General features: G+C 69.8%; 57 protein-coding genes and 2 tRNA genes (1 of these 59 cut by a window edge). 33 read left to right on the top strand and 26 right to left on the bottom strand.

Translation table 11 applies throughout. From position 1 onward, the window contains the following. On the bottom strand, positions 1-1,093 hold the 5' portion of the coding sequence (gene metG / locus ABZV93_RS25910; protein ID WP_354940900.1) for a methionine--tRNA ligase. The gene continues 512 nt to the left of window position 1, outside the view; the window shows 1,093 of its 1,605 coding nt (coding positions 1-1,093); its start codon is at positions 1,091-1,093; its stop codon lies off the left edge, out of view. Between the two features lie 22 nt (positions 1,094-1,115). Beyond that, on the bottom strand, positions 1,116-1,943 hold the full coding sequence (gene rsmI, locus ABZV93_RS25905; RefSeq protein WP_354940897.1) for a 16S rRNA (cytidine(1402)-2'-O)-methyltransferase: 828 nt from the start codon (positions 1,941-1,943) through the stop codon (positions 1,116-1,118). 194 nt (positions 1,944-2,137) lie between these two features. On the opposite strand from rsmI, the gene ABZV93_RS25900 reads away from it, so the two are divergent. The 3 genes from ABZV93_RS25900 (at position 2,138) to ABZV93_RS25890 (ending at position 5,317) form a co-directional block, all read left to right on the top strand. After that, positions 2,138-3,775, top strand: a complete 1,638-nt coding sequence (locus ABZV93_RS25900) for a phospholipid carrier-dependent glycosyltransferase (protein ID WP_354940894.1) — start codon at positions 2,138-2,140, stop codon at positions 3,773-3,775. A gap of 170 nt (positions 3,776-3,945) precedes the next feature. Then, positions 3,946-4,575 carry a DinB family protein gene (locus tag ABZV93_RS25895; protein WP_354940891.1) on the top strand — a complete coding sequence of 210 codons (630 nt, stop codon included), beginning with the start codon at positions 3,946-3,948 and terminating at the stop codon, positions 4,573-4,575. 97 nt (positions 4,576-4,672) lie between these two features. Beyond that, complete coding sequence (locus tag ABZV93_RS25890; RefSeq protein WP_354940889.1) at positions 4,673-5,317, top strand: CBS domain-containing protein; 645 nt, start codon at positions 4,673-4,675, stop codon at positions 5,315-5,317. Positions 5,318-5,340: 23 nt separating this feature from the next. Here the strand turns inward: ABZV93_RS25890 and ABZV93_RS25885 are convergent, their stop codons facing one another. After that, a complete protein-coding gene (locus ABZV93_RS25885) occupies positions 5,341-5,859 on the bottom strand; it encodes a hypothetical protein (protein WP_354940888.1) in 519 nt (172 codons plus the stop codon). 312 nt (positions 5,860-6,171) lie between these two features. Beyond that, positions 6,172-7,608, bottom strand: coding sequence for a GuaB1 family IMP dehydrogenase-related protein (locus tag ABZV93_RS25880; RefSeq protein WP_354940885.1), 1,437 nt, complete (start codon positions 7,606-7,608; stop codon positions 6,172-6,174). Between the two features lie 758 nt (positions 7,609-8,366). Between ABZV93_RS25880 and ABZV93_RS25875 the strand changes: the two genes are divergently transcribed. Continuing rightward, on the top strand, positions 8,367-9,515 hold the full coding sequence (locus tag ABZV93_RS25875) for an alpha/beta hydrolase-fold protein (RefSeq protein ID WP_354940883.1): 1,149 nt from the start codon (positions 8,367-8,369) through the stop codon (positions 9,513-9,515). Positions 9,516-9,533: 18 nt separating this feature from the next. Here ABZV93_RS25875 and ABZV93_RS25870 read toward each other — a convergent pair whose 3' ends face one another. The 3 genes from ABZV93_RS25870 to ABZV93_RS25860 form a co-directional block, all read right to left on the bottom strand. Beyond that, positions 9,534-10,244, bottom strand: a complete 711-nt coding sequence (locus tag ABZV93_RS25870; protein WP_354940880.1) for a pentapeptide repeat-containing protein — start codon at positions 10,242-10,244, stop codon at positions 9,534-9,536. 316 nt (positions 10,245-10,560) lie between these two features. Then, positions 10,561-10,830: a hypothetical protein gene (locus tag ABZV93_RS25865; RefSeq protein ID WP_354940877.1), complete on the bottom strand. Its 270-nt coding sequence runs from the start codon at positions 10,828-10,830 to the stop codon at positions 10,561-10,563. A 47-nt stretch (positions 10,831-10,877) separates the two neighbouring features. After that, positions 10,878-11,180, bottom strand: coding sequence for a hypothetical protein (locus ABZV93_RS25860; RefSeq protein WP_354940875.1), 303 nt, complete (start codon positions 11,178-11,180; stop codon positions 10,878-10,880). Positions 11,181-11,270: 90 nt separating this feature from the next. Between ABZV93_RS25860 and ABZV93_RS25855 the strand changes: the two genes are divergently transcribed. From ABZV93_RS25855 to ABZV93_RS25830, 6 genes are all read left to right on the top strand, one after another. Further along, a complete protein-coding gene (locus tag ABZV93_RS25855; protein WP_354940872.1) occupies positions 11,271-12,260 on the top strand; it encodes an aminoglycoside phosphotransferase family protein in 990 nt (329 codons plus the stop codon). 44 nt (positions 12,261-12,304) lie between these two features. After that, a complete protein-coding gene (locus ABZV93_RS25850; protein ID WP_354940869.1) occupies positions 12,305-13,681 on the top strand; it encodes an MATE family efflux transporter in 1,377 nt (458 codons plus the stop codon). Between the two features lie 110 nt (positions 13,682-13,791). After that, positions 13,792-14,490 (top strand): DUF998 domain-containing protein, encoded by a 699-nt coding sequence (locus ABZV93_RS25845; RefSeq protein ID WP_354940866.1) that lies wholly within the window; start codon positions 13,792-13,794, stop codon positions 14,488-14,490. 43 nt (positions 14,491-14,533) lie between these two features. Next, positions 14,534-14,980, top strand: a complete 447-nt coding sequence (locus ABZV93_RS25840) for a phosphotransferase (RefSeq protein ID WP_354940863.1) — start codon at positions 14,534-14,536, stop codon at positions 14,978-14,980. 330 nt (positions 14,981-15,310) lie between these two features. Next, entirely contained in the window at positions 15,311-16,534 is a 1,224-nt protein-coding gene (locus ABZV93_RS25835) for an MFS transporter (protein WP_354940860.1), read from the top strand. A gap of 48 nt (positions 16,535-16,582) precedes the next feature. After that, a complete protein-coding gene (locus ABZV93_RS25830; protein WP_354940857.1) occupies positions 16,583-17,017 on the top strand; it encodes a VOC family protein in 435 nt (144 codons plus the stop codon). A gap of 3 nt (positions 17,018-17,020) precedes the next feature. Here ABZV93_RS25830 and ABZV93_RS25825 read toward each other — a convergent pair whose 3' ends face one another. After that, entirely contained in the window at positions 17,021-17,407 is a 387-nt protein-coding gene (locus tag ABZV93_RS25825; RefSeq protein ID WP_354940855.1) for a VOC family protein, read from the bottom strand. A 34-nt stretch (positions 17,408-17,441) separates the two neighbouring features. On the opposite strand from ABZV93_RS25825, the gene ABZV93_RS25820 reads away from it, so the two are divergent. Beyond that, entirely contained in the window at positions 17,442-17,969 is a 528-nt protein-coding gene (locus ABZV93_RS25820; RefSeq protein ID WP_354940852.1) for a DinB family protein, read from the top strand. On the opposite strand, the gene ABZV93_RS25815 is transcribed toward ABZV93_RS25820, so the two are convergent. Both ABZV93_RS25815 and ABZV93_RS25810 read right to left on the bottom strand, forming a co-directional pair. Then, positions 17,966-18,502 carry a hypothetical protein gene (locus tag ABZV93_RS25815; RefSeq protein ID WP_354940850.1) on the bottom strand — a complete coding sequence of 179 codons (537 nt, stop codon included), beginning with the start codon at positions 18,500-18,502 and terminating at the stop codon, positions 17,966-17,968. The two genes, ABZV93_RS25820 and ABZV93_RS25815, sit on opposite strands and share 4 nt — an antisense overlap. A gap of 530 nt (positions 18,503-19,032) precedes the next feature. Beyond that, positions 19,033-19,266, bottom strand: coding sequence for a hypothetical protein (locus ABZV93_RS25810; RefSeq protein ID WP_354940847.1), 234 nt, complete (start codon positions 19,264-19,266; stop codon positions 19,033-19,035). Between the two features lie 119 nt (positions 19,267-19,385). On the opposite strand from ABZV93_RS25810, the gene ABZV93_RS25805 reads away from it, so the two are divergent. The 4 genes from ABZV93_RS25805 to ABZV93_RS25790 all read left to right on the top strand — a co-directional run bounded on the left by ABZV93_RS25805 (position 19,386) and on the right by ABZV93_RS25790 (position 22,000). Continuing rightward, on the top strand, positions 19,386-19,862 hold the full coding sequence (locus tag ABZV93_RS25805; protein ID WP_354940844.1) for a MarR family transcriptional regulator: 477 nt from the start codon (positions 19,386-19,388) through the stop codon (positions 19,860-19,862). 393 nt (positions 19,863-20,255) lie between these two features. Further along, entirely contained in the window at positions 20,256-20,543 is a 288-nt protein-coding gene (locus tag ABZV93_RS25800) for a hypothetical protein (protein WP_354940841.1), read from the top strand. Positions 20,544-20,759: 216 nt separating this feature from the next. After that, the gene (locus ABZV93_RS25795) at positions 20,760-21,629 is read left to right on the top strand and encodes a GNAT family N-acetyltransferase (RefSeq protein WP_354940838.1); all 870 of its coding nucleotides are present in this window, start codon (positions 20,760-20,762) and stop codon (positions 21,627-21,629) included. Positions 21,630-21,646: 17 nt separating this feature from the next. Beyond that, positions 21,647-22,000 (top strand): site-specific integrase, encoded by a 354-nt coding sequence (locus ABZV93_RS25790; protein WP_354940835.1) that lies wholly within the window; start codon positions 21,647-21,649, stop codon positions 21,998-22,000. Positions 22,001-22,048: 48 nt separating this feature from the next. On the opposite strand, the gene ABZV93_RS25785 is transcribed toward ABZV93_RS25790, so the two are convergent. From ABZV93_RS25785 to galU, 7 genes are all read right to left on the bottom strand, one after another. After that, positions 22,049-22,125, bottom strand: a tRNA-Ala gene (locus ABZV93_RS25785). 126 nt (positions 22,126-22,251) lie between these two features. Beyond that, positions 22,252-22,734, bottom strand: a complete 483-nt coding sequence (locus tag ABZV93_RS25780; protein WP_354940832.1) for a hypothetical protein — start codon at positions 22,732-22,734, stop codon at positions 22,252-22,254. Positions 22,735-23,536: 802 nt separating this feature from the next. Beyond that, positions 23,537-24,184, bottom strand: a complete 648-nt coding sequence (locus ABZV93_RS25775; protein ID WP_354941104.1) for a GNAT family protein — start codon at positions 24,182-24,184, stop codon at positions 23,537-23,539. A gap of 50 nt (positions 24,185-24,234) precedes the next feature. Next, positions 24,235-24,765: a MogA/MoaB family molybdenum cofactor biosynthesis protein gene (locus ABZV93_RS25770; protein WP_354940829.1), complete on the bottom strand. Its 531-nt coding sequence runs from the start codon at positions 24,763-24,765 to the stop codon at positions 24,235-24,237. Next, positions 24,762-25,253 (bottom strand): cyclic pyranopterin monophosphate synthase MoaC, encoded by a 492-nt coding sequence (moaC, locus tag ABZV93_RS25765; protein ID WP_354940826.1) that lies wholly within the window; start codon positions 25,251-25,253, stop codon positions 24,762-24,764. The genes ABZV93_RS25770 and moaC overlap by 4 nt, the downstream gene beginning before the upstream one ends. Positions 25,254-25,307: 54 nt before the next feature. Then, positions 25,308-26,552, bottom strand: a complete 1,245-nt coding sequence (glp, locus tag ABZV93_RS25760; RefSeq protein WP_354940823.1) for a gephyrin-like molybdotransferase Glp — start codon at positions 26,550-26,552, stop codon at positions 25,308-25,310. Positions 26,553-26,630: 78 nt separating this feature from the next. Further along, complete coding sequence (gene galU / locus ABZV93_RS25755; RefSeq protein ID WP_354940820.1) at positions 26,631-27,569, bottom strand: UTP--glucose-1-phosphate uridylyltransferase GalU; 939 nt, start codon at positions 27,567-27,569, stop codon at positions 26,631-26,633. Between the two features lie 204 nt (positions 27,570-27,773). Between galU and ABZV93_RS25750 the strand changes: the two genes are divergently transcribed. Continuing rightward, complete coding sequence (locus ABZV93_RS25750; protein WP_354940818.1) at positions 27,774-28,409, top strand: 5-formyltetrahydrofolate cyclo-ligase; 636 nt, start codon at positions 27,774-27,776, stop codon at positions 28,407-28,409. Between the two features lie 2 nt (positions 28,410-28,411). On the opposite strand, the gene ABZV93_RS25745 is transcribed toward ABZV93_RS25750, so the two are convergent. Further along, positions 28,412-31,066 carry a penicillin acylase family protein gene (locus ABZV93_RS25745; RefSeq protein ID WP_354940815.1) on the bottom strand — a complete coding sequence of 885 codons (2,655 nt, stop codon included), beginning with the start codon at positions 31,064-31,066 and terminating at the stop codon, positions 28,412-28,414. A gap of 1,053 nt (positions 31,067-32,119) precedes the next feature. Between ABZV93_RS25745 and ABZV93_RS25740 the strand changes: the two genes are divergently transcribed. The 9 genes from ABZV93_RS25740 (at position 32,120) to mscL (ending at position 41,807) form a co-directional block, all read left to right on the top strand. After that, complete coding sequence (locus tag ABZV93_RS25740) at positions 32,120-34,285, top strand: ABC transporter substrate-binding protein (RefSeq protein ID WP_354940812.1); 2,166 nt, start codon at positions 32,120-32,122, stop codon at positions 34,283-34,285. 89 nt (positions 34,286-34,374) lie between these two features. Beyond that, positions 34,375-35,361: an ABC transporter permease gene (locus ABZV93_RS25735; protein ID WP_354940809.1), complete on the top strand. Its 987-nt coding sequence runs from the start codon at positions 34,375-34,377 to the stop codon at positions 35,359-35,361. Positions 35,362-35,374: 13 nt separating this feature from the next. Next, a complete protein-coding gene (locus ABZV93_RS25730; protein ID WP_354940806.1) occupies positions 35,375-36,493 on the top strand; it encodes an ABC transporter permease in 1,119 nt (372 codons plus the stop codon). A 101-nt stretch (positions 36,494-36,594) separates the two neighbouring features. Further along, the gene (locus ABZV93_RS25725) at positions 36,595-37,815 is read left to right on the top strand and encodes an ABC transporter ATP-binding protein (RefSeq protein WP_354940803.1); all 1,221 of its coding nucleotides are present in this window, start codon (positions 36,595-36,597) and stop codon (positions 37,813-37,815) included. Between the two features lie 8 nt (positions 37,816-37,823). Then, complete coding sequence (locus ABZV93_RS25720) at positions 37,824-38,918, top strand: dipeptide ABC transporter ATP-binding protein (RefSeq protein ID WP_354940801.1); 1,095 nt, start codon at positions 37,824-37,826, stop codon at positions 38,916-38,918. After that, positions 38,915-39,451, top strand: a complete 537-nt coding sequence (locus tag ABZV93_RS25715; RefSeq protein WP_354940799.1) for a hypothetical protein — start codon at positions 38,915-38,917, stop codon at positions 39,449-39,451. The genes ABZV93_RS25720 and ABZV93_RS25715 overlap by 4 nt, the downstream gene beginning before the upstream one ends. 182 nt (positions 39,452-39,633) lie before the next feature. After that, entirely contained in the window at positions 39,634-40,023 is a 390-nt protein-coding gene (locus ABZV93_RS25710) for an FmdB family zinc ribbon protein (RefSeq protein ID WP_354940796.1), read from the top strand. Between the two features lie 218 nt (positions 40,024-40,241). Beyond that, entirely contained in the window at positions 40,242-41,144 is a 903-nt protein-coding gene (gene cpaB, locus ABZV93_RS25705; protein ID WP_354940793.1) for a Flp pilus assembly protein CpaB, read from the top strand. Positions 41,145-41,303: 159 nt separating this feature from the next. After that, positions 41,304-41,807, top strand: a complete 504-nt coding sequence (gene mscL / locus ABZV93_RS25700; RefSeq protein WP_354940790.1) for a large conductance mechanosensitive channel protein MscL — start codon at positions 41,304-41,306, stop codon at positions 41,805-41,807. A 33-nt stretch (positions 41,808-41,840) separates the two neighbouring features. On the opposite strand, the gene ABZV93_RS25695 is transcribed toward mscL, so the two are convergent. Further along, a complete protein-coding gene (locus ABZV93_RS25695; protein ID WP_354940787.1) occupies positions 41,841-42,014 on the bottom strand; it encodes a hypothetical protein in 174 nt (57 codons plus the stop codon). 123 nt (positions 42,015-42,137) lie between these two features. Here ABZV93_RS25695 and ABZV93_RS25690 point away from each other — a divergent pair, with 123 nt between their 5' ends. Both ABZV93_RS25690 and ABZV93_RS25685 read left to right on the top strand, forming a co-directional pair. Further along, positions 42,138-42,956 (top strand): ABC transporter permease, encoded by an 819-nt coding sequence (locus ABZV93_RS25690; protein WP_354940784.1) that lies wholly within the window; start codon positions 42,138-42,140, stop codon positions 42,954-42,956. Continuing rightward, complete coding sequence (locus ABZV93_RS25685; protein WP_354940781.1) at positions 42,953-44,008, top strand: ABC transporter ATP-binding protein; 1,056 nt, start codon at positions 42,953-42,955, stop codon at positions 44,006-44,008. Before ABZV93_RS25690 ends, ABZV93_RS25685 begins: the two co-directional genes overlap by 4 nt. Here ABZV93_RS25685 and ABZV93_RS25680 read toward each other — a convergent pair. Together ABZV93_RS25680 and ABZV93_RS25675 are read right to left on the bottom strand one after the other, a co-directional pair. Beyond that, on the bottom strand, positions 43,996-44,568 hold the full coding sequence (locus ABZV93_RS25680) for a GNAT family N-acetyltransferase (protein ID WP_354940778.1): 573 nt from the start codon (positions 44,566-44,568) through the stop codon (positions 43,996-43,998). The genes ABZV93_RS25685 and ABZV93_RS25680 overlap by 13 nt on opposite strands. Before the next feature lie 84 nt (positions 44,569-44,652). Beyond that, complete coding sequence (locus tag ABZV93_RS25675; RefSeq protein ID WP_354940775.1) at positions 44,653-45,771, bottom strand: LLM class flavin-dependent oxidoreductase; 1,119 nt, start codon at positions 45,769-45,771, stop codon at positions 44,653-44,655. A 106-nt stretch (positions 45,772-45,877) separates the two neighbouring features. Here ABZV93_RS25675 and ABZV93_RS25670 point away from each other — a divergent pair, with 106 nt between their 5' ends. From ABZV93_RS25670 to ABZV93_RS25660, 3 genes are all read left to right on the top strand, one after another. Further along, a complete protein-coding gene (locus ABZV93_RS25670) occupies positions 45,878-46,672 on the top strand; it encodes an aldo/keto reductase (RefSeq protein ID WP_354940773.1) in 795 nt (264 codons plus the stop codon). 227 nt (positions 46,673-46,899) lie between these two features. Then, a complete protein-coding gene (locus ABZV93_RS25665; RefSeq protein WP_354940770.1) occupies positions 46,900-47,688 on the top strand; it encodes a phytanoyl-CoA dioxygenase family protein in 789 nt (262 codons plus the stop codon). Positions 47,689-47,749: 61 nt separating this feature from the next. Next, positions 47,750-48,673: a D-isomer specific 2-hydroxyacid dehydrogenase family protein gene (locus ABZV93_RS25660; RefSeq protein ID WP_354940767.1), complete on the top strand. Its 924-nt coding sequence runs from the start codon at positions 47,750-47,752 to the stop codon at positions 48,671-48,673. 116 nt (positions 48,674-48,789) lie between these two features. Here ABZV93_RS25660 and ABZV93_RS25655 read toward each other — a convergent pair whose 3' ends face one another. Next, positions 48,790-50,667, bottom strand: a complete 1,878-nt coding sequence (locus ABZV93_RS25655; RefSeq protein ID WP_354940764.1) for an MFS transporter — start codon at positions 50,665-50,667, stop codon at positions 48,790-48,792. Positions 50,668-50,792: 125 nt separating this feature from the next. Between ABZV93_RS25655 and ABZV93_RS25650 the strand changes: the two genes are divergently transcribed. Next, positions 50,793-51,050 (top strand): hypothetical protein, encoded by a 258-nt coding sequence (locus tag ABZV93_RS25650; RefSeq protein ID WP_354940761.1) that lies wholly within the window; start codon positions 50,793-50,795, stop codon positions 51,048-51,050. 193 nt (positions 51,051-51,243) lie between these two features. Next, positions 51,244-51,316, top strand: a tRNA-Arg gene (locus ABZV93_RS25645). Positions 51,317-51,352: 36 nt separating this feature from the next. On the opposite strand, the gene ABZV93_RS25640 is transcribed toward ABZV93_RS25645, so the two are convergent. From ABZV93_RS25640 to ABZV93_RS25630, 3 genes are all read right to left on the bottom strand, one after another. Continuing rightward, entirely contained in the window at positions 51,353-51,820 is a 468-nt protein-coding gene (locus ABZV93_RS25640; protein ID WP_354940758.1) for a hypothetical protein, read from the bottom strand. An 86-nt stretch (positions 51,821-51,906) separates the two neighbouring features. Beyond that, the gene (locus tag ABZV93_RS25635) at positions 51,907-53,205 is read right to left on the bottom strand and encodes a GAF domain-containing protein (RefSeq protein ID WP_354940755.1); all 1,299 of its coding nucleotides are present in this window, start codon (positions 53,203-53,205) and stop codon (positions 51,907-51,909) included. Positions 53,206-53,438: 233 nt separating this feature from the next. Then, positions 53,439-54,113, bottom strand: a complete 675-nt coding sequence (locus ABZV93_RS25630) for a hypothetical protein (protein WP_354940752.1) — start codon at positions 54,111-54,113, stop codon at positions 53,439-53,441. Between the two features lie 144 nt (positions 54,114-54,257). Here ABZV93_RS25630 and ABZV93_RS25625 point away from each other — a divergent pair, with 144 nt between their 5' ends. Further along, positions 54,258-54,716: a hypothetical protein gene (locus ABZV93_RS25625; RefSeq protein WP_354940749.1), complete on the top strand. Its 459-nt coding sequence runs from the start codon at positions 54,258-54,260 to the stop codon at positions 54,714-54,716. 115 nt (positions 54,717-54,831) lie between these two features. Here ABZV93_RS25625 and ABZV93_RS25620 read toward each other — a convergent pair. After that, the coding region (locus ABZV93_RS25620; RefSeq protein WP_354940746.1) for a trypsin-like peptidase domain-containing protein at positions 54,832-55,681 on the bottom strand (850 nt) is incomplete at its 5' end.

The raw sequence follows: 55,681 nt of genomic DNA, 5'->3' as shown, positions 1-55,681 counted from the left end.
CGTTGGCCAGCTCGGAGGTGTAGACGGCCGTCAGGTGCTCCCAGGAGAAGGAGCCGTCGGAGCCGAACTGGATGGCCCGCAGGAAGTAGTAGCGGAAGGCGTCGGAGCCGAAGGTGTCGATGATCTGACTGGGCGCGATCCCCGTCAACTTCGTCTTGCTCATCTTCTCACCGCCCACCAGCAGCCAGCCGTGTGCGAACACGGTGGTCGGCAGCGGAAGACCCGCGGCCATCAGCATGGCCGGCCAGATCACCGCGTGGAAGCGCAGGATGTCCTTGCCCACCAGGTGGACGTCAGCGGGCCAGACCTGCTTGAAAAGAAGGGGATCCGTGCGATAGCCGGCCGCCGTGACGTAGTTGAGCAGCGCGTCGATCCAGACGTAGAGGACGTGCTCGTCGTCCCACGGGACCGGGATGCCCCAGTCGAAGGTGGACCGGGTGATCGACAGGTCCTGCAAGCCCTGCTTGACGAACGCCACGACCTCGTTGCGGGCGCTCTCGGGCTGCACGAACTCCGGGTGCTCCTCGTACAGCTCGAGCAGCTTGTCGGTGTAGGCGGACAGCTTGAAGAAGTAGTTGGTCTCCGACAGCATCTCCACCGGCCGCCCGTGCACCGGGCACAGCTTCTGGCCGTTCTCACCGTCGAGCAGTTCGGCCGGGAGCTTGAACTCCTCACAGCTCACGCAGTAGGGGCCCTCGTAGGTGCCGGGGAACACCTGACCCGCGTCGTACAGATGCTGCCAGAACTCCCGAACCCGCTCGGTGTGCCGCGATTCGGTCGTACGGATGAAATCGTCGTTGCTCGCGTCGATGGTCTCCAGCACCGGCTTCCACGCCGTCTCCACCAGCTGGTCGGCCCACTCGCGGGGCGTCACGCCATTGACCTCGGCACTGCGCATGACCTTCTGGCCGTGCTCGTCGGTGCCGGTGAGGAACCACACCTTCTCGCCGCGCTGGCGGTGCCAGCGGGCCAGGACGTCGGCCGCGACCGTGGTGTAGGCGTGCCCGATGTGCGGCTTGTCGTTGACGTAGTAGATCGGCGTCGTGACGTAGAACGCCTTGCCGTCCTGACGGCTTGCGGAGGCATCGACCATGTCCGCGATCCTAGGGTCCCGGTCAGTCAGCGGCGACGGCGGCGGCGTAGACGACCCGCTTCGCCACCCCCGACTCCCGCGCCACGGCCGCGATCGCGTCCCTCCTGGAGGAGCCGCCCTCGACCCGCGCGGCCACCATCCGGGCCAGCTCGGCCGGCGCCAGGTCCTGCGCGGCGGCCGCCGGAGCCCCGCCCACCACGACCGTGATCTCCCCGCGTACGCCCTCCTCGGCCCAGGCGGCCAGCTCGCCCAGGCCTCCCCGGCGTACCTCCTCGTAGGTCTTCGTCAGCTCCCGGCACACCGCCGCGGCGCGCTCGGCACCGAACACCTCCGCCATCGCCGACAGGCTCGCGGCCAGCCGGTGCGGCGCCTCGAAGAACACCATCGTCCGGCGCTCGTGGGCGAGCTCGCGCAGGCGGGCCGAACGCTCGCCTGCCTTGCGCGGCAGGAACCCCTCGAAGCAGAACCGGTCGACCGGCAGCCCGGACACCGCCAGCGCGGTGAGCACGGCCGACGGCCCGGGCACGGCGGTGACCCGGATCCCCGCCTCCACCGCGGCTGCGACGAGGCGGTAGCCGGGGTCGGAGACCGACGGCATGCCCGCGTCGGTGACCAGGACGACTCTTCGTCCGTCCAGCAGCGCCTCGACGAGTTCGGGCGTACGGCGGGCCTCGTTCCCCTCGAAGTACGACACCACCCGGCCGGTCGGGTGCACGCCCACGGCCGAGGTGAGCCGGTGCAGGCGCCGGGTGTCCTCCGCGGCGATCACGTCGGCGGCGGTCAGCTCCGCGGCCAGCCGCGGCGGGGCGTCGTCGAGGGAGCCGATGGGGGTGGCGGCGAGGACGAGCACCCCGGCCTCCGCGCCCTCCTCGCGACCCGTCGTGCGGCCTGTCTCCGGGGCCGCCTCACGGCCTCGCTCACCGTCTGGCTCACGGCCTGACTCACGGCCTGGCTCACGGGAGGAACGCGCACGGGCCGACACAGGCCCATCCTCGCACCGCGCCGGTCAGGCCGTTCCCACCCGGTGTCCGTACGATGACCCCGATGACGACGACGACCTCCGAGCGCGCCGGCGGCGGGTCGCCCGGACGGGTCGGCGACGCGGCTGCCGTGATGGGGCGCGACCCAGACGGCAGACCGATCCCGCCGCTGCGCCGGCGGCTGTGCCCGCCCCTGCCCGACGACGGGTGGCGGGGCTGGATCGGGCCGCTGCTGATCACGGTGTTCGCCGCGGCTCTGCGGTTGTGGCACCTCGGCCGGCCGGCGAAGTTCGTCTTCGACGAGACCTACTACCCCAAGGACGCGTTCAGCCTCCTGCACTTCGGGGTCGAACACCAGTTCGCGGACAAGGCCAACGAGCGCATCCTGGCCGGCGACCTCGACGTGTTCGGCGACCCCGCGTTCGTCGTCCACCCGCCGGCGGGCAAGTGGCTGATGGCGGTCGGCGAGTGGATGTTCGGCATGACGCCGTTCGGCTGGCGCTTCTGCGTCGCCGTGGCCGGCGCGCTGTCGATCCTGGTGATGGCGCGGATGGTCCGGCGGCTCACCCGGTCCACGCTGCTCGGCTGCCTCGCGGCGTTCCTGTTCGCCGTCGACGGGCTGCACCTGGTGGAGAGCCGGATCGCGCTGCTCGACCTGCCGGCGATGTTCTGGCTGCTGCTCGCGGTGGCCGCGTTGCTGATCGACCGCGACTGGGTTCGGACCCGGCTCGCGGACGCCGCCGAACCGCTCGGCCGGGTCACGCCCGGCACCTGGGGCCCACCGCTGCTGTGGCGGCCGTGGCGCCTGGTGGCCGGGCTGTGCTTCGGGCTGGCCGCCGCAACCAAGTGGAACGCCGCCCTCGCGCTCGCGGCGTTCGGGCTGCTGACCTGGGCGTGGGACGTCGGTGCCCGGCGGGCGGTCGGCGCGGCGTTCGCGCACTGGGCCGGGGTGGCCCGGCTGGCGCTGGACGCGGCGGTCGCGTTCGTCACGATCGTTGGCACCGCGGTGGTCGTCTACGTCGCGTCCTGGGCCGGGTGGTTCGCCTCTCCGAACGGCTGGGACCGCACCTGGGCCGCGTCCAACCCGGCGAGCGGACTTGCCCGACTGGTCCCCGACGCGGTGCGCTCGCTGTGGCATTACCACGCCGAGATCATGTACTTCCACACCCACCTGACGGAGAAGCACCAGTACGCCTCCTCGCCGCTGGGGTGGCTGGTCATCGCCCGGCCGGTGTCGTTCGACTGGGTCGACAACCTGGGGCCCAGGCAGGGCTGCCCGACCGACCGGTGCGTCCAGGAGATCCTCGGCATCGGTACGCCGGTGCTGTGGTGGCTCGCGGTGATCGCCCTGGCCGGATGCCTGGCCTGGTGGATCCTCGGCCGGGACTGGCGCTTCGGCATCCCCGTGGTGGGCGTGGCGGCGACGTGGCTGCCGTGGTTTCAGTACGCCAACCGGCCGATCTTCTACTTCTACGCGATCATCATCCTGCCCTGGATGATCATCGGGCTCACCCTCGTACTCGGCAAGGCGCTGGGGCCGCGGGACGCCTCACCGCGGCGCCGGATGTGGGGCGCGGCGGTCCTGGGCGGGGTGACGCTGCTGGTGGTGCTGAACTTCGCGTACGTCTACCCGATCCTCACCGACCAGGTGATCCCGTACGAGTCCTGGCTGCGACGGATGTGGTTCCGCTCCTGGGTCTGATCGCGGTCCGCGGCCCGCTTCCCCGCGCCGACCTGGCCCTTCTGCACGATCTCGCCGCGACACAGCGGCGGACGCCGACCCTCCAGCGCGTTCTGGCCAACGGAAAACCGACTGCGGACGTGGGCGTCCGGGTGACATGATCCCCGCGAGTCACCGATCGGGGAGGTGCAGTGGCAGACATTTCGAACACCCATGGCAAACCGCGGATCGCGCTGCTGCACTGGCAGCTCGACGTCGCGTGGTCCCTGCTGGAGGTCCACCTGAGCGACCTCGACGATTCGGCCTACCTGTGGGAGCCGGCCCCCGGGGCGTGGACCGTGCGACCGCGACCGGACGGACGGTGGGTCGCCGACCGCCCGATGACCGACCTGTCCGTCCATCCCGAGCCGGCCCGCACGATCGGCTGGCTGACGTGGCGGCTGGGTTCGTGGTGGGCCGAGACGTCGGAGAGGTGCTTCGGCACGGAGGCAGCAGCCGTGCCCGGCGACCACCGGCCCTGGGGCGACTGGCCCGGAGACGGCGAGGCCACGCTGGACTGGCTGCGCTCGGTGCGGGCCACCTGGTGCCGGGGCCTGAGCAGTCTCGACGACACCGACCTGGACTCCACCGCGCGGGCGGAGTGGCTACAGCGGGGCACCCGACCGTTCGGCTACGTCGCCGCATGGGTCAACACCGAGCTCACCCGCTACGCCGCCGAGATCGGCCTGCTGACGAGCCTGCACCAGGCGGCCACCGATCCGTGGCACCGGCCGCGGAACGGTCGCCGGCCCGGGCCGGGGTGGCACCGGTACACCGCCTGACGCGTACGGGACCTTCGGCTCTACGACCCGTCCGGCAGCCGTCGCGACAGTGAGACCAGCCCGCGCCACCCACGTCCCAGGTACCGGCTGGAGTGAGATGACCGTCCATGTCGGCGACCGCATCGTCCTGGCCCACGAGCCCGACCGCGCGCACCGCCGGCACGGGACGGTACGCGAGGTGCTGGGCACACCCGAGTCACCGGAGTTCCGCGTGGCCTGGGACGACGGGCACGAGTCGTTCATCTGTCCCGGTCCGGAGGCCGTCGTCCTGCCGGCCGAGGCCGCCGAAACAGCGCGTGTTCCCCGGGCCAGAGGCGAGATGGGCGAGGACGTCGAACGGGTGGGCCGGCACGACCCGGTGGAGCGGATCATGCGTTCTCCCGTACGCACCGTCGACGCCGCGAGCACCCTGCGGACGGCCGCCGAACTCCTCGCCGAGGCCGACGTCGGCGCACTCGTCGTGAGCCGGAACGGCGTACCGGTGGGCATCCTGTCCGAACGCGACATCGTCCGTGTCATCGCCGGTGGCGGCGACCCGGACGAGGTGTGGTCCGCGGACGTGATCGCCGTGGACGCCGACGACACGGTGTGGGCAAGCCCGAGCGACCCGATTCTGCAGGTCGCCGGGCTGATGCGCCGGCACTACATACGCCACGTTCCGCTGCGGACGGGGGCGCGGCCGGCGATCGTCGGCATCGTGTCGGCGCGCGACGTGCTCGCCGTGCTCTACGACAGCCGCTGAACTCGCTACGACAGCTACGACAGCTACGGCAGCCGCTGGGCCCCGTCGAGCCGGCGGAGCTCGGCCATCACCAGGTCGAACACCTCGTCGACCGCGCGGTCGGCAAGCACTGTTGTGGCCGCCTCGCCGGTGTCCTCCGCGGCGGCCTCCACGGAGAAGACCACGACCCGCGGCGGCAGGTGAAGGGACGTGAGCGCCCCCATGACCCCGCCGGGCGCGGTCGTCCCGGGCTCGGGCTGGCCGGGACCATGGGTCTCCATCACCGACTGCCGGATCGAACCCGGCGTACCACCTGCGCGGATCGACTCGACCATGATCAGCTCGTCCAGGCCACTGTCGGCGCTCAGCAGGCGTACGGGCAGATCGGTGCTGGCCAGGACCTGCACTCCCTCGACGTCCGTCCGACTGTCGGAGGACCGCTGACCCGGGACCGGCTGCCCCCCGGTCAGCCGGTCTCCGGTCAGCCGCGCCACGATCCGCGGGCCGACGTCCCAGGCACCGGGACCGGTGCCCCCACTCCCCACGACAGCCACGGTCAACATCGGACCCTCCCCCGGCTTCGGGCCGCTGCTGGCACGGATTTCACAACGCGGCAAGGGAAACCCCTCTCGCCCGCGGCGCGGCACTGCATCGTTCACCCCCGCTGCCATGCCGCTGCGCCGAAGGGTTTCCCTTGCCACCTCACTTCAGCATCGGGCGGGACTGCTCAGGAGAGTCGTTGGTCACCGTGCCGAGGGACGTTCGGCTGGCGCGTCCAGGTTTGCCGGAACGGGCCCACTTGCCCGCCCCGGTCACCCCGGCGAGATCCCCGGCCCTGGAGATCGCCGAAGGGTGGAGATCGCCGAAGGGGCGGATCACCAGCTGGTCGAGAGCGGCATTCCCTCGGCGAAGCCGGCCGCGGTCTGCACACCGACCACCGCGCGAGCGTGGAACTCCTCGATGTCGGCCGCCCCGACGTAGGTGCACGAGCTGCGTACGCCCGCGACGATCCCGTCGAGGACGTCCTCCACGCTCGGCCGCTCCGGGTCGAGGTACATCCTGGACGTCGAGATGCCCTCGCCGAACAGCCCCTTGCGGGCCTGCTGGAACGGTGTGTCCTCGGCGGTGCGCAACGCGACCGCTCGGGCGGAGGCCATGCCGAAGTTCTCCTTGTAGAGCCGGCCGTCGTTGTCGCGATGGGCGTCACCAGGCGATTCGTACGTTCCGGCGAACCACGAACCCACCATGACGTTGGACGCTCCGGCCGCCAGGGCGAGGGCCACGTCGCGGGGGTGCCGGACGCCACCGTCGGCCCAGACGTGCTTGCCCAGCTCGCGCGCCCGGGCGGCGCACTCCAGCACCGCGGAGAACTGCGGCCGGCCCACGGCGGTCATCATCCGGGTGGTGCACATCGCCCCGGGGCCGACGCCGACCTTCACGATGTCGGCGCCGGCCTCCACCAGGTCGGTCACCCCTTCGGCGGTGGCGACGTTGCCCGCCACCACCGGGACCTGCGGGTCGAGCCGGCGGACGATGCGGAGCACCTCGAGGGTGCGTTCCTGGTGGCCGTGCGCGGTGTCGATCACGAGGACGTCCACCCCAGCGGTGAGGAGCGCCTTCGCCTTGGTCTCGACGTCGCCGTTGATGCCGATCGCCGCGGCGATCCGCAGCCGGCCGGCGGCGTCGACCGCCGGGGTGTAGAGCGCGGCCCGCAGGGCGCGTTCGCGGGTGAGGAGTCCCACGATCCGGCCGTCGTCGCCGACCACCGGTGCCAGCCGGTGCCTGCCGTCGTGGAGCTGGTTGAACGCGTCCTCGGCGTGGATGCCGTCGGGCAGGGAGAGCAGGTCGCGCGACATCACCGAGGCCAGCTGGGCGAACCGGTCGACGCGTTCGAAGTCGGCCTCGGTCACCACCCCGACGGCCCGGCCGTCCTCGACCACGACGACCGCGCCGTGACCGCGCTTGGGCAGCAGGTTGAGCGCCTCGCCGACGGTACCGGACGGCGCCATCGTGATCGGGGTGTCGTACACGGTGTGCCGGTCCTTGACCCAGCCGATCACCTCGGTGACCACCTCGACGGGGATGTCCTGAGGGATCACCGCCAGGCCGCCGCACCGGGCGATCGTCTCCGCCATCCGGCGCCCGGACACCGCGGTCATGTTGGCCGCGACGATCGGGATGGTCGTCCCGCTGCCGTCGGACGTGGCGAGGTCGACGTCCAGTCGGGAGGAGACGATCGAGCGGTTCGGGACGAGAAAGACGTCGCTGTAGGTGAGGTCCTGCTCGGGGACCCGATCGTGGAGGAAGCGCACATCCACCTCCTTGGGCGGCGGCTGGGGAGTCGCCGTCGACGACTCAGGACAGTTGAAGATTACGGTGCTCCAACGCCGGTGCGAACGCCGCGGCAGGACTGCCCGGACCCGTCCGGATGCCCTGATGCGTGGTGAGATGACACGGTCACACAGGGCTTTCGTCGCACGTCCGAAGTGTCACAGCCTGTTCACAGCAAGCCTTGAGGCTACGCACAGGATCCACCCTGACGATGCCGCGCCGCGCCGGCGGAGGCCCGGTCCGGGTGAGGGCTGGTAGTCGCGGGAACACGCGCGTGCACCCAGCCACACAAGGGCCCCGCCCCATTGTCGGCACGTCATAGCTCGTGCACGGCCTCACCACAAACCAGCCACAGCGCCCGCGTCAACCGTGGCTTGCATGACGACCACGCCTCCCCCGCCGTACGCCACGACCGACCGGACCTGCGCGGCATCGCCCGCCTGGGCCGCGCGTTCGCCACCGGACGGTTGCCGTTGGCCCGGATACGGGCGGAGTTCGGGCGCGGCCGTCCCGCACCACTCGCCGCGGGCGTACCCGCCGGCCTGTCCCGGCAACTGCTGCGCTTCGGCGCCGTCGGAGCGGTGAGCACACTGCCGCCGCGACCCTGCTGCGCTTCCTGTTGCTCCGCCGCTGGGTGTTCCGGGCCGCGTGACCCCGTGGGCTCTGAGTGCAAAGGTAGGAACGCGACGCCCAGGACAGATGCCGAGTCCGCATCGATGCGACAGCGAAGGTGGAGCCCATGACCCCCGAGTCCACGCCTGACACGCCGAGAGCCGTCGACGGGCAGCGGTCCCCGTCGGCGGTCCGCACCGCCGAGTATCCCTGGATCCATGCCGACGGCCGGGTGACGTTCGCGGTGTCGGCGCCGTCCGCGCGCACCGTCGAACTCAAGCCGCCCGGCCAGGAGAGCGGCTTGGCCGCCGGGCAGGTGCTGCCGATGATCCGGGGCGAGGACGGGACCTGGACGGTGACCACTCCGCCGGTCGTTCCGGGCTTCTACTACTACTGGGTGGTCATCGACGGCGTACCCACCAACGACCCGAACACCGAGACGTTCTTCGGGTGCGGCGCGGCCACCAGCGGCCTGGAGGTGCCCGACCCCGGCACCGACTTCCACGACCTGCTGGACGTGCCGCACGGAGAGGTGCGGACGCGGTGGTTCCACGCGGCGACCACCGGCACCTGGCGACGCTGCCTGGTCTACACGCCTCCGGGGTACGACGACGACCCGGGCAGGCGCTACCCCGTCCTCTACCTCCAGCACGGCGCCGGTGAGGACGAGCGCGGCTGGACGACCCAGGGCCGGGCCAACTTCATCCTGGACAACCTCATCGACCGCGGTGAGGCCGAACCGATGATCGTGGTGATGAACAACGGGTACGCGCTGGAGCCGGGCGAGGTGCCGGCCACTCCGCCGTACACCCCGGAACAGAACGCACGCCTGCTCGACTCGTTCCGCGACCTGCTCGTACGCGACGTCGTGCCCATGGTCGACGCCGCCTACCGCACCGTCCCCGACCGGCGTTCGCGTGCCCTGGCCGGGCTGTCCATGGGCGGCCGGCAGGCGCTGTCGGTCGGGCTGACCAACCCGGACACCTTCGCGAGCGTGGTGGCGTTCAGCGCGGCGGTGTTCGACCCGCTCGACCCGGAGACGGCGTTCGGTGGTGCGCTGGCGGACGCGGAGGCGTTCAACGCGCGGACCCGGCTGCTGTGGCTGTCGGCCGGTACCGGCGAGCAGAGGTTCGACGAGGCGCTCACCTCGATGGAGTCGGTGCTCTCCAAGCAGGGCATCCGCCACCAGACCTACCGCTCGCAGGGTACTGCGCACGAGTGGCAGACCTGGCGGCGAAGCCTGTACAACGTCGCCCCGCTGCTGTTCCGCGACTGACGTAGGTACGCCGCCTGCTCAGTCGTCGTCGGGATCGGCATCGTCGTCGCCGGTCCCGATGACGATTCCGAGCGCTCCGGCGAGGGCGTAGCTCAACGCCACCAGGTCGTCGGGATCGATCACGGCTCCGCGCAGGTTCTCCACGCCGCGTACGCCGGCGAGGACGCAGTTGCGCAGCCGGGCGCCGGTCAGGTCGGCCTGGGCGAACTGCGCACCGGACAGGTCGCAGTCGTCGAAGCGCGCGTTGCGCAGGTCGGCGTTGGTGAAGTCGGCCTGGGTGAGCCGGCAGCCGGCGAAACGCACCGCGGTCAGCGTGCTGAACCGGAACGCCGACAGGTCCAGCCGGCACTGGTCGAAGACGACGTCGCGGATGGTCCCGTCGGTCCAGCGCAGGCCGGTGGTCCGCAGGCCACGCAGTTCGCAGCGGATCAGCGAGGAGTTCGTCGTCGCGAGGTTGGCGAGGTCGCAGCGGTCGAAGCGGCAGTCGGCGAAGCTCGACTTCGCCAACATCCCACCGCGGAGTTCGACGCTTTCGAAGACGCACTCCTCCACGTCGCAGGAGGTGACGTCGCGCTCGGCGAGGTCGAGGTCGGTGTAGGAGAGCCGGCGCAGGTGCCCCTCGTCGGCCAGGTCGTGTTCCGGAAGCAGCGCCCGGGTCAGGGTCTTCGGCAATCTCGGCCTGGCGGGAAGGCGGCGGGTGGGACGACCGGAACGATTGGGTGGCGGCATGCGGCGACCCTACGAGCCACCACCCCCTGGTCGCGCCCACTGTCGTCGCGGACAGCCGTCCCCGCCGCTGCCGAAGCTACTGAGGCAGTTGCCCCATGCCGGGCGAGGCGTACGCATGTCGGAGTCGACCCGGGGCTGGACGGCCACCGCGATCGTTGTCCCAGACGACCTCACTGCGCTTCCTGCGCTGGCGGCTGTTGAGAATGCCCAACACCACCAGGGCCACTGCTACCCCCCTACACCCCAGCAGAAGGTCGGGTCGACGAGCATGAACTCCGACGGCCGGCGGGCTACAGGCGAAACTACTCAAATCCGTTCAGCACCCGCCGCCGTCGCCACCACCGCCGTCACCGCCGCCGCAGTCTCCTCCACCCCAGCCCCCACCGTCGCCGCCGTAGCTGCCGCCACCTCCGACGGCGCTTCCCCGACCGCCGTCCCACGGTATGGAGTGAGTGAAGGGCAGGGTCGGGCCGTGCTCGTTGGTCCCCTTCATCTGACGCTTCCGGTCCTGACGGCCGTCGGAAAAATGCGCGAGGAGGACCAGGAGGATCATTCCCACGATCCACGCGCCCAGGAGGTACCCCATGCACCGAGGATGAGCCGGGGCGATGCCTGTGTCCATGGGAAAACGGGTCAGCATCCACCCCCGCCGCCGTCGCCTCCCCCGCCGCCATCACCCCCACCGCCTCCGCCGCAGTCGCCACCGCCACCGTCGTACCCGCCGCCTACGTGCCCTCCTGCGCCGAAGTCCCCACCCCCGTACGAGGAGGACGACCCGTGCTGAACCGAGTGGGTGAGGGGCCGGCTCGTGCCGCGCTCGTACTTCTGCCTCGGCCCGACGTGCTTCCGGTACGGCCGCGGCTTGCCGAGGCGTCTCCCGACCAGGACCACCACGATCACCACCACGATCACGGTGCCGAGTAGATAGAGGTTCATGGCACCGAGGATGATCCTGGGTGACGGCCGTGTCCATGGCGGCGAGCAGGGTTCGTGACGGCTGCACCTTCGCCGACCAGGAGAAGACCGATGGAGAGCATCACCAAGAACCGCCAGTCGCCCCAGACGCTGAAGGCGATGGTCGCACGGGCCTACGGGCCGGACCAGGTGCCGGCGGACGGCGCCGACTGGGTGAGCGAGCTGGGGCACGGGTGGTTCAACGTCGCCTACCGGATCCGCCTGCGCGACGACACGAACGTCGTCCTCAAGATCGCCCCTCCGGCCTGGACCGAGGTGATGACGTACGAACGTGGTGCGATGGCCATCGAGTTGGCGGCACTGCGCATGATCCGGGAGCGCACCACCGTGCCGGTGCCGCAGGTCGACTTCGCCGACAGCAGTCACGAGCTCTGTGACGCCGACTACTTCTTCATGCCGTACGTCGACGCGGACAACCTCGGCATTGTCAAGGACACATTGACAGCGACTTCACTGGAGGCGTACCAGGAGGCGGTCGGTGCCGCCAACCGCGAGCTGAACTCGATCCGGGGCCCGGGCTTCGGCCCGCTCGCCGGACCTCACGACCAGAGCTGGCGAACGGTGTTCGCCGGCATCTTCGAGGACGTGCTGCGAGACGGCGAACACCGCCAGGTCGACGTCGGCTGGGACTACGACGTCGTACGCGAGGTCTTCACCGCCAATGCCGCGACCCTGGACGGGGTGGTGGAACCAAAGTACGTCGAGTGGGACCTGTGGGACAGCAACGTCCTGGTCCGCGACGGGAAGATCGCAAGCATCATCGACCACGAGCGCGCGTTCTACGGCGATCCGCTGATCGAGGCGGGCTTCGTGCCCATCGAGCTTCCGGCGTTCGGTGACCCCACGGCGTTCATGCGCGGGTACGGGCGAGACGAGCTCACCGAGACCGAGCGGGTGCGGCGGCGCCTGTACTGCCTGCACCTGGCACTGGTCATGGTGATCGAGACCGTCTACCGCGGGCACACCGACAGCAAGCAGTACGACTGGGCACGTGGGCAGGTGAGCGAACTCATGACGCGGTTCGGTTGCCGTCCCCGATGAGCGCTCGATGAGGCCGCGGTGACCGCGCCTCGGGTGACCGCCCGGTGACCGCACCTCCGGGCAGGCGTTCGCCGGTCGACCACGCGTCGGCGCTGGGCACCGCGCCCGTCGGCCGGCTGCTGTGGCACGCGTGCTCGCAGACCACCCTGTCCGTCGGGGTCTACGGGATCTACGCACTGACCAACACGTGGTTCGTCGCGCGCGGCGTGGGGACGCTCGCCATGGCCGCGGTCAACCTGGTCACTCCCGTGCTGCTGGTGCTCGGTGCCGTGTCGACGACGGTCGGCGTCGGCGGCGCCTCACTGGTCTCGCGTAGCCTCGGCGCGAACGATCCGCGCTCGGCCGCACGGGCCGCCGGCAACGCGTTCGTGGTGTTCTGGACGACAGCCGTCGCGGTGACCGTCGTGGGGCTGCTCGCGCTGGGCCCGCTGCTGACGTTGCTCGGCGCGTCCGGGAGCACGCGCACACTCGCGGGCGAGTACGCGGTCGTCATTCTGGCCGGGGCGATCTTCTCCACCGGATTCTCCAGCCTGGTAAGGGCCGAGGGGCGGATGCGGTTCTCGACCATGCTGTGGCTGGTGCCGATCCTGGTGCAGATCACCCTCGATCCACTGCTGATCTTCGGCCTGCACCTCGGCGTGCGCGGCGCGGCACTCGGCACCGTCGGCGGCCAGGCTGTGTCCGCGGTGATGAGCCTGTGGTTCTTCTTCCTCCAACGGCACCGGCCGTACCGGATCGGCCTGGCCGACCTTCGTCCGCATCCCCCGACCATCCGAGCCCTGCTCGGTGTCGGCGCTCCGTCGTTCCTCGCGGGCTTCGGTGCCACGATGCTGGCAGTGCTGGTCAACACGACGCTCTCGCGTACCGGCGGTGCGACCGCGCTGGCGGCGTTCGCCATGTGCGCACGAATCCAGACGTTCGCGATGATGCCCCACCTCGGCATCAGCCAGGGCCTGCAACCCCTGGTCGGCTACAACGCCGGGCGAGGGTTGTACGACCGGGTGTCACGCGCACGGACCCTCTCCCTGCGTGCCACGGTCGGCTACGGCGTGCTCGTCCTCGTTGCCGTCGCGGTCTCCGCCGGCCCGCTCGTGGCCGCGTTCGTCGACGATCCGGTCGTCGCGGCGGCGACTCGGAACGCCCTGCGCATCCTCGCGCTCGGGTTCGCCGTCGCCGGCGTCGCACCGCTGGTGTCGGCGTACTTCCAGTCCCTGGGGCGGCCGCGCCCGTCGTACCTGATCTCCATCGGGACGATCCTGGCGATCAAGGTCCCGCTCGTGGTCGGGTTCAGCCACACCGGTCCGTCGGGAGTGTGGGTCAGCCTTGCCGTGGGCGAGTTGGGCTCGGCGCTCGCCGCGCTGGCCGTCCTGCGACGGGGGCGACCCGGCAACCGACGAACGGGAGCCCCGGATGCCGTGTGAGCGGGCCCGGCTACGTCCTGGGTAGTAGGTCAGCCGCCGCCCGGAGGGTGACGAATCCGTCCGCAGAAGTGGAGAACCTTGCACGCAGGAGACGTGGAAGGGGTGACGAGGTGGCGACAGGCACGCAGGGTCTCGTACGGGGGCCGGTCGCCGGCAACCCACGTGTGCGATGGCTCGCCCTGAGCGGCGTCCTCGGACCGGTCGTCACGGGTGTGACGTTCACGCTCGCCGGATTCCTGCGGCCCGGCTATTCACCGGTCCACCAGCCGATCAGTGCACTTGGCACCGGGCCGCTGGGCTGGATCGTCGACTCCGCGGGGATTCTGCTGGGTCTGTGCCTGACAGCGTTCGCCGTCGCGTTCGGCGTTCTCATGCGTGGTGCACTACGGCCCGGCGCACGCGGGGTCGCCGTCGGATGCATGCTTTTCGACGGCCTCGGGACGCTCACCGCCGGTGTCTTCACCTCGGGCCCGGCGACCGTCGTCCTGCACACGGCCGGCGCGACCGTCAGCTCGGTCGTGTCGCTGGTCGCCTACGTCGTCGTGGGGATCGGTTTGCGCCGTCAGCCGTCCTGGCGCCGATGGGGGACGTACTCGCTTGTGGCCGCGGCGGGAGCAGCCGTCCTGGTGCTCGCGGGGTACGCATTGTTGATGCCGCGCTCTCCGCTTCATACGCTACGGCTCGGCGGTCTGCTCGAACGCGGAGACGTCCTCTGGCACTACGCCTGGTACGCGGCGTTCGGGCTGCGGATCTTCCTGGGCGCTCCTGGTCGGCAACGTACGTCGCGGTACGCGCACGGCCCTGGGTAAGTTCGGCGGATGGGTCCACCGGCTCGAAGCCCTGGGTGGCGTCGTGCATGGCGCGGATCGCGCGAGCGACGTTCACCAGCGCCTCGTCCGAGTGGCGCCGTGGAACATCGTCTTCGACGGAAGCTCGGTCGTCGGCATCCTCGACTGGGACAGCATCGGTCCTTCCAACCGGGTATGGGATCTGGCCTACGCGGCGCACCAGTTCGTACCCTTCCATCCGCCCGAGGGGCTGAAGGCGTTCGGATGGGACACCGAGCCGGATCGCGCCGGCCGGCTGCGGCTGTTCGCGGAGGCCTACGGCGGTGGTGTGACGCCGGAGGAGATCGTCGATCTCGCGGCGCTGCGGCTGCTCTCGATCGGGGCCTACATCGCAGGGCAGGTTCGGGCCGGGGACCCGAGCTTCGCGGTGCACCGCGACGAGGACCACGCGCGCGGCTACCGGATCGCGGCCGAGTTCGTACTCGCCAACCGCGAGGCGCTGCTCGCCTGAGGCGCGACCGCGCTATCGCGACGACGCCCGGCGCAGCACGACCCCTTCCCACACCCGTAGGGTGATCTCCTCGCCGCTAAGGCGTGGATGTGCGGATCGTCGGGCAGCAGCAGGTGGAAGTTGCCGCGCTGGACCACCGGGTCCTCGTGTCGAAGCGCCTGGTAGACGACCGCGCTCTTCCACCAGGCCTCACCGGCCGCGTCGGGCGCGTCAACCTGCTGTTGCGAAGCGGGACTGCGCGCCGAGTGCCCGGCCGATTTCGGTCGTACGGGGACGTTCGGGACCGCCACTGCTGTAACGTCGCCCGGCCGCGTCCACGGGGAGCTTCGGATGACAGTGCAGCACGTCAGTGTGCGGGGACACCGCGACTTCCAGCGGCTGTGGGCCGGCCTGGCGGTGAGCCAGCTCGGCTCGGCGGTCGGCGGGGTGGCCCTTCCCATCGTCGCCGTCACGGTCGTGCACGCGTCGACGTTCCAGATCTCCCTGCTCGCGGCGTTCACCGCGATCACCACGGCCCTGCTCGCTCTCCCGATGGGGAACTTCGTGGAGTTCCGGCGCAAGCGCCCGGTGATGATCGCGGCCGACGTCACCCGTTTCGTGAGCCTGGCCAGCGTCCCGTTGGCCGGCCTGGTACACGCCCTGACGTTCGCTCAGTTGTGTGTCGTGGCGGTCGTCAACGCGACCGGCAGCATCGCCTTCGGCGGTGCCGCCCAGGCACACCTGAAGGCCCTGGTGTCACCGGAGCGGCTGATCGACGCCAACGGACGCCTGGAGTCCACCAACTGGCTGCGGATGTCGGTCGGCCCTTCCCTCGGAGGCGCGCTCGTCGGCCTGCTCACCGCGCTCGGCACGCTCCTGATCGACGCCGTGTCCTTCCTCGCCAGCGCGCTGGCCGTCCGCCTGATCCGTCAACCCGAGCCTGCGCCACCCGTCCGCCACAGCGAGCGGTCCCGGAGCAGCGAGCTGGCGGGAGGGCTGCACTTCGTGTGGGGCCACCCCGCCCTGCGCAACATGTTGATCAGCTGGGTCTGTTTCACGGGCTCGATCGCCATGTCGGGTCCGGTCACCACGATCTTCTACCTGCGCGAACTGCACTTCACCGCGTTCCAGTACGGACTGCTGATGGGTCTGCCGTCCCTCGGCGGCGTGGTCGGCGCGCGGCTCACCCGCAGAATGGCGGCCCGCTTCGGCTCGGTGCGGGTCCTGTGGTGGGCGAGCCTGCTGCGAGGACCGTGGAACTTCCTCATCCCGCTTGCCACGCCCGGCCTGGCCGGTCTGGTCCAGTGTGGGATCGGCTTCGCCGGCCTGCTCTTCTTCGCCGCCATGGCGAACTCGACCATGGCCGGCTACCGCCAGCTCGCCACACCGGACCACCTGATGTCACGGGTGTCGACGCTGTGGGCTTTCGCCACCACGGTCGCCCAGCCGGTGTTCATCCTCGTCGGCGGGCTGATGGCCGCCCAGTTCGGTTCGCGAGTGACCCTGGTCGTCTCCGCGGTCCTGGTGTTCGGTACGGCATTCCTGTTGCCGCGGCGCGAGATCGCCAACCCGTGAAGGGACATGGACTGGCTGGGTCACCCACGGCGCCCCTATGGTGAGCCGATGACGACCGTCAGGCAGGTCCAGGTCACCTTCGACTGCGCAGATCCGGAGCGGGTTGGTCGCTTCTGGTGCGAGGCGCTCGGGTACGTCCTACCGAAGCCGCCAGAGGGGTTCGACACGTGGGAGGACTTCGACCGCACGCTGCCACCTGGGCATCAGGGTTCGGCGTTCGCCTGCGTGGATCCCACAGGCGTCGGCCCGCGACTCTACTTCCAGCGCGTTCCCGAGGGGAAGGTCGTCAAGAACCGAGTGCACCTTGACGTACGGGTCGGCACGGGGCTCGTCGGTGAGGAGCGCCTGGCCGCACTGGAGGCCGAATGCACGCGACTGGTCGCACTCGGCGCCGTACGCCAGCGGCTCCTGCCCGCTGACGACCACGAAGAGTCGTGCATCGTGATGCAGGACGTCGAGGGCAACGAGTTCTGCCTGGACTGAACGTCAAGAAACCTTCGAGACGATCTCCACGAGGTTGCCGTCCGGGTCGCGCAGAAGCGCGTTGCGGTTGCCGTTCCCGGCGTCGTGGGGCGGTTGGACCGCGGGCACTCCCGCCGCGACCAGCTTCGCGAAGGCCTCGTCGGCGTCTCGGGCCCAGATCACCACGACCATCGCCGGTCGCCCTGGTTCGGCGTCCACGCCGTGGACCCTCTTCGCCGCCTCGACCGTGCCGAGCCCGATCGTGAACCCGCCGAGCCGGAGCTCGACGTGCTCCGGGGTCCCCTCGGTGGGTGTCCGGAAGGTCTCCTCGAACTCGAGCAGATCACGGTAGAAACCGATCGCCGCCTCGATGTCGGAGGTGTAGACGTTCACCAGCGCAGTCTCGAACATGCGTGCACACTAGCGGGCGGTAGCGTTGGCCGCCGTGACCGCCGAATGGATCGCTCCCCCGGCCGAGCGTGCTGAGCCGGATCACGTTGCCGCCGAGCGCAGGGCACTCCAGCAGTGGCTCGACTACCACCGCGGCACCTTGCTGATGAAGTGCGCCGGACTGACGCCGGAGCAACTCAGGTTGCGTGCGGTCTCGTCGTCGAACCTCTCGCTTCTGGGCCTGGTCAGGCACTTGGCCGACGCCGAACGCGGGTGGTTCCGCCAGTGCGCGGCGGGTCAGGACGTGCCGGACCTGTACTGGACCGAGGCCGACGGCAGCGCCGACTTCAACGACATCGAGGTGGCCGACGCCGCCGCCGACCTGGACACCTACCGGCGCGAGATCGGCGCGGCCCGCGAGGCCGTGGCCGGCAGGGGGCTCGACGACGTCGTACCTTTCCCGTGGGGCGGTCCCGACCGCGACATCCGGTGGATCTACCTGCACATGATCGAGGAGTACGCACGCCACAACGGCCACGCGGATCTGATCCGCGAAGCCATCGACGGCACGACCGGGGACTAGCGGATCCGGCTACGTACGTCGGCAGCCTTCACCTCGGGCACCTGGACCTTCATGCTCAGCTCCTGTTCCAACTCTCGTCGGGTGAAGTGCGACAGGTGTCTGGCAGAAGATGTACGTGACGTCGTTGCGGATCGAGTCACCCACCATGACGTTCCGTTGGAAAGCAGCCCCACGCTGTGGTCACGGACGAGGGTCTCCAGCGTCGGCAGAACGTCGTCGTACAGGTCGACGTCGGCGAACCGCCGCTGCAGGTAGTAGTCGTTGAGGTGCTCAGCGAGCCCTGCGTCGACGATGCCCAGCCGGCGCAAGCTGTGCGTGAAGGCGGCCAGCCGGATGGATTCCAGGTTGGTGACGGTGCCTGCGAGGTGCTCGGCCACGAACTCCCGGTCCGCCACGAAGGTGTCTATGGACAAGTCACCCTCGGCAGCAGGGACCAACCTGCGCAGCTCCTCGATCGTCGCGGCCAGCGTCCGACGCATCAACGCGCGGAAGTCCCACAAGGTCTGATCGCCATCGAAGTAGATCACCGCCACGGCCGCGCATGCCCTTCCACGATGTGGCCAGGCCTAATTCTGCCGGAGAGAGACTCGTGCGGCGGGGTAGTCGAGGAGAACGCGGAAGGCACGCATCGCGTTTCCTCCGAGCGCCCCGATCACGGGTTTGTCCATCCACTGCGACATGTACTCGAGGAAGTTCGGGTCGCGGCGTTGGATGAACCAAACGGGTCCGGTGCGGAGACCGCCGAGATGTACGGACGGTACCTGGATCATGTCGGCGCGGCCGACGGGTCGGAATCTACATCGAAGAAGGCGCACCACTGCTGTTCTTCGACCCCGAGACGCGGGAGTTGCTGCGGACCCGCCCCAACCCGCTGCAGCCCGGGGAAGCCGTCCGATCGCAGCGAACCCGCCCAGTCGGGACGCTGCCACGCCCCTCGACCGAACCGATCCGGGTCCAGCGGGGAGCCAACAACAGCGGCGTCATCATGGTCATCGGCCAGAAGATCGCAGGCCACACGTCGCACATCGGCACGTGTAGTTCGCGTTACCGACGGCGAAGTTCCTCAGGCGACCGTGCTGCCCGCCGTGGTCTCCGCTTCGGTCCGGGTCGCCTCCTGTGCCTTCTCTTGGGCCTTCGCCAGTGCCCTTGCCTGTCGGGCAGCCCGCTCACGCACCATCCGGCTCCGGGGGTCGATGTGGTCGGGAAGGTCGGCCGGCCCCATGACGTGCAGCAACAGCCACACCGTGCGCCACCGGAAGCGGTACCACAGGCTCAGACCGGCGTTCTTCTTACTCATCGGGACTCCCCTCAGGGTCCGGCGGCGTCGCATGGACGCCATGTAGTTTGCACGCCAACGCTTGGTGTACCAATTGATAGAGTACCTGATAGCTGAAGATGGATCGAACAAGGAGGGACATGCCGGACTCCAACGTGGCACCGGGCGCTGCGACCGGACCCGCCCAGGCGGCGAATCTGCTGGCGTTGGACCGCCAGGTCTGCTTCGCTCTCGCCGTTGCCTCCCGCAGTGTGATCGCGCTCTACCGTCCGCTGCTGGACCCCATGGGCCTCACCCACCCGCAGTACCTGGTGATGCTCGCCCTGTGGGAGGAATCACCCCTGTCGGTGAAGCAACTGAGCGGGTTGCTCCAACTCGACCCGGGCACCCTCTCGCCACTGCTCAAACGACTGGAGTCCAGCGGATACGTCCGTCGCCAGCGTGACCCGCGCGACGAACGATCCCTGGCGGTCACCCTGACCGAGGCCGGCCACAACCTGCGGGACCGGGCCGAGAAGATCCCGCCGGCCATCATCGAACGCCTGGGCATGTCCATCCCCGAACTCGAGGACCTCCACGCATCCCTGACCACAGTGATCGCCGCCGCCAACACCTGACCAAGAGACACGGTTCGTCGCAGCCGTCCAGTTGCAGCCCACCAGCGGTCGGGAGGTTGCCACGCCGAGCCAGGCCAACAGTCACGCCCGCACGCGAGCACAGCACCACACCGCCACCGTGCACGTGTCCGAGACGACCCGGCCATCGAACGCCCCGACGCCGACGCCCCGGCTCGTGCGCCCGACCACCACCCAGCCAGTCCGTAGCATCAAGGCACAGCGGCCACGGACCGCTGACGCCTAGGCCGGCCAGGTGTCGCACATCAGCTGGCGGACATGTATCGCGGATCAACTGTCGGATCACATACGGACGAGCTTGAACGCGAGCTCGGCACCACCTGCACGGTGCGACGCCGGTGGGAGAGCAACGACGTTGACGGAGCCGGCGCCTTGATGACCGAGCTGATCCCTTCCCGGACAGACGCGCTAGCGGTGACCTGGATCGACTTCGGTTCGGCGCTCCAGCTCGAAACTGGCCAAGGTCCCGGTGGCAGGTGGGAGCTCGTCGAACGCGACGACCAGGCCAGCGAGGTGTTCGGGACGAGTCGATCTCGGGTCGAGGTGACATATGCGGATGGGTCAATCGACCACGAGACGGGCTACGAGAGACTCCGCGGCATCCTTCCGAAGGCCGGATGGCAGGTCCGCGGCCGCAAGGTCACCTACGCGCCCTACAGGTAAGACGAGCTACGCATTACGAGTGGGTTCTCGTGTCTGGGGGCTGACGTGCCTGGCCGGCGACGAGCGTGGTTCGAAGAGGCGAGAGTTGATCATCAACGGCTGCTCAAGGCCGTTCGGTGGCCCCACAGGGGCATGGCCCCTCCCGGAGGACGGTCAGCTGGGGAAACGTAGGTCCACGGCCGGCGTCGCGGAAATCGTTTGAGGATCCTGGCGCGGATGGGCAGACTGCTGCGCGCCGACGCTGTGGTGCATACCGGTGCCGCCAGCATGAGGAGGAAGATGCTCACAAGGCTGTCCCGGCATGCGTACGCCACGGTCGCGAAGCTGCTCACCGGGTTTGATCACCAGCTGAGCGTGGCGGCGGTGCTCGCGGGTGCGATGCCAGGCGACGTGTTCGTCGACGACCCCGTCCGTCCGAGTGCAGTCTTCGTCCATTCCCCGGAGGGCAACTTCGTCGGCGGTGACCCGGCAGATGTCCGCCTCATCGCAGGCTTACGGGAGCATCTGGCGGCTACCATCATGCCCGAACGCGATGAAGACCTGGTGCTCTCCTTCGACCACGACGGCTGGCCGCCAGCGGCACAGGTGATCATGCCCGATCTCGACGTCTTCGCGGTGCCACGGCGACACTACGTGCATCGCAAGCCTCGACCGCAACCGAATCCACCGCCCGGGTACCGAATCGCACCGATCGACGCCACGCTGCTGCAACACCGGCAGGTGCCCAGCCATCTGCGGAACTGGATGGGCAGTAACTGGGGCAGCGAGGACGCGTTCCTCGCACATGGATTCGGGGCGGCAGCCCTGCGTGGCGAGGACCTTGCCAGCTGGAGCCTGGCCGACTGCATCGTCGCCGACCGCGCCGAGATCGGCATACATACGGCTCCCGAACACCGCCGCCGCGGCCTGGCCACTCAGGTCGCCGCGGCTGCCGTCGCGATCGCCTTCGACCGCGGGCTGACCGAGGTCGGCTGGCACTGCAACGACGACAACGTGGGCTCGTACCGCACCGCCGAGTCCGTGGGCTTCACGTTGCAGCGGCGCTACCGCATCTTCGGGTATCGGGTACCAGCGCATCGCCACTGATCAGGTAGCCCGTACGCGTGCGAGGAGGACGGGGCGGTCACATCTCCAAACCGCTCAGCCCCGTGCCGACACTCTGGAAGGTCAGCCGTCTGAGCCGCCCGGCAAGCCCGAGGACAGCGCCCTGGCGCCGCGTCAGCGGCGCCTTGATCCGCGTCCACGACACTCGCCATACGTGCGGCTCGCTGCTCGCCGCGTCGGACGTCCACCCTCGGGTCGCGATGCAGATCCTGAGGCACTCCGAGATCGCCATGACGATGGAGGTCTACACGCACGTGTCGTCGACCCTGACCCCCAACGCCCTCAAGAAGCTCGGCCAGAGCCTCGACGATCTCGGGGCCCAGAGTGCCAGCTGCCACACTTTGCTGCTGTAAGAGCACGCAAAGGCCCTGCCGGGTGATCCCGACAGGGCCTTCGACCTGTGGTGGAGCTGAGGGGATTTGAACCCCTGACCCCCTCGATGCGAACGAGGTGCGCTACCGGACTGCGCTACAGCCCCATCCCATGTGCCCGTCCCCCGGAGTGCGACGTGGGCGGCGAACGACGAAGACGATAGCACGCGCACTCACCCAGAACGCCACCGCGTCCGTCACCCGAGGCGGGGACAGACCGGCCGGAAACCGGCTCAGTCGCCCACTGCCCGCCAGCCGGCGTCGCCGTTCTTCTGCTCGCCGGTGACGGACCCTCGGTCAGCGTCGGAACGATCACCGACGCCGGACTCGTCGAGCAGCATCTTGGGCGCGTCCTCCGACCGGGACAGCAGGCCGTCGGCCGACGTCCCGGCGGAAGCCCAGACGCCCGACTGGGCGAGATCGACGGTACGGACGGTCCGCGGCGCCTTGGCCTTGGTGACGTACGTCGGCAGCGGCACCCGTACCGGATCCCAGAGTTCGCCGGACGGCACCGACGGACCCAGCGACACCCGGCCCGACGCGGCCGGCGCCGGAGTCTCGGCGGCGGGGGCAGGCGGGACGGAGGGCGTGGAGGGTACGGGCGGCTCGTAGGCGGCCGCGGTGACCGGGGGCGCCTCGGCGGTGAGGTCCCGGCCTCGGTCCTCGCCGCCATGGAACGCGACCTGCCGCTCGGCCTCCCGATCGGCCCTGGCCACGAGCGTGCTCCTCGCCGCGTCCCGCGAAGTGTCTCGTCCTGTGTCCCGGCTCGGGCCGGACGACCCGCCGGCACCGGTCCGCACAGCGCGGGCGGGCATTGCGTGCCGCGAGACGGTCCGCGGCGACGGCACCTCGCGACGGTCGTCGGCCCGCTGCCGGTCCTCGGACACCCGACGCGCCGGCGGCGTGTCCACCGACCGGCGCACACCAACCTGTCGACGCTCCTGCCTCGCGGCGGCGGCAGACACCATCAGGAATCCGACCGTCAGCCCCACCGGAACCAGGACGGTCCACCATCCGACGACACCGGCCATCGACAAAACGGCGGCCAGCGTGGTCAGCACGGTGAGCAGAAGAAGCGTGCGTCTGCGGCGAGCCGCCGCGGAAACACCAGGAGCACTCCCCTGCCGACGCGTGTGCGTGTATGCGGAGGAGAACTCCGGAGAGGTCGAGGAGGTGCGCTGCGGTGGCACCGCAACCTGCCCACCAGACTCGGCCGGACGGGCACTTTGCCGGCGAGCCAGGACGCGCGAAGTCGATGGGACGTCCTCGGAGGGGACGTCGTCGACTGGCCGCGCGGCGGTCGCCTCGTCATGCCGACGTAACCAGAGGGGGACGAGGTAGACGGCCCACGCAACCACGATCGCCGCGTAGATCAGGCCAGTACCCACGCGTACGAACGTACGCAAAAAATCTTGGATTCCGGCGCAAGTGACACGGTGTGTCGCCGGACAGTCCCCGGACTTGTCCGGGCTCGTCCCTCACACAACCCGAACCCCAGGCCCGGACTCGGCTCAGGACTCAGCTCGGTGGCGCGTTGCTGCCGTGTTGTTCGGAACTCCCCCGCTGCTCCGGAGGTGCGCCCCGCTGCGAACGGCGCCAGCGGTTCAGTAGGCCTTCGGGCACCTCCTCGGCGTTCAGCGCGAACGCCAGATGGTCGCGCCAGTCGCCGTCGATGTGGAGGTAACGCGGACGCAAGCCCTCCTTGCGGAAGCCGAGTTTCTCCACCACCCGCAGGCTTGCGGCGTTCTCCGGACGGATGTTGATCTCGATCCGGTGCAGGCCGAGGTTGAAGAAGCAGTGGTCGGCCGCCAGCGCCACCGCGGTCGGCATGATGCCGCGCCCGGCGTAGGACTGGTCGATCCAGTAGCCGATCTGCGCCCAGCGGGCCGACCCCAGGGTGATGCCGCTGACGGTCAACTGGCCGACGAGGCGTTCGACCTGGGCACCCCGGCCGGCCGCGCCCTCCGGCACCGGCGGCTCGGTGTAGGTCACCACGAACGGCAGGCAGATGCCGGCGCGCGCCTGTGCCCGCAGCATCCGCACCATCGACCGGAAGGTGCGCGGACGAGGCTCGACGCCCGCCGGTGGCGTCGCCTCCCACGGCTGCAGCCAGGTGAGGTTGCGCGCGCGGACGTCCCGCCACGCGCGTGCGTCGCGGGTGCGCAGTGGACGCAGCCCGACAGGCCCCTCGGTAAGCCGTACCGGCCAGGTCCTGGTCAGCGTGCACCTCCAGCATGGTCGCCGTGCACGTGGTCGGCGGGCGCTGTGTCCCCGGGTACGTGGTCGCCGCCGGCCACCTGGTCGACGGCATGGACGAGCACCGGCGCCAGGACGGCCAGGCCGTCCCGCGCGCCTCCGGTCGAGCCCGGAAGGTTGACCACGAGAGTGCCTCCCGCGAGCCCGGCAAGGCCGCGGGACAGGCTCGCCGCGGGTACGCCGTGCCCGAGACCGTACGCCCGGATCGCCTCCGCCAGACCCGGGACCTCCCGGTCGAGCAGCGGCCGGGTGACCTCCGGTGTCCGGTCCGTCGGGCTCAGGCCGGTGCCACCGGTGGTGAGCACCACGTCGTACGCCGCGGCGACGGCGTCCCGCAGTGCCTCGCCGACCGGCTCGCCGTCGGGCACCACCCGCGGCCCGTCCACCTCGAAGCCCAGGGCGGCCAGCCCCTCGACGAGCACCGGACCGGCCCGGTCGGCGTAGACGCCCGAGGACGCGCGGTTGGACACCGTGACCACCAGCGCTCTCACGACGTTCGCCGCCAGTCGCCGGAGACTCCGCCGGCCTTCTCCTCGACCCGGACGTCGGTGATCACCGCGCCGGGGTCGACGGCCTTCACCATGTCGACCACGGACAGGGCCGCCACCGAGACAGCGGTGAGGGCCTCCATCTCCACGCCGGTCCGGTCGGCAGTGCGTACGGTCGCGGCGATCTCCACCGCGTCGTCGGCCACTGTCAGGTCGACCTTGACACCGGTCAGGGCGATGGGATGGCACAGCGGAACGAGATCGGGAGTGCGCTTCGCGCCCATGATGCCGGCGACCCGGGAGACACCGAGGGCGTCGCCCTTCGGCACCCCGTCACCGCGCAGCAAGGCGACGACCTCCGCGCTGACCAGCACCCGTCCGGTCGCACGCGCGGTCCGGGCCGACACCTGCTTGCCGGACACGTCGACCATCCGGGCTTCCCCGGACTCGTCCACGTGGGTGAGACCACGGGGCCGTGCTGGTTCAGTCATCCGCCGCCTTCCTCTTCCTGGACCGCTCCTGAGCCCCTTCCTGGGCTGCCGGGTTCACCCGGACGACTGCCCGCCCGCGCCCTCGGCGTCGAGCAGCATGACGTCCAGGGTCGTGCCCTCCTCGACCTGGGTGACCTCCTCGGGCACGACCGCCAGCGCGTTGGCGCCGGCCAGCCCGCCCACCAGGTGCGAGCCGGGCCCGCCGACCGGGGCGACGTGGGCCTGGCCGTCGTCGTCGACGGAGTAGCGCACCCGGGTGTACTGCCGCCTCCCTTCCGGCGAGGTCCACCCGCCGGTCGCGGTGGCGGTGACGGTCGGCGCTACGTGGGGGGTGAGCCCCAGCATCTTGCGCAGCACCGGGCGTACGAACACCTGGAACGAGACGTAGGCGCTGACCGGGTTGCCGGGCAGGGTGAAGATCGGCGTGGAGTCCTCGCCGACCACCCCGAACCCCTGCGGCTTCCCCGGCTGCATCGCGACGCTGTTGAACTCCACCGTGCCGAGCCGGCTCAGCACCGCCTTGACCACGTCGTAGGCACCGACGCTGACGCCGCCACTGGTGACCACGAGGTCGGCCCGGACCAACTGGTCCTCCAGCACCCGCATGAACTCCCGCTCGTCATCGGGCACGCCAACCACGCGGTAGGCGATCGCGCCGGCCTCGCGTGCGGCGGCGGCGAGGGTGAAGCTGTTGGAGTCGTAGATGGCGCCCACGCCCAGCGGCTGGCCGGGTTCGCGAAGCTCGGAGCCGGTGGACAGGACGACGACGCGCGGCCGCGGGCGTACCCACACGACGTCGCGGCCGACCGAGGCGAGCAGCCCGATCTGGCGGGCATCCAGCCGGGTGCCGGCGCGGACCAGAAGCTGACCGGTACGGACGTCCTCGCCGCGCCGCCGGATGTAGTCGCGGTCGCCGGGCGCCTGGGTGATCGACACCTTGGCCACGCCGCCGTCGGTCCACTCCACGGGGACGACCGCGTTGGCGCCGTGCGGGATCGGGGCACCGGTCATGATCCGCAGGGCCATGCCGGGCGCGAGGGCGAGTGCCTCCACCCCTCCCGCCGGCAGGTCGCCGATGACGGGAAGCACCACGGGCGAGTCCTCGCTCGCGGCCTCGACGTCCTCCCGGCGGACGGCGTACCCGTCCATCGAGGAGTTGTCGAACGACGGGAGGTCGAGGCCGGCCTCGACGTCCTCACACAGGGCGCACCCCTGCGCGTCCAGCAGGTGCTGCTGGAACGGCGGCAGCTGCGCGACGGCGGCCAGCGCCTGGGCGAGGTGCTCGTCGACGGTTCTCACCGCGGGTCCTCCGATCTCACCGCGCGTACCGCGCGTCCGTGTCCGGCCCGGGCCTTCCCACCGACCCTGCCCGTCCTGCTACCTGCTCCCGCTCCGGCCGTCCTGCCCGTCCTTCTCCGCCACGAACTCCCGCAGCCAGGACAGGAACTCCGGCCCGAGGTCGTCCCGCTCGGCCGCCAGCCGCACCGTCGCGCGGAGATAGTCGGCGCGGTCACCGGTGTCGTAGCGGCGGCCGCGGAAGAGGACACCGTGCACCGGGCCACCCTCCTCGACCTTGCGCCCGGCGAGAGTGCGAAGGGCGTCGGTGAGCTGGATCTCCCCGCCGCGCCCGGGCTTGGTCTCGCGGAGTACGTCGAACACCTCCGGCGCCAGCACGTAGCGGCCGATGATCGCGAGGTTGCTCGGCGCCTCCGACGGGTCCGGCTTCTCCACCAGGTCGGTGATGCGTACGACGTCCTCACGGTCGGTCGCCTCGACGGCGGCGCAGCCGTAGAGGTGGGCCTGGGAGGGCTCGACCTCGATCAGCGCCACGACGCTGCCGCCCTTCTCGCGCTGGACGTCGATCATCGTGGGCAGCAGTGGGTCGCGCTCGTCGATCAGGTCGTCACCCAGCAGGACGGCGAACGGCGAGTGGCCCACGTGCGGCGCAGCGCACAGGACGGCGTGCCCCAGCCCCTTCGGCGCGCCCTGGCGGACGTAGTGCACGTCGGCCAGTTGACTGGACAGCTGCACCTCGGCCAGGCGGTCGTCGTCACCCTTCTCCCGCAGCGTCTCCTCCAGCTCCCACGCCCGGTCGAAGTGGTCCTCCAGGGCACGCTTGCCGCGCCCGGTGATCATCAGGACGTCCTCGAGTCCGGCGGCGACCGCCTCCTCCACGACGTACTGGATCGCGGGCTTGTCGACCACCGGGAGCATCTCCTTCGGCGTCGCCTTCGTCGCCGGCAGGAAGCGGGTGCCCAGCCCGGCGGCGGGGATGACGGCCTTACGGACCGTGGAGGAGGAAGCGGAGTGACCCATGCGCCGAACCCTAGTGGGTGTGGGGGTATTCGCTCCGGAGCACCGCCGAGCCTGGCCGTTGATCACTGCGCGTACAGCATCGCCTACGCGGTTCGGTCACGAAGCGTAGACGCTGCCGGAAAATTTGCGCACGGTCGGTTGATCTGGTTGGTCATTTCCCGGAAGTGATGCGTCCACCGGAATGTTGAGAGATGATAACGAACCATGCAGGCCGAGAGCTTCCCGCCGCCTGACAGGCAGCTTGCCAAGGAGAAGATGCGCCGCCGCGTGCTCGCCCGGCGCGCTCGGCTGCGTCCACCCGACCTGCAGGCAGCGGCCGTTGCGCTTCGTGACGTGCTGCTCAGCGTGTCCGAGGTGAGCCGGGCCGCGGTGGTCGCGGCGTACGTCGGAGTGGGCACCGAACCCGGCACGGGTCCGTTGTTGGACGCACTCCGCCAACGAGGCATCCGGGTTCTGCTGCCGGTCCTCGAGCCCGACCTCGACCTCGACTGGGCGGTCTACACCGGTCCCGAGGGGCTGGTCCGGGCGCCCCGCGGCCTGCTCGAACCGGCCGGTCCGCGGCTCGGCCCCAGCGCGGTGGGCACCGCCGACGCGGTTCTCGTGCCCGGGCTCGCCGTCGACCGATCCGGCATGCGACTCGGCCGCGGCGGCGGCAGCTACGACCGGGTGCTCGTTCGGGCTGCCCGCGAGGCGTTCCGCTGCGCGGTCCTGCACGAGGGGGAGCTCGTCGACGACAACCTGCCGGCCCAGCGGCACGACCAGCGGGTGCAGGCGGTCGCCCTGCCGTCCGGGCTGGTGCGCTTCCCGTCCGTCAGGACCGAGAACACGCTCAGGGCCTAGGCCTAGGGCACCAGCGCCTGCATGTGCTCCGCGGCCTGCTCCACCGCGGGTTTGGCGTACGGCCAGGCGAACGTGCCGCCGGCCGCCCAGGTGTGGAACTGGTCGTTGTAGTGCTCCGAGCCAGGATGCCCGGAGCTGCCGGTGAGGTTGACCCACCGCGAACGATCGAAGTCGGCGAGGTCGACGACCATCCGCATCGACGGGACGGCCCGCACGTCGAAGCCGTTCGCGGCGTTCCACGCCGTCGCCAGCACGGCGTCGGTCCCGCCGGGCATGTCGTACGGGCCGCGGTTGAACAGCCGCTCCAGCGGCGCCACCCCGCTCCGCCCGAACGACTGGTCGACGAGCTTCAGCCGGTGCAGCCGCCCCCACCGCCACTCGGCCGGGTCCTTTGCCTGGCGTCGGGTGAGGTCCCGGCGCGCGGCCTCCAGCGCCCGGCGCAGGATGGCGTCGCGGTCCTCGCGCACCCCCTTGGTGCGTACGTCGTCCCACCACGGACTGTTCGGCCGGCTCAGCAGGCCGCGCACGACCTCCCACCACCGGTCGCCGCCGGACGGCCAGGCGTTCCTCGGCAGCTCGTCGTGGAAGGTGTAGCCGAGCAACCTCGCCCAGACCGCGTTGAAGTACGCCGCGGGCGCGGAGTCGACGCCCTGGCTGTAGTTCCAGCCGCGGAACAGCCGCTGCGCCTGCGCGGTGAAGTCGTCCACCCGGACCCGCAGGAGGTACGGCACCAGCATGGCGGCGGCCTCGTTGCGGGTGTCGGTCTGGATGGCCTGCATGTCGGCCACGCCGAGCCGGCCCTTGCGGCGGATCAGCTCGGTGATCAGGTCGCCGATCCGGTCGCTGCGGTAGCCGTAGGACCAGTGGTCGGCGAGCCGGACGGAGTACGACGCCGGCGCCACCGCCTGGTTGGCGGTGACGATGTATCCGCGCGGCGGGTCGAACTCCGCCGGCAGCCGGTCGAAGGGCACCCAGCCGGTCCAGTCGTAGTCGCTGCTCCACCCCGGCACCGGCCAGCGGCCGTCGCCGCCCTTGCGGATCGGGATCCGGCCCGGCGCCTGGTAGCCGATGTGCCCGTCGACGTCGGCGTAGACGAGGTTCTGCGCGGGCGAGTCGAACATCGCCGCCGCCGCGCGGAACGACTGCCAGTCGCGGGCCGCGTCGATCCCGAACAGCGCCTCCGCCGCCTTGCCCGGCTCCAGCGCGGTCCACCGCAGCGCGATCCCGCTCTGCCAGCCGCCGGCACGCGACCAGCGGCCGACCTCCGACCCGCCGACGGAGCGGGCGACCGAGGAGTCCGCGTCGGACAGCAGTGGGCCGTGCCGGGTGGATCGGACGACGAGCTCCACCGGGTGCCGGCCCCTGACCTTGATCGTCTCCCGGCGGCTGGTCAGCGGCTCCCGGGCTCCGTCGTACAGATAACTGTCGCCGTCGATCCGCTCGACGTAGAGGTCGGTGACGTCCGCACCCAGGTTGGTGAGCCCCCACGCGATCCGGTTGTTGTGCCCGATCACCACGCCCGGCATCCCGGAGAAGCCGAAGCCCGCGACGTCGAACGGGCAGTCCTCGCCGACCACCCGGCAGTGCAGGCCGATCTGGTACCACAGCGAGGGCATCTGGGGCGCCAGGTGCGGGTCGTTGGCGAGCATCGGCTTGCCAGTGGTGGTGTGGGAGCCCGCCACCACCCAGGAGTTGGAGCCGACGCCTTCGGTCGCACCGCCGCCGCTCGCTCCGCCACCGGGGCCCAGCGGGGAGGGCGCGGCGGCGAGGAACTCCCGGGCCGCCCGCAGCGCCTGCGCGGTGCCGGCCGGCAGGTCGCGAGGCGGCGGGTCGGAGGGCACGCCGGCCCCCGAGGTGCCGGACCCGGTAGGGGCGACGAGCACGGCGGCCGAGCGACCGGGCACCCGGGCGGACCCACCGCCGGGGTTGGCGGGTTTGCCGCCCTCCGCGCTGTCCGAGGTCGGCACCTGGGTGACGATCGGCGGGTGCCGGTCGAAGGGGTACGCGGGGTAGAGCTGGTCCACCCGGTCCGCCGCGATCCTGGTCGAGTCCAGCGCCCGGGCGATCTCGTCGTCGAGGTTGCTGCGCAGATCCCACGCCATCGCCTTCAGCCAGGCCAGCGAGTCGACCGGCGACCAGGGCTCGGGCCGCTGCTCGGGTCCGAGCAGGCCGAGGGTGTACTCCACCGACAGGCGTGATCCGCTGTGGGTGTCGAGGTAGGCGTTGACGCCGTCGGTGAACGCCCGCAGGTAGCCGCGTACGGGCGCGGACAGCTGGGGGTACTCCTGCGCCGCCACCCGGCGCCAGCCCATGGTGCGTACAAACCTGTCGGTGGACACCAGCCGCGGGCCGAACCACTCCGCCAGCCGCCCGGCGGTGAGGTGCCGCCGGAAGTCCATCTCGTAGAAGCGGTCCTGCGCCTGGACGTAGCCCTGGGCGCGGAACAGGTCCTCGGGGGTGTCGGCGTAGATCTGCGGAACGCCCCGCGCGTCGCGCCGGACCTCCACGGCGGCGGACAGCCCGGGCAGCCGCGTCTCACCGTCGTACCCGGGAAGCGAGCGTCGAACGGCGACGATCACGGCCGCGGTACCCGCGACCAGAACGAGCGCGAGCAGGGTCACCAGGGCGACCCCGAGGCGCACCAGTCGTCGTTGCACGCTCCGCAGCCTAGTGGTTACACCAGGGCATCCAGGGCACCTCCCGGACACGCGCGGCCGCGATCGCGGCGGCCTCGGCCGGCGACCGGCGCCGGCCCCGCCGCGCACTCGGGGCCGACCCGCCCGCCGGACATTCGACGGAAAAGGAATTCACGGAATGCACAATGGGCTGCCGTCGAATAAATCAAAAACGGCAGCACAATTGAGCGACGACGAAATCAGGCGTATCGAAGAATAGCCGCCCGGACCGTCGGTCGCGGAAGTATGGCACAACATCCGCAGACCGCCGTCAAGAGGTGAACGTAGGGCTGGATCCGCGACCACCCGGATCCGAAGGGTGGCCGCCCGCACCCGACCGGTAATGGCCAACCTGTTCATACAGAACCCTTGCACCACACGGCTTTCAGGCGGTACAAGCGGACCAGCTCGCCGGCTCAGGGTGGCTCGATCGGGCGCCGAACGGGCTCGTTGCGGGATCGACTCCAGCACGTAGCGCATTCTCTTCACGACCCGGCGTAGTTCCTTCCACATTCTGACGTTTAGTTTCTTCCAGACCCTTGGAACGCCGCCCCGGGCGGCATTAACATGCCCGAAATTACGCACAGGTCTCCGACTTGGGAGGCCTGACGTGCAGTGTCCGGAAGAGGTAACGAGACGGTCGCAAAACGATGACAATTCACCAGCACGCAACGCGGGTTCTGCGGGGAGATGCTCCTCGCCGGTGCCGTGCTGCCGTCCGCGCACCGTCGGGCCCGCGTCAAGGCGCCGGGCCGACCATCTCGGCGAGCCGGGCATGACCGACTTCACGACGTCGAAGACCGGGTCCGCGGAGGCCGCCGGCCCCTGCGGCGTCGTGACACCGGGGGGCGCCTACGTCGGCACCCCCTCATCCACTGCACAAAGCGCACACGTACTCACGCGACCGAGGCGTACGGATCGCCTTGCGGTGGGATCGCGCGGTACTGAATCACTTCGGGTTCGGCCAGTCGGCAACGTCCGGCGGTCCTTCGGGATGCCGGCCCGCAGCGCCTTGAAGGAAAGGGCACAGATCTGATGACCGGAAAGGCCATGCTCAACCGGCGGACGTTCCTTTACGGGTCCGCCGCCGCCGCGGGTGGCGTCATGCTCGGTGCGTGTTCGAGCGGCGGAGGCTCGACCTCCGGAGGCGGCCCCAAGAAGGGATCGGGCGACGGTGGCGGTGGCGGTGGCAACACTGCCGCCGCCAAGGGCTCGGAGACCAAGGCGCTCCCCAAGCCGTCGAAGTTCCAGGAAGCTCCGATGCTCGCCGAGCAGGTGAAGGCGGGCAAGCTGGACGCGCTGGAGAAGCGGCTGCCGGAGAACCCGTTCGTGATCCCCCACAAGTGGGTCAAGCCGGGCAAGTACGGCGGCAACCTGCTGATGATCAGCCCCTCCGCCACCGGTGGCGCGATCGACGCCTCCAACAAGGAGTACATGTACGGCCACACGCTGCTGCGTTGGCTGAACGACGGTCTGGCCATCACCGGTGGACTGGTCGAGTCCTGGGAGCACAACGCCGACGCCAGCGAGTGGACCCTGCACTTCCGCAAGGGCCTGCGCTGGTCGGACGGGCACCCCTGGTCCACCGAGGACATCATGTTCTGGTGGAACGACCTGGTGCTCAACACCGATCACAGTGAGACTCCGCCGGACGAGTGCAAATCGGGCACCGGCAAGGTCGCCCAGCTGAGCGCACCGGACGAGACCACCCTCAAGATGAAGTTCGACGCCCCCGCGCCGCTGACCGCCGACCGGCTGGCCATGTGGGTGAAGGGCACGAACGGCAACGGGCCCAAGTGGATGGTGCCGGCGCACTTCGCCAAGCAGTACCACCCGAAGTACAACAAGAAGGTCGGCAAGAACTGGGCATCGGCCGGCGGGCTCTTCGAGACCAAGGTCGACTTCTCGCGCAACCCCGACTGCCCGACCATGACCGGGTGGAAGCTGAAGTCCCTCAAGGAGGGGCGCACCATCGTCTGGGAGCGCAACCCCTACTACCACTGCGTCATGCCGAACGGCGACCAGCTCCCGTACGTCGACACCCTCAACATGTCGATCGTCCAGGACAAGCAGGTCGGCAAGCTGCAGATGCAGCAGGGCAAGCTCGACTACGTGCACGGCGCGTTCTTCGGTGTGGACCTGCCCGACATCTCCGCGATGAAGCAGTCGGCCAACACGTCCAAGCTGGACGTGATCTTGTGGGACGGCGGCTCGGGCACGAGCTCGGTCTTCTTCTTCAACTACGACCACAAGGACCCGAAGTTCCGCAAGCTCATCCGGGAGCCGAAGTTCCGCAAGGCGCTGTCGATGGCGACCAACCGGGCCGACATCCAGAAGGCGATCTACTTCAACACCGGCGAGAAGACCACCGGCACGCTGAGCCCGAAGGCCAAGGAGTACGTCGCCTACGACGAGGGCAAGCAGGTCTACCAGCAGTGGCGGGACTCCGCGCTGAAGTACGACCCGGAGGCGGCCAAGAAGCTGCTGGACGAGCTCGGCGTCGTCGACAAGGACGGCGACGGATTCCGCGAGTTCCCCGACGGCAGCAAGCTGAAGATCTCGCTGGACTACCCCGCCGACACGGTGGACGAGCACAAGAAGAAGAACTCCTACCTCGAGCGGGACTGGAAGGCCATCGGCATCAAGGCCCAGCAGAACCCCGTCACCCCGGAGGGCTGGGGCGACCTGTGGAACACCGGCAAGCTCACGTCCACCACGGCGTGGGAGGTCGGTGACGGCCCCAACCACCTCGTCTACCCGCAGTGGCTGGTGCCGATCGAGAACAGCCGGTACTGCCCGCTCGAAGGTCAGTGGTACAACGTCCGCGGCACGCCCGACGAGGGCAAGCAGTTGAACGTCGACCCGTTCAAGCGGACGCCGCCGCGGATGGAGCCCGAGAAGGGCGGTCCGATCGAGCAGCTGTGGAAGATCTACGACAAGACCAAGGTCGAGCCGGACGAGATGAAGCGGACCAAGATGGTGTGGGACATGATCAAGATTCATGTCGAGCACGGTCCGTTCTTCCAGGGCTCGGTCGCCAACACTCCTCGGGTCGTCCTCGCCCGCCAGGGCCTGATGAACATCCCGAAGAAGGAAAACCTCGCCCAGGGTGGCTTCGCCAACCCGTGGATCCACCCCACACCGGCGGTCTATGACCCCGAGACCTTCTTCTGGGACAACCCCGACCAGCACAAGGTCTAAGGCGCACACGTTGGGTGGGGGTGCCGACCGGCATCCCCACCCTCCTGCGGCCTCGCCCCACCGGGATCGACTGATCGGGAGACGCACAGATGGTCGTATTCATTGTTCGGCGTTTGCTCTACATGATCCTCACGCTCTTCATCATCTCGATCGTCAGCTTCGTGATGATCCAGGCGCCGCCCGGAGACGCACTGACGGCCGAGATCCAGCGGCTGCGCAGCATCGGCAACAACGTGTCGCAGGACCAGATCGACGCACTCAAGGCGCGCTACGGCCTGGACGACCCGGTGATGGTGAAGTACGGCAAGTGGATCGGCGGCTTCGTCAAGGGCGACTTCGGCCAGTCGTTCACGTACCGCCAGCCGGTCGGCGACCTCATCTGGGGCCGGCTCGGGCTCTCGGTCATGCTCGCGGGCGGGGCGCTCATCATCGCCTGGTTGATAGCGATACCCATCGGGGTCTATTCAGCGACCCATCGATATTCCTTACCCGACTACCTCATCACCCTGTTCCAGTTCATCGGCGTGGCCGTACCCGAGTTCCTGCTGGCACTGGTCGTCCTGGTGTTCGCGGCGAGATTCCTGGGCTCCGACGTCGGCGGACTGTTCTCCGCGCAGTACCAGGACGCCCCGTGGAGCGGCGCGAAGTTCGTCGACTTCCTCAAGCACGTGTGGATTCCACTGGTCGTCATCTCTGCGAGCAGCACCGCCTGGCTCACCCGCGTGATGCGGGCCAACCTGCTCGACGTCCTGAACCAGCAGTACGTCCAGACCGCCCGCGCGAAGGGCGTCCTCGAGCGCCGGGTCATCTGGAAGCACGCCACCCGCAACGCCGTACACCCGTTGATCATGGCGCTGGGTACGACGTTGCCGGTCCTCATCTCCGGTGAGGCGATCGTGAGCATCGTGCTCAACCTGCCCACGACCGGACCGCTGTACCTGCAGGCGCTGCTGAACCAGGACATGTACCTCGCGGCCACACTGCTGATGTTCTTGTCGATGCTGCTGATCGTCGGCAACCTGCTCGCCGACATCGCACTGGCCTGGGTCGACCCCCGGGCCCGGTCCGCCGAGTGAGAGGGCGCCACTGATGGCGATCATCCAAGAACCAATCTCCCAAGAGCACCAGGCGCCCACCGAGAAGGGCTCCGACGTCGGCGAGATCCCCCAGTGGCGGTTGATGGCGCGGCGCTTCAAGCAGAGCAAGCTCGCGGTGGCCGGCGGGATCGTTCTGCTGGTGATGTACGGCATCGCGTTGTTCGCGCCGTTCCTTGCGCCGTACGACGCGAACGCCGTCAACTCCGACCGGGCCAACGCCGCGCCGGCCAAGCTCACCTGGAAGGGCGGCCCGGCGGTCTGCGGGGTGGCCCAGACGCTGAACAAGGACACCTTCACCTGGGAGTACAAGACCGACTGCAACAAGGCGACGCCGATCAACTTCTTCGTGAAGGGCGCCGACTACAAGGTCTTCGGCCTCATCCCGACCACCACGCACCTGTTCGGGGTGGACAAGCCGAACACCATCTACCTGTGGGGCGCCGACGACCAGGGCCGGGACATCTTCAGCCGGACCGTCATCGGATCCCGGGTCTCCTTGACCATCGGTCTGGTGGGTGTCGGGATCGGCACCATCCTGGGTGCCATCATCGGCACCATCTCCGGCTACTTCGGCGGCATCGTGGACAACGTGCTGCAGCGCATCATCGAGATCATCCTCTCGGTGCCGACGCTGCCGCTGTGGGCGATGATGGCGGCCATCCTTCCCCGCGACATGACGGTGACCAAGCGATATCTGTTCATCACCGTCATCTTGTCGCTGGTGGGCTGGGCAGGCCTCGCCCGGCAGATCCGCGGAAAGGTCATGTCCTACGCCGGCGCCGACTACGTGGCGGCGGCCCGGGCAGCGGGCAGCGGGCACGCCCGCGTCATCCTCAGCCACATGGTGCCGAACTCCATCAGCCACCTGGTGGTGGTGACCATGCTGGCGATCCCCACGACGATCATCGCCGAGACGTCGCTGTCGTTCCTCGGCATCGGGATGTTGCCGCCGGCGGTCAGCTGGGGTGTGCTCCTGCAGGACGCGCAGAAGGTGCAGGCGGTCCAGCAGTACCCCTGGATGCTCATCCCCGCCGTGGCGGTGGTGATCGCGGTGACGTGTTACCAGCTGCTCGGTGACGGCGTACGCGACGCGGTGGACCCCTATGGCTGAGCCGTACCCGCACACCATCGGCATCCGCGGCACGAGCGAGGCGGGACGCAACCTGAGCGTCCCGGCCTCGTTCGGCAACGAGGAGAGACAGGGGTCTCGACATGAGTGAGGCAACCATCAGCAACCCCTCCACCAAGATGGCCGCCGACGCCGTCGTCAGCGTCCGCGACCTGCAGGTGGAGTTCCCGACCCAGATCGGCGTCGTCCGCGCGCTGAACGGCGTCACGTTCGACGTTCCCCGTGGCCGCGTGCTCGGGATCGTCGGCGAGAGCGGGTCGGGCAAGAGCGTCACCGCCCGCGCGATCCTGCGGATCATCGAGCGGCCGGGCCGGATCGTGAACGGCGACATCCTGTTCCGGCCGGGTGTGGAGCGGCAGGGCGGCGGCCGGGCCACCAGGCGGAACCGCGGCCGTACGGGTACGGGCGGGCCCAGGGAAGCCGCGGCCCAGGCCGGCCCGACGGAGGGCACCGACACCGCGACGCAGGCTCCCGCCGAGAACTCCCAGGGCGTGGTCGACCTGACCTCGCTGGACCCGACCGGCGACCGGATCCGGGCCATCCGCGGCCAGGAGATCTCGATGATCTTCCAGGAGCCGATGACCTCGCTGAACCCCGTCTACACCGTGGGCGACCAGATCGCCGAGGCGATCCTGCTCCACCAGACGCCGGACCGGAACGAGGCCAACAGGCGTGCCGTGGAGATGCTGCGCCGGGTGGGGATGCCCAACCCCGACCGCATCGCCAAGAGCTACCCCCACCAGCTCAGTGGTGGTATGCGCCAGCGCGCGATGATCGCGATGGCGCTGTCGTGCACGCCGACCCTGCTGATCGCCGACGAGCCGACCACGGCTCTCGACGTCACCACCGAGGCGCAGATCCTGGAGCTGATGCGCGAGCTGCAGGACGAGTACGGCATGTCGATCATGTTCATCACCCACAGCATGGGCGTCGTGGCCCAGCTGTGTGACGAGGTGGTCGTCATGTACCTCGGCCGGGTGGTCGAACGCGCGCCGGTCGACGACATCTTCCACGACCCCAAGCACCCCTACACCGTCTCGCTGCTGCGGTCGATCCCCCGGATCGGCGTCAACCGCGGGACACCGCTGGAGGTCATCAAGGGCTCGGTGCCCGACCCGTACTCCACCGTTCCGGGCTGCCCCTTCCACCCGCGCTGTCCAAGTGCGATGAAGGGGTTGTGCGACACGGTTCTGCCGGTGGAGGCTCCGGTGGAAGGAAAAGCCGACCACAACGTCCGGTGCCACCTCTACCCGGGCAGCACACCTGCCGAGGCCGCGTCCGCGTCCGCCGCCGCGGGCAAGTAGGAGGAATCGTGAACGACGTTTTGCTCGAGGTCTCCGACCTCAAGAAGCACTTCCCCATCAAGCAGGGCTTCCTGAGGCGGACCGTCGGCCACGTGAAGGCTGTGGACGGGGTCAACCTCTCGGTCAACCGCGGCGAGACGTTCTCGATCGTCGGCGAGAGCGGGTGCGGCAAGAGCACCACCGGCCGGACCATCCTCCGGCTGGAGGAGCCCACCGACGGATCGGTGGTCTTCGACCACTCCGAGCTGGGCAAGGTCAACATCGGGGACGCCGACCACAAGACGCTGAAGCGGATCCGGCCGGAGATGCAGATCATCTTCCAGGACCCGTTCTCGTCGCTGGACTCGCGGATGACGGTCGGCCGGATCATCGCCGAGCCGATGATCATCAACAACACGCTGTCCGGGCGGGCGCTGCGGGACCGCATCGCCGAGCTGTTGACCGTGGTCGGGCTGCGGCCCGAGCACGCCAGCCGCTACCCGCACGCGTTCAGCGGTGGCCAGCGCCAGCGCATCGGGATCGCCCGGGCACTGGCGCTGAACCCCAAGCTGATCATCTGCGACGAGCCGGTGTCAGCGCTGGACGTGTCGGTGCAGGCCCAGGTGCTCAACCTGCTGGAGGACCTCCAGGAGCGCTTCGACCTGACGTACCTCTTCATCTCCCACGACCTCAGCGTGGTCGAGCACATCTCGGACCGGGTCGCGGTGATGTACGTCGGGAAGGTGGTCGAGGTCGGCACCACCGACCAGCTGTTCTACAACCCGAAGATGCCCTACACCGAGGCGCTGCTGTCGTCGCTGCCGCAGCCGGACCCCCGCAAGCGGACCCGGCCCACGCTGCTCACCGGCGACGTGCCCAGCCCGGCCAACCCCCCGTCCGGCTGCTACTTCCACACCCGGTGTCCGTACGCTCAGGACATCTGCCGGACCGAGGAGCCCCCGCTCCGCGATACCGGTGACAACCACATGGCAGCCTGTCACTTCTCCGACACGCTCGAGCTCAAGGGCGCGAGCCGTCTGGCCGAGGTTCCGGTGGCGCCGGAGGTCATGACCAAGGTGGCGGAGCAGCAGCAGGCGCAAAGGCAGCAGGAGGCAACGAAGTGACCACTCCCGTCCGCGAGGGGCGGCCCCGTTTCACCGGGGTGAGCACCTACCAGGACCCGATGGGGCGGTTCTCGTTCCGGTTCCCGTCCGACTGGCACCAGTTCGAGCTGGACGAGGACCGGGAGGGCGTGCTGTTCTCCCCCGAGGAGGACGACCCCAAGACGTACTTCGCGGCGTGGGTCAGCAAGCTCGACGAGCACGTGATCGCCGAGGACCTGGACACGATCCGTGAGGGCGTCGAGGCGGGGCTCGCCCAACTGCCCGGGTGCGAGGTGGAGTCGCGCAAGGACGACCTGCTCGGCAACCTCGTCAAACTGGAGCGGATCTACACCTTCGAGGAGGAGGGCGCCGTCCGGAAGCGGCGGGTCTGGACGCTCTACGTCGACACCTGGCGGATCGTGCTGGTCTGGCAGGGATCGACCGTCGGGGAGTACGACTACTGGCTTCCGATGGGCAACTACTCCTACGCCACCTTCGAGATCCCCGAGGCACTGTGGTTCGCCACCGACCGGGACCTGAAGGCGTTCGAGTGACTGTGTGATGGTTCGCGAGGACTGTGAGGTCCTCGATGGTTCGTGCACTCCGAGGCCGGGACGCTTAGCAGTCCTTGCCTCGGAGTGCTAATCTTTGCTGCGGTATCGCCTTGGCCAGGCCGCCTTCGACCGGGCCGCCGAGGCCGGCGAAGGTCTTCAGACCGTGCACATGGAGGGTGGCAGTGCCTACCTATCAGTACTCCTGCGTCGACTGCGGCGAGCAGCTCGAGGCGGTCCAGAAGTTCTCCGACGACCCGCTGACCGTGTGCCCCGCGTGCAACGGCAAGCTCCGCAAGGTCTTCAGTGCGGTCGGTGTGGTCTTCAAGGGTTCCGGCTTCTACCGCACCGACAGCCGCGACGGCCAGCAGCGGTCCGGTGGCTCCAACGCCGGCAAGGACTCCGGGTCCAAGGAGTCCAGCAGCTCCGGCAAGGAGTCCAGCTCCGCCGACTCCGGTTCGGGCAAGTCGTCGGACAGCTCGAGCAGCTCGGTTAGCTCCGGCAGCGGGTCGGGCAAGGACTCCGGGTCCAAGGCGGGCACCTCGAGCAGTTCCGGTTCCTCCAACGCCGCCTAGCCGCCTAGCTCGTTCCGCCACCGCCGGTGGCGATCCGGTGGGTTTCGTACGTACGCAACTGCCGCCCTCGGTCGAGGGCGGCAGTTCGCATGTCCGGGCCGTTCGCCGAGTCGTTGGTTGGCTGCCAGGTTTTCGTCCACAGACGGCGATTCGGCGTTCTGAGCGGCCTGGCTGTGGACAACCCGGTTGGGGCGGGGTCGGCTGCCTAGCCTCGTCGCATGTCCCGCCGTCGCTTTGCCACCTCGCACACCGGCACCTCGTCCACCGACACCTCGCACACCGGCACCTCGTCCACCGGCCGCTTCGGCGCGGGTGGGCTGTCCTCGGCAGCCTCCCCTGCCGGCGTACCCGGCTCCCCCGCTCGCCCTCGCGACCGGCACGGCGGGCGAGGTGCGCCGGCCGAGGTCGCCCGGGCGATCTCCCGGCACCGACGTCTGGTGGCGGCCGGCCTGGCCGCTGCGGGCGTCGCCATGGCCCTGCACCTGCTGGCGCCCGAGCCGCCGCCCACCGTCACCGTCCTGGCCGCGGCGCGCGACCTTCCCGGCGGGGCGCCCATCTCACCGGGTGACCTGCGCGAGGTCGCGCTCCCGCCCCACGTCGTACCAGCCGGTGTCCTGCGCCCTGGTGATCCACGGGCCGGTAGGCCGGCCGGCCGCGGTGCCGTGCTGGCCGGTCCGGTCCGGGCGGGCGAGCCGCTCACCGACGCCCGGGTGCTCGGTCCGGACCTGCTGGCCCAGGTGCGCTCGACCGCGCAGGTAGTAGCCGCTCCGGTACGTGTCGCCGACCCCGGCTCGCTGGCTCTGGTGCGGCCCGGCGACCGGATCGACCTGCTGGCCGCGGAGACCGACGTCGACCAGGCGGCCCGCCCGGCCCGAGTTGTGGCCGCCCACGTCCGGGTGCTCGCCCTGCCGGGCAGCGTCGGTGCCGGAGCGGACGGATCGGACGGCGCGGACGGATCGGTGGGCGGCGGACCACTCGGTGGGCTCGGTGCCGGCGGGTCGGTGGACGCCGGCGGCGAGGGCGGACTGGTCGTGGTGGCGGTGCCGGCGGAGACCGCGGCCGAGCTCGCCCGCGCGGCGGTCACGTCGCGGATCTCTCTGGTGCTGCGCGCGGAGCCGTGATCGCCCGCGGTGCCCTGATCGCGGGTGGCCCTGCTCAGGATCCGGACACACCCACCGGATCCTCGCGATCGGGGCGGTGCGGCGCTCGCGAACGCGGACGGGGGGTGATGCGGCGCGGCCGGTGCGCGGTAGGTTCCGGCATCGACCGGAAGGAGCCCGATGTTCAAGGGGTTCAAGCAGTTCCTGATGCGTGGAAACGTTCTCGACCTCGCGGTCGCGGTCGTCCTGGGCGCGGCGTTCACCAAGATCGTCACCGGGTTGCTCGAGGGGTTCATCAACCCGCTGGTGGCGGCGATCTTCGGCAAGCCCGACCTCACCAACGTCGGCCGCTTCACCGTTCACAACGCGCACTTCAGCCTCGGGCTGATCGTCGACGCGGTGTTCAACTTCCTGATCATCGCCGCCACGATCTACTTCCTCGTGGTGGTGCCGGTCAACCGGCTGGCGGCGCTGCGCCGTCACCACCACGACCCCGAAGCCGTCCCGGAGGTTCCGCCCGCCGAGGACATCCTGCTGCTCCGCGACATCCGCGACCTGCTGGCCGAGGCCCGCGAGCAGCGGGACGGCCGTGCCGGAGAACCAGGAGGGGACGGAGCCGGCGACCGGAGTCCGGGCCGGGACCTTCCACCGGCACCGCCCGGGCAGCCGACGGTCTCCCGCTGACGGCTGCTCCTCCTCACCGGGCGTGGGCTGTTCCTACTGGCCGTGGTGGGGCGGCACCTCATCGCGTAGGCGGCGGTCGGCGTCGTCCTCGGACCCGTCCCGGTCGCCCCAGCGCTCCGGGTCGTCCTCGGTCGCCCGGTCGGGCAGCAACGGGCCGATCGCGTCCGCGGACCGGCGGGTGGGGCGGGGCCGCCTGGGTTCGTCCATGCCCTCGATGATGCCTCGCCGCCGGGCAGTCCGGTGATCCGCCCCGACCAGCACTCCTCGGATACTCGATGCTCAGCCGGTACCCGTCGTCTGCCGGGACCCGGGCCGACCTAAGGTCTGGGCATGGCTGGAGGGACGGCCGGCGAGCAGCGCCGGGCAGGAGTACGCGCCCGGGTTCCGCTCGTGCTCGCCGTTCCCGCCTGCGTGGGGCTGGCTTTCCTGGTCGTCCCGCTGCTCGGCCTGGTGGTCCGTACGCCCTGGTCCACGCTGCCCGAGGAGCTGGCCCGGCCGGAGGTCTGGCAGGCGCTGCGGCTGTCCCTGGTCTGCGCGACCCTCGCGACGCTGGTCGCGCTGGTGCTCGGCGTCCCACTCGCCTGGGTGCTCGCCCGGAGCGCGCTCCCTGGACGCGGCCTGGCGCGCGCCCTGGTGACCGTTCCGCTGGTCCTGCCACCTGTCGTCGGCGGGGTCGCGTTGCTGCTCGTGCTGGGCCGGCGCGGTCTGGTGGGACAGTGGCTGGACGCGTGGTTCGGCCTGTCGCTGCCGTTCACCACCGCGGCGGTCGTCCTCGCCGAGGCGTTCGTCGCCACGCCGTTCCTGGTGCTGAGCGTGGAGGGGGCACTGCGCGCGGCGGACCGGCGCTACGAGGACGCCGCCGCCACGCTCGGCGCCTCGGGCTGGCTGACGTTCCGCCGGGTCACCCTCCCCCTCGTCGCTCCGGGTGTGGCGGCCGGCGCGGTGCTCGCCTGGGCCCGCGCGCTGGGTGAGTTCGGAGCCACGATCACGTTCGCCGGCAACTTCCCCGGAACGACGCAGACGATGCCGCTCGCGGTGTACGTCGCGATGGAGACCAGCCCGGACGCCGCGATCGTCCTCAGCCTGCTGCTGCTCGTCGTGTCGGTGGTTGTGCTCGCCGCTCTGCGCGACCGATGGGTGCCCCGATGAGCCTGCGGGCACACGTCGTCGTCCGGCGGCCGCCGTTCACGCTCGATCTCGACCTGGCCGCCGGCCCCGGTGAGGTGGTGGCGCTGCTCGGCCCGAACGGGGCCGGCAAGTCGACCACACTGCGCGCGCTGGCCGGGCTCCAGCCACTGAGCTCCGGTGAGATCCACCTGGACGACCAGGTGCTGGACCGGCCGGAGACGCGGGACTACCTGCGGGTGGAGCAGCGCCCGATCGGCGTGGTCTTCCAGGACTACCTGCTGTTCCCGCACCTGTCCGCGCTGGACAACGTGGCGTTCGGTCCGCGGGCGCACGGTGTGGCGAAGGCGACGGCGCGCGCGGCGGCCCTGTCCTGGCTGGAACGCGTCGGGCTGGCCCACGTCGCCGATGCCAGGCCGCGCGCGCTGAGCGGCGGGCAGGCGCAGCGGGTCGCGCTGGCCCGGGCACTCGCCGTGACGCCCCGCCTGCTGTTGCTGGACGAGCCGCTCGCGGCGCTGGACGCGAGCACCCGGGTCGACGTCCGCGCCGACCTTCGCCGCCACCTCTCGGCGTACGACGGGACCTGCATCCTCGTCACCCACGAACCACTCGACGCCATGGTGCTGGCCGACCGGCTCGTCGTGCTGGAGAACGGCCGGGTCACGCAGGAGGGCTCGCCGGCAGAAGTCGCTCGTACGCCACGCACGGAGTACGTCGCCCGCCTGGTCGGCCTCAACCTCTTCCGCGGGCACACCGACGAGGCCGGGGTCGTACGGCTGGCCGACGGCGGTGAGCTGACCGCGGGGACGCGGGCGACGGGCGAGGTGTTCGTGGCGTTCGCACCGTCGGCGGTCGCGTTGTACCGCACCGCGCCCGGGGGCAGCCCGCGCAACTGCTGGCAGGTGGAGGTCGCCGGCGTCGAACGCCACGGAGACCTCATGCGCGTACGGCTTTCCGGCCGGCCGCCGGTGCTCGCCGACGTCACTGCCGACGCGGTCGCCGACCTCGGCCTGCAGCCGGGTGCGCGGATCTGGGCGAGCGTGAAGGCGGCCGAGATCCGCTGCTACCCGGCCTGACGGTCCGCCGCCGGGGCGGTGGCGCGGAAGTCGGCGGCACGGAGCCGGTAGAGCACGCAGCGCCGCAACGGCCCTTCCGGCTCCGACGGATCGTCGAAGTCCTCTTCGGGATCGCGGGTCATGCCGATGCGCCGCATCACCGCCTGTGAGCGATGATTCCCGGCTGTCGTGACCGCCAGGATCTCCGGCAACCCGAGAGTCCGGAAGCCGAACGCCAGCGTCGCGAACGCCGCCTCGGTGGCGTAGCCGTGCCCCCAGGCGGAGCGAGCGAGCCGCCAGCCGATCTCGATCCCGTCGAACGGCATGTGGTCGTCGACCAGGTCCAGGCCCGCGAAGCCGACGAACGTCCCGGTGGCGACTTCCTCGACGGCCCACCAGCCGTAGCCGCGCTGGTCGAACTCCGCCTTGAACGTCCCCACCGAGGCCGCACTCTGCTCGGGGGTCAGCAGGTCACCCAGGTGCTCGCGGACGGCCGGGTCGGCGTTCATCTCCGCCCACGGCGCCAGGTCGGTGTCCCGCCATCGGCGAAGCAGGAGACGATCGGTGCGTATGTCGGTCACGGCGACGAGCGTGCGGCTTCGCGGGACCGAGCGCAAACCAATTGCCTCCGGCCTCCGGCTGCCCAGTGCGGCTACCCCGCCCGGCTACCCGGCCCGGGGTCCGTCCTGGGCGCCTCCCCCGGACCATGCCTGCGCGAGCAGTTCGAAGCTTCGCAGGCGTTCGGCCAGTCCGTGCGTCATCGTCGTCACCATGAGCTCGTTCGCACCGGTGGCGCTCACCAGGTCGATGAGCTCGGCGAGCACCGACTTCGGGTCGCCGATGGTGGGCCTGCTCGGGCCCTGCTCGATGATCCGGAGCTCGGCGTCGGTCCACTCGTGCGCGGCGGCCTCCTCCGGCGTGGGGGTACGCCGCGGGCGGCCGGTGTAGAGCGAGACCTGGGCCAGCTGGGCCGGCCGGGCGATCGCCTCCGCCTCCTCGGCGGTGTCGGCGAGGTAGACCGACTGGGTGACCATCGCGTACGGCTCGGCCAGCCGCGCGGACGGCCGGAACGTCGAGCGGTACAGCTCCATCGCGGGCACCGTGTTCGCTGCGCTGAAGTGGTGGGCGAACGCGAACGGCAGCCCGAGCATCCCGGCCACCTGCGCGCTGTAGCCGCTCGACCCGAGCAGCCAGACCTCGGGCGCGGAGGTCGCCACCGGCGTGGCGCTCATCCGCCGCAGGGCGAGCCGCCCGCCGCCCTCCTCGATACCGAGCAGGTCGAGCAGGTCGGCGAGCTCCTGCGGGAAGTCCTCGGCACCGAGCCCCTCCTTCGTCCGGCGCAGCGCCGCCGCCGTCGCCGGGTCGGTTCCTGGCGCGCGACCGATGCCGAGGTCGATCCGCCCCGGGTGCAGCGCCTCCAGCATCGCGAACTGCTCGGCGACCACCAGCGGTGGATGGTTGGGCAGCATCACCCCGCCCGAACCGACTCGGATGCTGCTCGTCCGCGCAGCGACGTGGCCGACGAACACACCCGGTGACGTGGACGCGACGCCTGGCATGTTGTGGTGCTCGGCCACCCAGAAGCGGCGGAAGCCGAGTTTTTCGGCCCGCTCGGCCACGGTCGCGGCGGCGTTCAGGGCCTCTGCGGTGGTTTGCCCCTCGCCGACCGGTGCAAGTTCGAGTACGGAGAGTGGTATCCGGGCGGCCGGGTCAGCGGGCGAGCCGGAGGGAGAGCCGGCGGGTGAGGAGGCCCCGGAGTGGGGCTGGGGAGTCGAGTCGGACACCCTTCGAACGTACCTCCGCGAACCGGTTCGGCCACATCTGGCCAGCCCGCCCCCGCCAGGCCAACTGGTTGGCGTTTCACGGGTCCGAGGGGGTAGGACCGAGGGCATGACTGACATCGGCCTGTCCTCCCAACTCACCGCACCGCTCTCCCCCGACGCCCGCATCCCGCTGATCGGGTTCGGCACCTGGCAGCTCTCCGGCGACGAAGCCCGCCAGGCCGTCAGCTGGGCGCTGGAAGCCGGCTACCGCCACCTCGACACAGCCACCGGCTACGGCAACGAGGACCAGGTCGGCGCCGCGCTGCGCGACAGCGGCGTACCCCGCGACGAGGTCTTCGTCACCACCAAGCTGCCCCCGGACCACGTCGGCCGTGAGCGCCAGACGCTCCAGGAGAGCCTGGACAAGCTCGGCGTGGACCACCTCGACCTGTGGCTGATCCACTGGCCGCCGAACGGCACCGCCGGCGTGGAGTCGTGGAAGGTGTTCGTCGAAGCGCAGAAGGAGGGGCTCGTACGCCACATCGGCGTCAGCAACTACTCCCTCGACCAGATCGACGAGCTCACCTCCGCGACCGGCGTGACGCCCGCGGTCAACCAGATCAAGTGGAGCCCCGTGCAGTTCGACCGCGACCTGCTCGAGGGCAGCCGCGAGCGCGGCGTCGTCGTGGAGGGCTACAGCCCCTTCCGCGCCGCCAAGCTAGACGACCCGGTGCTGACCGGCCTCGCCGACAAGTACGGCAAGACCGTCCCGCAGGTGATCGTGCGCTGGCACCTGCAGCGCGGCGTCGTGGTGATCCCGAAGTCGGCGAAGCGCGAGCGCATCGAGGCCAACATCGACGTGTTCGACTTCGAGCTGTCCGCGGACGAGCTCACCTCGATCGACAACCTGTCCGAGGCCTGATCGGCGGCTCGGACGGCTGAACCCGCGACGCACCCGGCCCGGGCCCTGGCTCCCGGGCCGGGTGCGTCGCGCGTACACCACCCGGGCGTACGCACACCGCCCGCGTCACCCGCGAGAGCCGCATCAGCCGCTTCGGGCCAGCCGGTGACCGCAGGCGGCCAAGTGGTGGAACACCCGCCCGAACGCGGCGAACCATGGAGCGCGAACTCGACCGAACGGAGCGCACCATGGACATGGCGACCGCACTGCGCGACCTCGCCGTCACCGACGAAACCCTGTCCAGCAAGGAGAAGGACCAGCTCGACCGGGACGGCTTCCTCCCGCTGCCGGGCATCCTCAGCTCCGAGCAGGTCGCGGCGTTCAACACGCGCCTGGCCGAGCTCACCGCCGCCGAGGGCGAGCGGGCCGGCCTGGAGGTGCACCAGGAGGAGGGCGCGGACCGGCTGTCGGACCTGATCAACAAGGACCCGATGTTCGACGTGTGCTTCACCCATCCACGGGTGCTGGCCGGCATGCGGCACGTACTCGGCGACTTCAAGGTGTTCTCCCTCAACAGCCGCGCCTCCCGGCCGGGCAAGGGACTCCAGGGTCTGCACACCGACTACGGCGAGCCCGTCCAGCCCGGTGCGTACCGCGTGTGCAACTCCATCTGGCTGCTGGACGACTTCACCGCCGACAACGGCGCCACCCGGGTCGTCCCGGGCTCGCACCGGTGGGCCAAGCTCCCCGGCAGGGAGATGGCCGACCCCAAGGACGCCCATCCCGACGAGGTTCAGCTGCTCGCCCCCGCCGGCACGGTGGTGATCTTCAACAGCCACCTCTGGCACGGCGGTACGCTCAACAGCTCCGACCGGCCCAGGCGGGCGATGCACATGGCGTTCTGCACTCGCGACCTCCCCCAGCAGCTGGACCAGAAGGCCTACATCCGTTCCACGACGTACGACCGGCTCAGTCCGGCACAGCGGTTCCTGCTCGACGTGACCGCCGAGGACGTGGCCGCCCGCCGGGCAAGCTGAGATCACCGTCCGGGCGACCACCGCCGATCGCGACAAACTGCCGCGCGGAGATACTGGTCGCATGACCTCCGGAGCACATACCCCCAGGATCTATGTCGGCCCACAGCAGCTGCCCGAACTCCTCGAGGCCGTCAAGACGGCCGGTGGCGAGGTGGTCGACGACCCCACGCAGGCCGAGGCGCTGGTGTGGTGGGGCGGGTCGCCCGACCAGTTCAAGGACGTCGACCACGACGGCATCAGGTGGGTGCAGCTTCCGTCGGCCGGCATCGAGTCGTGGTTCCGGGAGGGCATCTTCACCTCCGGCAAGGTCTACACCTGCGCGGTCGGCAGCTACGCCGACGGTGTCGCCGAGCACACGCTGGCGCTGATGCTCGCGGGGGTACGCCGGCTGCACACGCTGGCCGGCGAGCGGACCTGGACGAACGTGCGGTCCGGAACGCTGCTGGACTCCACGGTCGGCATCGTCGGCTGCGGCGGCATCGGCCGGGCGCTGATCCGGATGCTGGAGCCACTGCGGGTCCGCGTGCTCGCGATCACCCGCTCGGGTACGCCGGTGCCCGGTGCCGCGGAGACCTACACCCCGGACCGGCTGGACGACGTACTGACCGCCTCCGACGTGGTCGTGATCGGCGCTCCGTCGACGGCGGAGACCAAGCACCTGATCGGCGCCCGGGAGCTCGGACTGATGCAGCCGCACGCCTGGCTGGTCAACATCGCCCGCGGCTCGCTGATCGACACCGACGCGCTGGTCGAGGCGCTGCGGGCGGGCAGCATCGCCGGAGCCGGCCTGGACGTCACCGACCCCGAGCCGCTCCCGGACGGCCATCCGCTCTGGAACGAGCCGCGCGCGCTGATCACTCCCCACTCGGCCAACCCGCCCAGCCTGCTCATCCCTGGGCTCACCAGGCGGGTGCACGAGAACGTCCAGCGCTACATCGCCGGTGAGGAGCTCGTCGGCTTGGTCGAGGTCGAGCGCGGCTACTGACGGCACTGACGTTTCTGACGTCTCTGACAGCAACAGGCGCGCCGGTCGTCGACCGGCGCGCCTGCTGTTGCCTCTCCTGCTGAACTACTCCTGAACCACTGCGACCTGGTGCCGACTTACCGGCCCTGGTCCTCGGGCGGGCCGAACTGCCGGCGACCGGTGGGCCGGATGAGACCGTCGGCGACGGCCGTCCTCAGTGCGATCTCGAACCGGCGGGGGCCCCACCGGCGGGCGCCGAGTTCGCGGAACATGGTGTCCCGGTCCATCTTTCCGTGTTCGCGGACCAGGTTGGAGATCAGGGCGACCTCCTCGTCGAGGGCACGTTCCCCGGCCACGCGGCTCTGGCTGGGCGAGGCGCCGGAGGCGTGCATGCCGGGGGAGTAGAACGACGTACCCGGGCCGGGCCGGTATCGCTGCGTACGTTGGCGTTCGGACCGCCGGGCGATGCGTTCGTCGCGTTCGGTCTCGGCCCTACGAGCCGCATCCCGCGCCCTCGCCCGCTCCTCGTCCTCGGGTTCTCCTTCCGCCTGCTCCCCCGCGCCGGCGTTCTCGTCTGCTTCCTCCGCGGTGAGCGGGCGGGCGATGTTCTCCAGGGACTGCTGCTCGGCGCGCACCCCGAACACCAGTTCGGCCACGCCGCCGAAGGCCATCGCGACGGCGCCGATGAAGAAGCCCAGCGCCACCAGACCGAGGTTGCCGCTGTGGATGAACTGGCCGAACAGCAACGGCCCGGTGATGCCGCCGATCGCCGTACCGACCGCGTAGAACAACGCGATCGCGAGCGCCCGGGTTTCCATCGGGAAGATCTCGCTGACCGTGAGGTACGCCGAGCTGGCACCGGCCGAGGCGATGAAGAAGCCGATCGCCAGCAACACGATGAACGAGATCGAGTTCAGCGAGTGGCTCATGAGCAGGAAGCCGACGACTGCCGTCATCACGGCGGCGCCGAGGTAGCTCCCGGCGATCATCGGTTTACGTCCGACAGTGTCGAAAAGCCTTCCCAGCAACAGTGGGCCGAGGAAGTTGCCGACGGCGAACACCGCCAGGAAGAACGGCACCGAGCCGGACGCCACCTTGAAGTACGTACTGAGGATGGTGCCCAGGTCGAAGGTGACCGCGTTGTAGAGGAACGCCTGCCCGATGAACAGCGCGAGACCGAGCAGGGTGCGGTGCGGGTACTTCCTGATCGCGACCTTGGCGAGCTCCCGGAAGGGAATGGTCTTGCGCTGGCGGACCGTGATGCTCTCGCCGGGTTCGGGGATGTCCCCGTCGGCCTCCTCGCGGACCTCGCGTTCGATCGAGTCGACGATCTTCTCCGCCTCGTCCTCACGGCCGTGGATGAACAACCACCGCGGGCTTTCGGGCACGTGCCGGCGGACGACCAGGATGGCCAGGCCGAAGATGCCGCCCACCCCGAACGCCAGCCGCCAGCCGAAGTCGGTGGCGAAGATGTCGGAGAGCAGGAAGATCGCAGCGATGCTGCCGAGCGCGGAGCCGACCCAGTAGCTGCCGTTGATTGCGATGTCCACCTGGCCGCGGTTGCGGGCGGGGATGAGCTCGTCGATCGCGGAGTTGATCGCGGAGTACTCCCCGCCGATGCCCATGCCGGTGAAGAACCTGGCCAGGAAGAAGTACCACGGGGCGAAGGCGAACGCCGTGGCCACCGTGGCGACGATGTAGACGCCCAGGGTGAGCAGGAACAGCTTCTTGCGGCCGAACCGGTCGGTGAGCTGACCGAAGAACAACGCACCCAGGCAGGCGCCCAGGACGTAGATCGCGGCGGCGGTCCCGATGTCGCCGGCAGTCAGGTGGATCCCACTGCCCTTCTCGATCATGCGGCTCGCCACCGAGCCGACGATCGTCACCTCGAGACCGTCGAGGATCCAGACGGTGCCGAGGCCGATCACCACCCGCCAGTGGAATCGCGACCATGGCAGGCGGTCGAGCCGGGCTGGGACCCGGGTACGAATGGTGTCCAACGTGGTTGACGACATGAGCAGTCCGTTTCACTCGCTCAGGGAAGGCGGATGGGACGCGCGGTGAGATGCTCCGCACGCGCGAGCGGACTTGCTCGCGGCGAAATGGCGTACGTCCAGGTGGCGCCGTAGGATGCGCCGACATGGTGCGCTGTCGGATTCTCGGCCATCGGTATCGCTTCTCCGCCGAGGGCGAGACCATGACCTGGCGGTGCCAGCGCGACTGTGGCGCCACGGGCAGCAAGCGCTACCCCACCGCCGCCGAGGCCGGCCGTTACGCCGCCGCCTTCGACCGCGAGGACAGTGCGGATCTTGGCCGGCGCGCCCCGCTTGTCGGACTGCTCCCGCTTCGGGTGGTACGCGCCGTACGAGCCCTGCGCGAGCGTCGGGCGAACGGCTGAGGGACCTCCGGACGCCCCGACCAGCAGGCGCGTCCGGGGGCCGACGTCTGCCGGGGGCCAGGACATGGGCGGGACCATACTCCTGCGAAGTCGTTGTCGCAGGGTCTCTCGGAGCGGATCCGGCGGTACGCTCCGCACCGGGGCAGTCCTGGGCATTCGTGACCCGCCGCCGCCCGGTAAGGTGAGCAACCGCGCCCTCGTAGCTCAGGGGATAGAGCAACGGTTTCCTAAACCGTGTGTCGCAGGTTCGAATCCTGCCGGGGGCACCCACCGAAATCCCAGGTCAGCCGCAGTGCGGATGATCAACCCGGCCTCCGCATCGGCCGGCCATCCTGGTTGCACGGCCGGGCGTTCGGCTCCTCGAACGTCAACACACCGTTGGCATCCGACAGAGACGAGGCCACCGTGATGCACCCCGACGCCAGGTCCACGTACCTCCACTGCAACGCCGTCAGCTCACCGAACCGGCAGCCGGTGTAGGCCAAGGCCAGGACGAACAGGTCATAGGGACCGGGCATCGCCCCCGCCAGGTCGGCCACCTGCACCGGCTTCAGGATCGTCGGCTCATGCTCGGGCAGCCGCGGAAGCTGGACACCCACGCAGGGAGAAGCGGCCACCAGCCCATCCAGCTGAGCAGTCTTGAGGATCTGCGCCGGCAGCCGGTACGCCTGGCCGACCCGCGAAGGACTCAGACCACTCCGACTCATCTGCGCGACCCACTCCCGGACCCCCATCGGGCGAAGCTCCGGGACAGCTACGTCACCGAGCATCGCGGACTCCTACGCGATGGGCGTGCTCTGCGAAGCCATCAGTACCCACACGCCGATCAACGGCTCACATCTGCCACCCGGGCGAGCTATTCACCGGCTTCGTCAGGGCGGATCCGGAAGATCGCAGACCGGATCTCCTCGTTGATCTCGTCCAGTTCGCGGATCGCCGCAAGGATGGACTGTTGTACCTGCTGTTCCGGGCACTTGTCGTAGGCGGTCCGGAGACGGAGGGCGGTGGCGAACAGACGTTGGAGCACGGCATCGGAGATGTCGCGGGCGATCCGGTCGCGGTCTTGGAGCAGGAGCAGTTGCGCACGGTCGTTTTGGCTACGCACCCGGTGGAGTGCGAGAGCGGTCAGATCGGCGAAGGTCTGGACCTGCTCGACCTCGTTCGCGGCGGAGTGCTCAAGGGGTGAGCCGCGTCGCCAGGCGGCGAACAGCACGCCGAAGGTGTTGTTGTCCGACAGCAGCGGAATCAGCATCCCCAGCCCGACGTCGGACAGGGCCTCCGCCCACTCCGCGGGTGGTTGGTAGCCGGGCTCCCTGGTGTAGTAAAAACTGACGACCCGCTCACCCGATTTGATCACCTGGGGGACCAGGCCCTGCATGGGAAGCCGCCGTCCCGGCGGGACAGGCCGGCCCAAGCCCTCGAAGATGATGGCTCTCGCGGAGGTCGGATCGATGGGGTCGACCAGAATAACCCCGACCACATCGGCGCCGACAGCACCGCGCAGCTGGCGGACCATCATACGCATCGCGTCGTCGCGGTCGACCTCACCCAGCAGAAGGCGAGCCATCCCCGCTGTGGTCTCCAACCAGCGGTCGCGACGTCTACGTTGTTCTTGGTCCCGGACCCGTTGTAGTGCCAAGGCTGCGTAATCGGCGAAGATCTGCAACTGGGTTGTCTCTTCGGTATCGAAATGCTCCTGGCCCGATGCCCGCCGCCATCCGACGATGAGTGCGCCCTGGGGAATCCCTTCGGCGATCAGCGGCATGAACACGGCTGGGCCGATCTCCCGCAACGTGTTCCGCCAGGCATCCGGTGGGTCGAACCGCTCATCGCTGGGCAAATCCGCGATGAGGAGCGGCTCCCCGGTCCTGAGCGTTGCGGCCGTCAGGCCCCGGCGCGGAAGCCGGGTGCCCATACCGTGCTTGATGCCGAGTCCCTCGACCGCCTCATAGACCACGCTGGCAGGGTCGGCCTGATCGACCAGGACTACGGCGACAAAGTCCGCAGCGGAGATCCTCCGCATCCGCTGAGTGAGCATGTTCATCGCCTCGTGGATGCCAAGGCCACCCAACAGCGCGCGGGTCAGCTCGGCGGTGCCCTCAAGCCACAGCCGACGACGGATCTCCCGTTGAGAGGGACTATGTGGTGTGATCATGGGATTCGGTGGAAGGCGCTTTGCCCACCCCCCTACAGACAGCAGTCTAGACGGGCCTATCCAGCCCCCGTGGTTCCAGCCGATCGGCGTCGATCACGCCGCCCAGCCCTGCACCGAGACTCAGCCGAGTGTGCCCGTCGAACCCCAGGGGGAGCAGCGTTCTCATCGCAGTTTGGTCGCGGTCGCGGGGTTGCTAATCCGCCCGGGTGGTTACATCCCGGCGCAGGTACGGATCAACATCGTGGTCGACAGATCACGCAGACGCTCACCAGCTCGTCCGGTGCCGACATCACCAAAGCCTTTAGCTGGTTGACTGCCTGAGTAGGTGCCTTGACCCCCGAACGGCGCACGAGCCGCAGTGCCTGGATCGCCTCGCCTCGGCCATTGCGCAGCTTCGGCGTGGAGCTCGCACGACTCGACAGCGCCGCCAACGCCGCCGCGTACGCATCGACCGATCGGACTTGCGCTGGAGCGCCAAAGTTTCCGGTCAGGCCGATCGACTTCCACGACCACGGCCGGTTGGTCGCCTTGCTCGCTGAGTCGCCAGCACGCCTCGATGAGCCGACCGGGGTGAGTGTCGTTGGCGTAAGAGTCGATGGACTCATCGGTGATCTTGCGGGAGTGTGGCCGGCCGCCTCGGTCACCTTCGTGGCGTACTTCGCCAGATACCCCGCCACCGCGGGGCCGGACAGCAGCCGACGACGGCCGTGCTTGTCGAGCTGGCCGGAGCCGCCGGTGGCGTCGGCGTGGTCGAGCTCGTCGACGACCTGTTCCCCCGGACAGCTTGTCCTCACCGCGCAAGAGCCGACGAGCCCCAGCCTGCATGACGTTATCGAGGTAGTCGTCACCGCACCAGACGCCGACTGGCTCGCAGAGGACCGCAGTGAGCGTGCTTCGGTGAGTGTCACCTCATCCAGTCGATGTGGCCGAGGGGCACGACGGATCCTTGACGTGGTGAGTTGCGGCTCTCGGAGCCCACGCAAGAGATCCTGCGCCCGCGCCGGCGGGCCACCGCTCATCGGCGCCTTTCCAGGCTCGAGGAGGGGGCCGCCATGACCACGGACAGAGAGTCCCAGTGGGGTAACCCAGCCTGGTATCGCTCAGAACTGATCTTCTACACCGAGCCGGACCGCTGCTGGCAACTCCATGTCGATGGGCACATGGTCGGGATCACCGGACCGGTGGACGCTGGTGAAGCCTGCGTTTGGGCCAACGCCTATTTGGGGCGTGACCTCGTGTGGGTCCCGGGCTGGCCGCACCAGGTTGACGCCTGTTGGTACTGGGTCGCGGAGCCCGTGCCGGAGCTGACCACCGCCCAGGCCGAACAGATCCTCACCCAACTGCTGCACGCACAAATGACTGGTGACCTCACCCGCATGGCTGCGATCCGTGCGCGGATGTATCCCCACCACATCTCAGCGGTCGTCGCTGCTGCCGAAAGCGAACTGGCCCGCCGCCTCATCGCTGAGACCGAGCGCGAGCTTCAACGCGCCGCACCACCGAATAGATAGGGCGGTAGTTGCGGAGAACCGAGGCGGTCCAGTCCACCGGGATCACGAGGGCGGCGACGGCCTCCGATCGGGTCGTGCGCACGCCGACCAGGCCCGCTGGGTTCGCTTGAAGTGGTCATGCCGACGGGCCGAGGTGAGCGAGGATCTTCTCGGCGTCGTTGATCGGTATGGCGAAGCCGATGCCGGATACCGGCGGGCCGCTGGTCGGGGTGTACACCGAAGAGTTGATGCCGATGACGCGTCCGTCGAGGTCGAGGAGCGGCCCGCCGGAGTTGCCGGGGTTGAGTGCGGCGTCGGTCTGGATCGCTGCGTAGGTGAGGGGCTTGTCCTGGCCAGTGCGTGTTCCCTCGACCTGTACGGGTCGGTCGAGTGCACTGACTACGCCCGTGGTGACCGAACCTTGCAGGCCTTCGGGGGAGCCGATGGCGATGACCTGGGTGCCTGGCACGACCGTGGAGGAGTCGCCCAGCGACGCGGGTTTGAAGCCTCCTTCCTTGGTGACCTGGATGACGGCGAGGTCCGCCGCTGGGTCTGCGCTGATGATGCTCGCCTGCTGGCTCGCCGGGTGTTGTCCTCCTACCTTGACGTCGATCTGAGTGGCGCCCAGGTCGTGGGTGGCCACGACGTGGTAGTTCGTGAGGATGAGGCCTGATCTGGTAAGAACGGTGCCCGACCCGGTGGAGCTCCCGCCGATGGACTTCACATGCACCTCGACGACACTCGGCATAGCCGAGGCGACAATGACAGGTACCCGATCTTGTGGGGCTTTCGGGAGTTCCGCGTTCTCGGTTCGCGAGGCCGGCAGCGCCGTCAGCGCGGCCTGTGCGTCGCTTGGCTGGATCTTGACAAGGACGGCGCCGATGATTGCCGCGGGCGTGTCAGATGGTCTGTGTACGGAGATCAACCTTTCGTGTTGAAGGAGTACACAGGTGTCCATGACAGATGAGCAGCAGCCTCGGTCTCGA

It is taken from the genome of Actinopolymorpha sp. NPDC004070 (assembly GCF_040610475.1).
In the GTDB taxonomy this organism is placed as follows: Bacteria; Actinomycetota; Actinomycetes; order Propionibacteriales; family Actinopolymorphaceae; genus Actinopolymorpha.
Note: the sequence above shows the minus strand (reverse complement) of the source record. Positions and strands in the feature narration are given on the sequence as shown.

What these genes read in the sequence shown, in the direction of transcription:
- ABZV93_RS25900 (WP_354940894.1), top strand. Translation starts at nt 2,138, where the DNA reads ATGACGACGACGACCTCCGAGCGCGCCGGCGGCGGGTCGCCCGGACGG.
- ABZV93_RS25890 (WP_354940889.1), top strand. Translation starts at nt 4,673, where the DNA reads ATGACCGTCCATGTCGGCGACCGCATCGTCCTGGCCCACGAGCCCGAC.
- ABZV93_RS25885 (WP_354940888.1), bottom strand. Translation starts at nt 5,859, where the DNA reads ATGTTGACCGTGGCTGTCGTGGGGAGTGGGGGCACCGGTCCCGGTGCC.
- ABZV93_RS25875 (WP_354940883.1), top strand. Translation starts at nt 8,367, where the DNA reads ATGACCCCCGAGTCCACGCCTGACACGCCGAGAGCCGTCGACGGGCAG.
- ABZV93_RS25870 (WP_354940880.1), bottom strand. Translation starts at nt 10,244, where the DNA reads ATGCCGCCACCCAATCGTTCCGGTCGTCCCACCCGCCGCCTTCCCGCC.
- ABZV93_RS25865 (WP_354940877.1), bottom strand. Translation starts at nt 10,830, where the DNA reads ATGGGGTACCTCCTGGGCGCGTGGATCGTGGGAATGATCCTCCTGGTC.
- ABZV93_RS25860 (WP_354940875.1), bottom strand. Translation starts at nt 11,180, where the DNA reads ATGAACCTCTATCTACTCGGCACCGTGATCGTGGTGGTGATCGTGGTG.
- ABZV93_RS25855 (WP_354940872.1), top strand. Translation starts at nt 11,271, where the DNA reads ATGGAGAGCATCACCAAGAACCGCCAGTCGCCCCAGACGCTGAAGGCG.
- ABZV93_RS25835 (WP_354940860.1), top strand. Translation starts at nt 15,311, where the DNA reads ATGACAGTGCAGCACGTCAGTGTGCGGGGACACCGCGACTTCCAGCGG.
- ABZV93_RS25830 (WP_354940857.1), top strand. Translation starts at nt 16,583, where the DNA reads ATGACGACCGTCAGGCAGGTCCAGGTCACCTTCGACTGCGCAGATCCG.
- ABZV93_RS25825 (WP_354940855.1), bottom strand. Translation starts at nt 17,407, where the DNA reads ATGTTCGAGACTGCGCTGGTGAACGTCTACACCTCCGACATCGAGGCG.
- ABZV93_RS25810 (WP_354940847.1), bottom strand. Translation starts at nt 19,266, where the DNA reads ATGAGTAAGAAGAACGCCGGTCTGAGCCTGTGGTACCGCTTCCGGTGG.
- ABZV93_RS25805 (WP_354940844.1), top strand. Translation starts at nt 19,386, where the DNA reads ATGCCGGACTCCAACGTGGCACCGGGCGCTGCGACCGGACCCGCCCAG.
- ABZV93_RS25800 (WP_354940841.1), top strand. Translation starts at nt 20,256, where the DNA reads ATGACCGAGCTGATCCCTTCCCGGACAGACGCGCTAGCGGTGACCTGG.
- ABZV93_RS25795 (WP_354940838.1), top strand. Translation starts at nt 20,760, where the DNA reads ATGGGCAGACTGCTGCGCGCCGACGCTGTGGTGCATACCGGTGCCGCC.
- moaC (WP_354940826.1), bottom strand. Translation starts at nt 25,253, where the DNA reads ATGACTGAACCAGCACGGCCCCGTGGTCTCACCCACGTGGACGAGTCC.
- galU (WP_354940820.1), bottom strand. Translation starts at nt 27,569, where the DNA reads ATGGGTCACTCCGCTTCCTCCTCCACGGTCCGTAAGGCCGTCATCCCC.
- ABZV93_RS25750 (WP_354940818.1), top strand. Translation starts at nt 27,774, where the DNA reads ATGCAGGCCGAGAGCTTCCCGCCGCCTGACAGGCAGCTTGCCAAGGAG.
- ABZV93_RS25740 (WP_354940812.1), top strand. Translation starts at nt 32,120, where the DNA reads ATGACCGGAAAGGCCATGCTCAACCGGCGGACGTTCCTTTACGGGTCC.
- ABZV93_RS25735 (WP_354940809.1), top strand. Translation starts at nt 34,375, where the DNA reads ATGGTCGTATTCATTGTTCGGCGTTTGCTCTACATGATCCTCACGCTC.
- ABZV93_RS25730 (WP_354940806.1), top strand. Translation starts at nt 35,375, where the DNA reads ATGGCGATCATCCAAGAACCAATCTCCCAAGAGCACCAGGCGCCCACC.
- ABZV93_RS25725 (WP_354940803.1), top strand. Translation starts at nt 36,595, where the DNA reads ATGAGTGAGGCAACCATCAGCAACCCCTCCACCAAGATGGCCGCCGAC.
- cpaB (WP_354940793.1), top strand. Translation starts at nt 40,242, where the DNA reads ATGTCCCGCCGTCGCTTTGCCACCTCGCACACCGGCACCTCGTCCACC.
- mscL (WP_354940790.1), top strand. Translation starts at nt 41,304, where the DNA reads ATGTTCAAGGGGTTCAAGCAGTTCCTGATGCGTGGAAACGTTCTCGAC.
- ABZV93_RS25695 (WP_354940787.1), bottom strand. Translation starts at nt 42,014, where the DNA reads ATGGACGAACCCAGGCGGCCCCGCCCCACCCGCCGGTCCGCGGACGCG.
- ABZV93_RS25690 (WP_354940784.1), top strand. Translation starts at nt 42,138, where the DNA reads ATGGCTGGAGGGACGGCCGGCGAGCAGCGCCGGGCAGGAGTACGCGCC.
- ABZV93_RS25685 (WP_354940781.1), top strand. Translation starts at nt 42,953, where the DNA reads ATGAGCCTGCGGGCACACGTCGTCGTCCGGCGGCCGCCGTTCACGCTC.
- ABZV93_RS25670 (WP_354940773.1), top strand. Translation starts at nt 45,878, where the DNA reads ATGACTGACATCGGCCTGTCCTCCCAACTCACCGCACCGCTCTCCCCC.
- ABZV93_RS25665 (WP_354940770.1), top strand. Translation starts at nt 46,900, where the DNA reads ATGGACATGGCGACCGCACTGCGCGACCTCGCCGTCACCGACGAAACC.
- ABZV93_RS25660 (WP_354940767.1), top strand. Translation starts at nt 47,750, where the DNA reads ATGACCTCCGGAGCACATACCCCCAGGATCTATGTCGGCCCACAGCAG.
- ABZV93_RS25655 (WP_354940764.1), bottom strand. Translation starts at nt 50,667, where the DNA reads ATGTCGTCAACCACGTTGGACACCATTCGTACCCGGGTCCCAGCCCGG.
- ABZV93_RS25650 (WP_354940761.1), top strand. Translation starts at nt 50,793, where the DNA reads ATGGTGCGCTGTCGGATTCTCGGCCATCGGTATCGCTTCTCCGCCGAG.
- ABZV93_RS25640 (WP_354940758.1), bottom strand. Translation starts at nt 51,820, where the DNA reads ATGCTCGGTGACGTAGCTGTCCCGGAGCTTCGCCCGATGGGGGTCCGG.
- ABZV93_RS25635 (WP_354940755.1), bottom strand. Translation starts at nt 53,205, where the DNA reads ATGATCACACCACATAGTCCCTCTCAACGGGAGATCCGTCGTCGGCTG.
- ABZV93_RS25625 (WP_354940749.1), top strand. Translation starts at nt 54,258, where the DNA reads ATGACCACGGACAGAGAGTCCCAGTGGGGTAACCCAGCCTGGTATCGC.